Genomic DNA, 57,671 nt, shown 5'->3' with positions numbered 1-57,671 from the left:
TGCGCGATGCATTCCGCGCCATGCCTGCCTCGGACCTCAGCTCAAGCGCCCGCCGCCAGGCGACCGCGCTGGCGCTGCCGCTGCTCATGGGCGCCGTTTTCCTGATGCTGCTGGCCTCTGCCAACCCGGTGCTGGAGGAGTTTCTGGCAGAGCTGGACCCGGGCCGCCTGTTCGAACTGGAGTTCTGGCTGCGGCTTCTGTTCTGGACCATGATGGCGGCGCTGCTGTGGCCCTGCCTCAACCTCAGCGAGGCATGGATGGGCAGCGCCGCGCCTGCCGCCAACGTGCAAAAGGCCGGCCCCAGCAGGGCCGCCTTTCTGATCAATCCGGTGTCCGTGCGCAATTCGTTGGTGCTGTTCAATATGCTGTTTCTGGTTCAAACAGTGATGGACCTCGGAATCCTGACCGGCGGCGTCTCTCTGCCTGAGGGGATGAGCTACGCCTCTTACGCCCACCGCGGTTCCTATCCGCTGGTGGTGACGGCGCTGCTGGCTGGCGTGTTCACACTGGTGACCCGCAGCATGACCGGCGCCGACAAAACCCTGCGTGCTCTGGTCTACCTGTGGCTGGCGCAGAACATGTTCCTGGTGCTGACCGCCGCCATCCGGCTGCACCATTATGTCGGGGCCTACGCGCTGACCTACCTGCGGGTGGCTGCCTTCATCTGGATGGCGCTGGTGCTGGCGGGGCTTGTGCTGACCGTGATGCAGATCCGCCGCGGCCACGGCAATGCCTGGCTGCTGCGCCGCTGCTTTGCCGCACTTGTCGGCACCCTCTACATCTGCGGTTTCGTGAACTTCGCCGGGGTCATCGCCCGCTACAACCTGACCCACGGCAGCACGCTGGTGAAACAGGACACTTACTATATCTGCAGCCTCGGCGCCGGTGCCTATCCCGCTGTCCATGCCTTTGAAACCGAAACCGGACAGCAGGTCTGCAGCAGCGCGATGCACTATGACGTCTACAAAAACGCCATCACCAACTGGCGCGAATGGGGCTTTCGGAGGTGGCGGATCCAAGCCTATTATCAGCAGCAGAATTGAAGGACCCCATTTGATGCCAGCCCGCATTCTTGTTGTCGATGACGATCCCGATATCCTTGAGGTGACCGGCTTCGCGGTGGAAAAGGCCGGCTTTGAGACCGTCTTTGCCAGCGACGGCCTCGCCGCGCTGGATGCCGGCCGGGAGGAAAACCCCGACCTGATTGTGCTTGACATCGGCCTGCCGGAAAAGGACGGGCTGGAGGTCTGCCGCGAGATCCGCAAATCCTCCGACGTTCCGATCCTGTTCCTCACCGCCCGCGATGACGAGATCGACCGCATCGTCGGTCTGGAGCTGGGCGCCGACGACTATTTGACCAAACCCTTCTCTCCGCGCGAACTGGTGGCCCGGATCAAGGCGATCCTGAAACGCAGCGCCCCTGCTGTCCCGGCACAGCCCGAAGCCGTGCTGGCGCAGGGCAGCCTGCAGCTCGATCCGGACCGCCATCTCTGCAGCTTTGCAGCCGCGCCGGTGGCCCTGACCGGGTCGGAATTCCGGCTGCTGGCCACGTTGATGGCCCGCCCGGACCGCGTGCTGTCGCGGGCGCAGCTGGTGGATGCGCTTTACGGCTACAACATCCATGTCTCCGACCGCACCATCGACAGCCATATCCGCAACATCCGCGCCAAGCTCGCGCAGGCAGGCTGCGCCGAGGGGATCGTGACCGTGCACGGCGTCGGCCTCAGGATGGGCGCATGCACGCCAGGCTGAACCGCAACGGGCTGACCCGCAAATGGCGGCCCCGGCTCTGGGCGGTGGTGCTTCTGGTGCTGGGGCTGGTCCTGTGCCTGCCGTTCGCCGGGCTGATCCTGTTCCGCTTTTATGACAGCCAGCTGGTGCAGCAGACCGAGGAAAGCCTGCTGACTCAGGCCGCAGTGATGTCGGCGGCCTACGCAGAACTTTACGCAGGCGCGGCCGGCACAAAGCCCCCCCGCGAGCGCCCGGTCTCCGGCGAACACGCGGTGTTTCCGTCGTTGTCCGTCAACCGCGAAACCGTGCTGCCACCGCGCCCCGACGCCAAGCCGCTCTCCGGTCCTGCAGGCGCCCCCTACCGCAAAATCGCAACCCGGCTGACCCGCATCGCCAATGCCGCGCAGGCGCAGACGCTGGCCGGCTACCGGTTCCTGGATGCCCGCGGCAACGTCTTTGCAGGCACCGCCGAAACCGGCACCTTCCTGGGCCATGTGGAGGAGGTGCAGGGCGCGCTGAAAGGCGAAACCGTCTCAGTTGCGCGCACCCGCGTGCGCGCGGATGCGCCGCCCGCGCTTTATACTCTCAGCCGCGGCGCGCGGGTGCGCGTCTTTGTGGCCATGCCGGTCTTTGCAGACCAGACCCTGATCGGCGCGGTCTACCTCAGCCGCACCCCGAACCACATCTTCCGGTTTCTGTATGGCGAGCGTTTCAATCTGGCCAAGGCCGCGGGATTTGTTGTCCTGTCCACCATGCTCATCGGCTATGTGTTCTGGCGCTTCATTACCCGCCCGATCCAACTGCTGATCCAGCGCAGCCATCTGGCGGGCCACGGCAGCCAGACATGGGAGCCGCCGGACCAGCTTGGCACCCGCGAGATCGAGGAGCTGAGCCGCAGCTTCCAGTCGCTGACCGGCCGCCTGCAAAGCAAGCAGGACGCGCTGAAGACCTACACCGCCCATGTGACGCATGAGCTGAAGTCGCCGCTCACCGCCTTGAAAGGCGCCGCAGAACTGCTGCGCGACGACGATCTGCCCCCGGCACAGAAACACCGGCTGCTGGACACCGTGGACAAGGGCGGCAAGCGGATGGAGGACCTGCTGGCCAACATGCGCGCCTTCAGCCTGGCGGATCAGAGCGCGATGGCAGGAAGCTGCTGCCTGAACGAAATCCATGCGCAAGTCTCACAGGCCTTCCCGGCCCTTGCCGTCACAGCGGAGAACGGCACCCTGCCGCTGCCGGTTGCGGCACCCACCCTTCAGATCATCCTGACCCATCTGCTGGAAAACGCGCAGCAGCACGGCGCCAAGCAGGCCGTGCTGTCCGCCTGCCAGGACGGCGCGGCCACCTGTCTTCAAATCACGGACGACGGCCCCGGCATCAGCGAAGGCAACGCAGACAAGATCCTGCAGCCCTTCTTCACCACCCGGCGGGACAGCGGCGGCACCGGCATGGGGCTCAACATCGTCAAGGCAACGGCAGAGGCCATCGGCGGCACCCTGAGTGTCATCCCCTCCAGCAGCGGCGCCTGTTTCCGGCTGACCTTCCGCTGAAAACAGCCGGGCCGCCCTGCATCAGGCGGCCCGGTTCAGCGCATCAAAGGCGTGTCAGACCTGCCCCGGCAGCCACAGCACAATCGCCGGGAAGGCCACCAGCAGAGCGATGGTCACCGCATCGGCAATGAAGAACGGTGTCACCCCTTTGAACACGTCCTGCACGCTCAGATCATCGCGCACGCCGGCCACCACAAAGCAGTTGAGGCCGATGGGCGGGGTGATCAGGCAGAACTCCGCCATCTTCACCACCAGGATGCCGAACCAGATCGCGCACATCGGGCCGGACATGCCAAAGGTGCTGTCCGCGGCGGAAACCGCCTCGCCGCCATTGAGCGCCATCACCGCGGGGTAGACCACCGGCAGCGTCAGCAAGAGCATGCCGATTGCGTCCATGAACATCCCCAGCACCGCATAGGCCAGCAGAATGCAGATCAGGATCAGCATGGGCGGCATCTCCAGCGAGGTGATCCAATCGGCAAAGGCGCCGGGCAGGTTTGCGAACCCCAGGAAACGCACATAGATCAGCACCCCCCAGATGATGGTGAAGATCATCACACTCAGCTTGGCGGTTTCCAGCAGCGCATCCTTCAGTTCCCCCCAGCGCATGCCGTGGCGCAGGGCCATCAGGAACACCACAAACGCCCCGATGGCCCCGCCCTCAGTCGGAGTGCCCCAGGCATCGCCGCCAAAGGGGTTGTAGACAAAGAAGATGATGGTCACGACCACAAACACAATCGGCAGCGCAGGCGGCAGGGCCGCAAACCGCTGGCGCCGGGTGAAACCGGTGACGCGCGGCCCGAAGTCCTTGATCACCATCGCCATGCCAACAATCAGCAGGCCATAGATCACTGCCGAGAACGCCCCGGGAATGAAGCCTGCCAGCAGCAGCTTGCCCACGTCCTGCTCGACGATGATGGCGTAGATCACCAGGATCGCCGAGGGCGGGATCAGCGACGCCAGCGTGCCGCCAGCAGCAACAACACCCGCGGCAAAGCGCTTGTCATAGCCGATCTTGAGCATCTCCGGGATGGCGATGCGGGCAAAGACGGCTGAGGTCGCCACGCTGGCGCCGGATACTGCAGCAAACCCCGCGGTGGCAAAGACGGTGGACACCGCCAGCCCGCCCGGCACCCAGGCCATCCAGCGCTTGGCGGCCTCGAACAAGGCCTTGGTCAGGCCCGCGTAATACGCAAGGTAGCCGATCAGGATGAAGGTCGGGATCAGGCTCAGCGCCTGGCTGGACACTTTGGAGTGCGGCACCTGGCCTGCGGTCTTCACAGCGACGGTCAGCGCCTTGCCGAAACGCGCCGGGTCATAGCCGAACTTGGCCCAGAAGATCCAGATCAGGCCGATCATGCCCGCAGCGGCGGCGGCAAAGGCCACCCGCATGCCCAGGATCACCATCACCAGCAGCCCGGCTGAGACGATCAGCCCAATTTCAATCGGTTCCATGTCAGAAATTCCTCAGCTGTCGTGGCCGGAGACGTGATCCGCCTCCATCGCTGCCTGGGTGGCGGCATCGGCAATCATCGGGACGGCAACGGGGTGGTCCGTGCCGCTGCGAAAGGCCCGCCCGTAGGCCCAGAGCTGCAGCGAAAGCCGCAGGCACAGCACGCTGAACGCTACCGGCGCCAGCAGTTTCGCAGGCCAGAGCGGCAGCGAGATATCCATCGAGCTGTCGGCGCTCCACCACGGCGCGGCAAAGTCGAAACTGCGCTGGAAATGCGCCCAGCTGCCCCAGACCATCAGCAGCATCAGGATCAGTACGGCGGCGGTGGTCAGGAACTCGGCCAGATACAGCGCCCGGCCCCTCAGGGCGCCCACCAGCATATCCATGCGGATATGGCCGCCGTCGCGCTGGGTGAACGAAATGCCCATGAAGGCAATCAGCGGCATCGCCTGCTCGATCCAGTCGACGTAGCCCGGCAGCGGGCTGTTGAACAAATTGCGCCCGCCGACAGAGCCAACGGCCAGCAGCATCAGGGAAAACACCGCCAGGCCGCTGAGCAGGGCAAGGGGCTTTTCCAAGCGGTAGAGGTTCTGGTCAAGTGCGCTGAGACGGCTGCCGTCTGTCAGCACGAGGGATGAGCCGGCCATGGCGGGACTCCATCAGTTTTTCAGGGATAAAAGCAGACGCCCCGCAGCGTGCGGCTGCAGGGCGCGGCGGGGTCAGCTGCCTTCGTTGATCAGGCCTGTCACCAGATTATAAAGTTCCTGCGCAGGCAGGCCGCGGGCCGTGTTTTCCTCGATCCAGGCCTGGGCCGCCGGTGCCGCGGCGGCCTCCTTGAAGGCAGCGATTTCCGCATCCGGGAAGGTCACCAGCTCAATCCGGGCGGCATCCAGCGCAGGTTCCCAGGTGTCCAGAGAGTTGAACTTGTAGAAATCAACGTAATGGGCCAGCGCCTCATCTACCGAACCCAGCAGCGCTTCGCGGTGTTCATCGGACAGGCTGTCCAGCGCATCTGTGTTCACCACCACCGGGCAGTTCACCGTGCCGGGGTTCAGGTTGGTGGTCCACCAGGTGCCGTTTTCAATGGTGCCAAAGGACATATGCGCGTGCGGTGCAAAGGCGACCGCCTTGACGATGCCGCTGTCCATCGCCTGGCGCACCTCAGTTGCCGACGTTGAGGTGGGCACCGCGCCCACTGCTTCCATTGCCTTGCCGATACCGCCGGTTGCGCGCACACTCAGCCCTTCAAAGTCCTTCAGCGTTCCGGGCACATCCCCGGTGCCGACAAGATTGTACTGCGGCAGCGGCGAGGGCATCAGCAGGGTCGCGTTCCAGCGGGCCAGATCCTTTTGCACTGCAGGGTGCTGATAGACCGCTTGCGAAACGGCGATTTCCTGCTCCAGCGATGCCACCCCCAGGAACGGCAGTTCCAGCACGGTAATGGTCGGGTTCTTGTCGCGGTGGTAGCCGGCGCAGAACTGCGCCATTTCAAAGGCCCCGATGGAGATGCCGTCGAGGTTTTCCTTGTTCTTGCTGAGCCCGCCATAGCTGATGTTCAGGGTGAACTCGCCACCGGTCTTTTCGCTGACAAGATCGGCTAGCTTCTCGACGTGTTCGGTAAAGGCCCGGCGCTTGCCCCACAGCGAGACGTTCCATTCGGTGGCCAGGGCTTCGGTGCCAAAGGCGGCGGTGAGGGCGGCCAGCGCGGCCCCCTTGAGATATGTGCGCATCAGTGCTCCTCCCAGATGCATGCGGATATGATTGGGGGAGTATCCGGGACGGCGGGCTGCCTGCCTATGAAGGAAACCGCGCGGCATCTGCGGGCCGCCCTGCGGATTTCCGCAGGGCGTGCGGGCTACAAAAGGGCGTCCTTGTCGAGGCCCAGCTTGACGATTTTTTCGTTCAGCGTGCGGCGCCCGATCCCCAGCGCCTCGGCGGCAGCATCCATGCGGCCCTCATGGGCTTTCACCGCCTTACCGATCAGTTCGCGCTCAAACGCGGCCACCGCCTCGCGCAGGGTATCCGGCACATCATCCAGGGGCTGATCCATGCGGATAGCGTCCGCCATGGTGCCGCAGCCGCGGCGCGCGGCCAGCACCCGGCGCTCACAGACGCTGCGCAGCTCCCGCACATTCCCCGGCCAATCATGCGCCAGCAGCGCGGTCAGATCATCCTGAGAGATGTCCGGCACAGCGGTTTCGTAAAGCTGCGCAAAATGCGCCAGGAAATGCGCCGCCAGCAGCATCAGGTCATCGCGGCGCTGGCGCAGCGGCGGCAGGGTCAGCACCATCGTGTTGAGGCGGAACAGCAGATCCTTGCGCAGGCGGTTCTCCTGCACCGCCAATCCAACGTCCTCATTGGTGGCTGAGACCACGCGGAAGCTGACCGGCACCGGCAGCTGGCCGCCTGCGGGCAGGATCTGCTTGTCCTCGATCACCCGGAGCAGCATGGCCTGCACGTCCAGCGGGCAGGAACAGATCTCATCCAGGAACAGCGTGCCCCCTGAAGCCGCCAGCAGCCGCCCGCCGGACCCGCCATCGGTGCCAAACATGTCAGCCTCAAAGGTGGCGGGCGACAAGGCAGCGCAGTTCAGCGCCAGAAACGGTGCATCGGCATTGGGCCCCAGATCATGCAGCGCACGCGCAACCAGCTCCTTGCCGGTGCCGGTCTCGCCCTCGATCAGAACCGTGGTGCCGGTCTCCGCAAGGTCCAGAATATCCTGGCGCAGCTGCACCACCGGCGCCGACTGTCCCAGCAGCAACCGGTCCAGCCCCGACAGCGCAAACAGCCGCGCCTTCAGCCGCGCGTTGCTTTGCTGCATCCGGTGCTGTTCGGCGGCGTGGCGCAGGATCGCCAGCAGGCGGCGCGGCTCATAGGGCTTTTCGACAAAGCTGTAGGCCCCGTCCTGCATTGCCTTCACCGCCATCGGAATATCGCCATGGGCGGAAATCAGCACCAGCGGCGGCGCGGCAGGTTGCAGCGCGGCCAGCAGGTCCAGCCCCGACATGCCGGGCATCCGCACATCCGACAGGATGACATCCGGCTGCAGCTCCGCCAGCCGCTCCAGCCCTGCCGCCGCCCGCGACGCCGCGGTGACCTGCCAGCCCGCGGCCTCCAGCAGTTCCGCCACCGACTGGCGCATCGCTTTGTCGTCATCTATGACCAAAATGCTGAATGGCCTGGCACTGCTCATTGCTTTTCTTCCTCTGCTGGCCGGACCGGAAAAACGACCCGGAACACCGCCCCGCCCGCGTCCCTGTTCTGGGCCGTCATCGTGCCGCCGTGATCCTGCACGATACCGGCAGAGATCGCCAAGCCCAAGCCCATGCCGCGGCCGCTTTCGCGGGTGGTGACAAAGGGCTCCTGCAAGTCAGCCAGCGTCGCGGCGCCCAGGCCATGGCCGTTGTCCTTGATATCAAACCAGGCCTCGCCCTCCGCAGCGCCGGTGCGCGCCACGATCAGCGGCGCCGCGCTGTCCTCGCTGGCGTCAATGGCATTGCGCAGCAGGTTGGTCATCACCTGCTCAATCCGCAGGCGGCTGCCCTGCACGCTGACCGGTCCGGGGCACAGATCCAGCTGCAGCTCTGCCCCCGCCTCCTCCAGATTGGGGGCCACCAGGGCGGCAGAGGCGCGCATCGCGGCGTTCAGGTCAACCGCGGCCTGAACCTCTGCGTCCGGGGTTGCAAAGAACTTGAGCTGCCGGGTAATCCCCTCCATCCGGTCCACCAGTGCGCCGATCCTGGCTGGCAGCGCAGCGGAGTTGTCCGGGGCGATTTCCGCGGCAACCAGATGGTTCCGCATGGCCGCAATCGGCTGTCCCAGCTCATGCGTCACCGAGGCGGCCAGCCTGCCCAGAGCTGCCAGGCGGCTGGCGCGCTCCAGTTCATCCTGGGTGCGCTTCAGCCGCCGTTCCGCCGTGCGGCGGTCCTCGATCTCGCCCGCCAGCAATTCATTGGCCCGGCGCAGCTGCGCCTCCTCCCGCTCAGCCCGCGCCAGCGCGGCGCTAATCCGGCGCGCCCGCTGAACCTGGAACAGGATCAGCGCCAGTCCGGCAGCAAATCCAACCAGCGAGGTGACCAGCCAGCTGCGCGCCACTGCCCGGTCGTCACTCGCAAAATAATGCAGGGTCCAGCCGTGCGGCGGGATATCTACCGTCAGATGTATCTGCTCCCGCCCGGCAATCACGGCGCGCGGCCCCTCGCCTGCCCGCCACTCCAGCGGTTCCAGAGCCTGCCCCGGAAACTGCCGGGCCGTTGTGATCCGCTGCCGCTGCCCTTCCGACAGCGGCGCCAGTACCCGGTACCGCCAGGCGGGGTCTGAGGCCAGCAGCACAACCCCGTCTTCATTGGCCATCAATACCTGCTCGCCAGATCCGCTCCAGCTCTGCTCCAGCGGCTGAAAGCCGATCTTGATCGCAATCACGCCCGCCAGCGTTCCCTCCGGGCCCCGCACCGCATCGGCGATGAAATACCCCGGCAGGCCGGTGGTGGTGCCAATGGCGTAAAACCGCCCCTGCCCGCCTTGCAGGGCCTGCTGGAAATAAGGCCGGAACGCGTAGTTCTGCCCGACGAAACTGCCGGGCTGGCGGAAATTGGAGGCCGCGATGGCAACTCCGTTCGTGTCCATCAGGTAAATCGCATCCAGCCCCGCCTTGGCAGCGAAGTCTTCCAGCCGCAGGTTCAGCGTGCCGGTGTCATCACCGCCGGCGGCACCTATGACAGAGGCATCCCGCGCCAGCACATGCGTCAGATGGGAAAACCGCTCCAGCTCAGCGACAACGGAGCTTTGATAAAGCGACAGCGGCCCTTCGGCCTGCGAAACCTCTTCCGACTGGAAGTAAACGCTCGAAACCCTGAACACGCCGACCGCGACGGCAATCGTCACCACGAGGGATATCAGGAACGGGATCAGGCGCATTCCCGTCGATAGGCCGCAAAAACGCGCCATGGCAAGACATTAGTGGATCTCAGGCACCATCCGCTCTCAAGGCTGGACAACTTCCGCACGCCTGCCGCACACTCCGCAAACAAACCCCGTGCCGCGCGGAACATTTCCGGGCGGCGGCACGTTGCATCTTTGGACAGCGCTCTGCACCGCGCCTCTGCGGCTCCCGAGGATGTGACCGCCACATGGCTGCAATTTCAGCAGCAATGGCGCAGTCTTGAACAACAATAATGCCAGGCCCAAGCCCGGCCGCAAAGGAGCGAAGGAAACCATGTCCCAGATATCCAGCACCGTCCTGGCGCTGCTCGAAATCCTGTCCTATGCCTTCATCTTCGCCATCGGTGCCGGCATCCTGTGGGTGATCGTGATCTACATCCGCGACAAGACCCAGACCGCCAGCACCCTGCGCCGCAATTACCCGGTGATCGCCCGCTTCCGCTACCTTTTCGAACATCTGGGAGAGTTCTTCCGGCAGTATTTCTTTGCGCTGGACCGAGAGGAGATGCCGTTCAACCGGGCTGAGCGCTCCTGGGTCTACCGCGCCGCCAAGAACGTGGATTCCACAGTCGCCTTCGGTTCCACCCGCGATCTCAGGCCTGCCGGAACCGTCTATTTCGCCAACGCGCCCTTCCCGGACCTGGAACACGGCACAACCCCGCCTGCCGAAGTCACCATCGGCCCCTATGCCGGCACGCCCTACACCACCTCGTCGATCTTCAACATCTCCGGGATGAGTTTCGGCGCCATTTCTGTTCCGGCCGTCCGCGCCCTGTCGCGCGGTGCCAAAAAGGCCGGCATCTGGCTCAACACCGGCGAAGGCGGGCTGTCGCCCTACCACCTGGAGGGCGGCTGCGACATCGTCTTCCAGATCGGCACCGGCAAATTCGGCGTGCGCAAGCCCGAAGGCGGCTTTGACGAGGACAAGCTGCGCGCCGTCGCCGCCCATGAAACCGTCCGCATGTTCGAACTGAAGCTCAGCCAGGGTGCCAAGCCCGGCAAGGGCGGCATCCTGCCCGGCGCCAAGGTGACTGAGGAAATCGCGGCCATCCGCGGGCTGACGCCGGGCGAGGACGCGATCAGCCCCAACCGCCACCCCGAAGCCTCCAATGTGGGCGAGCTTCTGGACATGATCGCCTATGTGCGTGAGGTCACGGGCAAACCGGTAGGCTTCAAGGCGGTGCTCGGCGCGCATGGCTTCCTCGACGGGCTCTGCCAGGAAATCCTGTCCCGCGGCGAGGCCAGCGCGCCGGATTTCATTACCATCGACAGCGCCGACGGCGGCACCGGCGCCGCCCCGATGAGCCTGATCGACAACATGGGCATGCCCCTGCGCGAAAGCTTGCCCAAAGCGGTGGATGTGCTGACCCGCTACGGTCTGCGCCAGCGCATCAAGGTCTGTGCCAGCGGCAAGCTCGTCAATCCGTCAGAGGTCGCCTGGGCCTTCTGCGCCGGCGCCGATTTCGTCAACTCCGCGCGCGGCTTCATGTTTGCGCTCGGCTGCATCCAGGCGCTGCAGTGCAACAAGAACACCTGCCCCACCGGCATCACCACCCATAACCCCAAGCTGCAGTTCGGCCTCGATCCCGCCGACAAGGCGGAACGGGTCGCCTCTTACGCCAAGAACATGCTCAAGGAGGTGACCGTCCTCGCCCACAGCTGCGGCGTCACCGAACCGCGGCTCTTGCGCCGCTACCACGCGCGGATCGTGCAGGACAGCGGGCGGTCCGTGTCCATGGCTGAGCTGTACCCGGAACAGGCCCAGCAGCACGCCGCGCAATAACCCGCCCCCCGGAAAACCAAAGGAGACTCCATGCCAGATTCTGACCTTCCCGCCAAAGCATCCGACCTTCTTGTGGCCGCGCTGGAAGCCGAAGGCGTCGAATACGTCTTTGGCGTCCCGGGTGAGGAAAACCTTGATCTGCTGGAGTCCCTGCGCACCTCAAACATCAAACTGGTGCTGACCCGGCATGAGCAGGGCGCCGGTTTCATGGCGGCAACCTATGGCCGCCTCACTGGCAAACCCGGCGTCTGCATGGCCACCCTTGGCCCCGGCGCGACCAACCTGGCCACGCCAGCGGCCTATGCCCATCTGGGGGCGATGCCGCTGATCATGATCACCGGGCAAAAACCGATCAAGAAGTCGAAACAGGGCCGGTTCCAGATCATCGACGTGGTGGGCCTCTTTGATCCGGTCTGCAAGATGTCGCGCCAGATCGTGCACGGCAACACCATCCCCGCGCTGATCCGCGAGGCTTTCCGCGTGGCCGAAGAAGAACGCCCCGGTGCGGTACTGCTGGAACTGCCCGAGGATATCGCGGCGGAAGACACAGACGCCTCTGTCATTCCCCCGCACGCCCGCCATTACGCCGTGCCGGACGAGGCCGTTCTGACCGAAGCGGCTGACATGATCCGCGCCGCAAAAATGCCGCTGGTGCTGGTCGGCGCCGGCGCCAACCGCCGCAAGGCGCGCTCGGCGCTCTGCGACTTCGTCGAAAAGGTGCAGATTCCCTTTTTCAACACCCAGATGGGCAAGGGCGTTGTCGACGAAAGCTCGGACCTCTTCCTCGGCACCGCCGCGCTCTCGGACGGCGACTACCTGCACTGCGCCATCGAACGCGCCGATCTGATCATCAATGTGGGCCACGACGTGGTCGAAAAACCGCCCTTCTTCATGACCGAGGGCGGCACCAAGGTGATCCATGTGAACTACAAGGCGGCGCAGGTCGATCAGGTCTATTTCCCGCAACTGGAAGTGGTCGGCGATCTGGAGGGATCCATCAACCGGCTGGGAGACATCCTCGGCGGGCCGCTCGATGTCGACCGCAGCTTCTTCCAGCGCATGAAGGCCGAGACTGACAGCCACATCGCCGAGGGCGCCGATGATCCGCGCTACCCGGTGATCCCGCAGCGGCTGGTCGCGGACACCCGCAAGGTGATGGGCGAAAAGGATATCATCGCACTCGACAATGGCATCTACAAGATCTGGTACGCCCGCAACTACAAGGCCTATCACCCCAACACCGTCCTGTTGGACAACGCGCTGGCAACCATGGGCGCGGGCCTGCCCTCGGCGATGATGGCGGCGCTTTTGAACCCGGACCGCCGGGTGATGGCGATCTGCGGCGACGGCGGCTTCATGATGAACAGCCAGGAACTGGAAACCGCGGTGCGGCTCGGCCTCAATCTGGTGGTCACAGTGCTGAACGACAGTTCCTATGGCATGATCCGCTGGAAACAGGCGCATGTCGGCTTTGCCGACTGGGGGCTGGAATTCAACAACCCCGATTTCGTGCAATACGCCGCCAGCTACGGCGCCACCGGCCACCGGATCGAACGGGCCGAAGATCTGATCCCAACGTTCGAGGCCGCCTTTGCAGCGGGCGGCGTGCATCTGATCGACGTCCCCGTGGACTACAGCGAAAACCAGCGGGTGCTGATTGATGAGCTGGCCGCCAAGACCTGCCTGATATGATTGGCCGGATCTAACGGCCTGCCCTTTCCCCCGGCTGCCGCGGCCGCTATGACCGCGGCAGCTTACGCAAGGAAAGGCAAACCCCATGACCATCACCCGCATCGGCACCACCGCCCGCTCCAGCAAAATCGTCAAGCACAACGGCGTCGTTTACCTCAGCGGCCAGGTGTCCGAGGCCGAAACCGCCGCCGAGCAGACCCGCGAGATCCTCGCCAAGGTCGACGCCCTGCTGGCCGAGGCCGGCAGCGACAAAACCCGGCTCCTGCAGACCGTGATCTGGCTCTCCGACATGTCCTATTTCGCAGAGCTGAACGAGGTCTGGAACGCCTGGGTTCCCGAAGGCCATGCCCCGGCGCGTGCCTGCGGCGAGGCCAAGCTGGCCCGCGAAATCCTGAAGGTGGAGATCATCGTCACCGCCGCCTGCGACTGACGCGAACAAGTAAAAAGCGCCGGGCCTCAACAGCCCGGCGCTTTCCTTTTACGGAAACCTTGCGTGCCTCAGGCGCGCAGGTCCTGCTTCATCCGCGTGCCGTCCGGTGCCATCGTCTCAACTGAGATCGGCGACGCCGAAGGATCGTCGTGCAGCGATTTCAGCAAGCCCCAGATCATTGCGATCAGCACAAAGGAAATCGGGAAGGCCGCCGCAATCGACGCCGTTTGCAGGGCGCCAAGCCCCCCGGCCAGCAGCAGCGCCGCCGCCACCACGCCTTCGCCCAGGCCCCAGATGATGCGGAACTTCTTCGGCGGGTTGTCATCGCCCATCGACAGCATGGTGGTGATCACCAGGGTGCCGGAGTCCGACGAGGTGATGAACCACGAGAACAGCAGGAACGTCGCCAGCAGCGACATCGGCCAGCTGACCCAGCTCATGTCGCCCATCCAGCTGGTGGCGCCGATGTTGTCGATGGTCCCGAACAGCGCGCTCGGCAGGTTCCAGTCGCGCACGGTCTGGATGATGCCTGCCCCATCGGCCGAGGCCACACCGGACCCCATGTGCATTTCCTGCCAGATCGCGTTGCCGCCGAACATGCACAGCCAGAAGAACGCGATCGTGGTGGGAACAAACATCACCCCGACCATGAATTCGCGGATGGTCCGGCCGCGCGAAATGCGGGCAATGAACACGCCGACAAACGGTGACCAGGAAATCCACCAGCCCCAGTAAAAGATCGTCCAGCCGCCCTGCCAGGCCACATCCGGGCCTTCGGTCGCGGTCCAGAACCCCATCGGAACGAAGCTGGCAACATAGTCGCCGACCGTGGTCACAAACAGGCCCATCAGCCACTGGAACGGCCCGAAGATCACAAAGGCCGCCAGCAGCACGATCGACAGCCAGATGTTCCATTCCGACAGGATGCGGATGCCTTTGCCAACGCCGGACACCGCGGAAATGGTTGCGATCACAGAAACAACCGCGATCAGAACCAGCTTGGTCCCGATACCGGGATCAATGCCGAACAGATGGTTGAGGCCCGCAGCCATCTGGCTGACTCCCAGGCCCAGCGAAGTGGCGACGCCAAACACCGTGCCGAATACCGCCAGAAGGTCTACCGCGTGCCCCCAAGGGCCATAGATCCGTTCGCCGATCAGCGGATAGAGCGCCGACCGCAGGGTCAGCGGCAGCTTCTTACGGAACCCGAAATACGCCAGGCTCAGACCAACCAGCACGTAGAACGCCCAGCCGTGGAACCCCCAGTGGAAGAAGGTCACGCGCATCGCGTCCACTGCCCGCTGCATGTCCATCGCCGAATGGCCTGCCAGTTCGGCATGCGGGTTGTTGGGATAGCCCCAGACTTCGGAGTTGTCGAAGTAGAAAATCGGTTCGGCCACGCCAAAGAACAGGATGCCGATGCCGATGCCTGCGGAAAACAGCATCGAGAACCAGCTGAAGTTGCTGAACTCGGGGCGCGAGTCATCGTCCCCCAGGCGGATCTTGCCGAAACGCGAGAACATCAGCCAGAAGCAGACAAAAAGCCCGATGGAAAACAGGGTGATGTAATAGAAGCTGAGCCCGTTTTCGATCCAGCTCCGGATCGATTTGTAAAGGCCTCCGGCAAACTCGACGTTCATGACCGTAAAGATCACAAAGGCGGCGATCATGCCCTTGGCTGCAATGCTCATCCCCGGATGAAGACCGGTAAAGAAACCGGATTTCGCCACCAGGTGGCTGTTGGAATTATCTTCAGACATTTGGTCCTCCCAATTGTTTCTGATGCCTCAGCGCCGGGGCCCTCCAGCCGCGGAAAGCTGAGCGGAGCGCGCGGCGGGATGAAAGCTCTCCCGATGGCCCGGCGCTCCGGCATGGTCCTCCCCGCTGCCGCGGTTACAGGCAGCACACCTTCAAAAAACGGGCCGGATCGGGGAGGAGACCCGGCCCGCAAAAGAAACCCGGCAGCGCGCGAGCCGCCGGGTTTCCAAGTCATCCGCGCTGGCCGACGTGGCGCCCGGCGCCCTCGGGCAGCGGCAGGCTTGCGTGCGCCGCGGCAAAGGACGCCAGCTTGTCCGCCACCTCCGGCGACGGCAGCGAAGTGCCGCGCGCGTTCAGGTCCATGTGCAACAGCAGCGTTTCCACCGTCGCCGCCAGCTTGCCCTCGGGGCCGTGCAAGCGGTGGAACAGATGCATCTTCTTGCCTTCGCCCTGCAGAACCTGGGTGGTCACGGTCAGCGCATCACCCTCGTGCAGCTCATCCAGGAAGCGCACGTGGTTCTCGACAGTGAAATAGCTGCCGCCCGCGGCGATGTACTCTGCATCCGCTCCGACCATCTCCATGAACCGGTCGGTCGCCTGGGCCGAGGCCTCGGTGTAATGCGCCTCGTTCATGTGGCCGTTGTAGTCGGTCCAGCTCTGCGGCACCGGGCGGCTGACGGTGACCGGCAGCTCCACAATCTCCGGCACGGGCAGCGTGGCTTCATGGGTTTTGATAACGCCCCCTGCCCCGCTGCCGGACTTCTTCAGCGCCCGCATCATGCCGACCAGGTTGTCATCCCGCAGCCGCTCCAGTTCGCGGATCGGCATGTGGCCAGATTGCGCGTCCGACTGGCCCGCGATCAGGTCGACCAGTTCCTCGGTGAACTCCGGCACATCCATCAGCTTGGTCCAGGGCCATTCCAGCGCCGGGCCGAACTGCGCCATGAAGTGCTTCATGCCCGCCTCGCCGCCGGCAATCCGATAGGTCTCGAACAGACCCATCTGCGCCCAGCGGAGGCCAAAGCCCATGCGGATCGACTCGTCCAGTTCCTCGGTGGTGCAGATGCCGTCCTTGATCAGCCACAGGCCCTCGCGCCAGACCGCTTCCAGCAGGCGGTCGGCAATATGCGCGTCGATCTCCTTCCGCACGGTCAGCGGATACATCCCCACCTCGCGCAAAAGGTCTGCAGCTTGCGCGCAGGTCTGCGCATCCCCCACCAGCTCAACCAGCGGCAACAGGTAGACCGGGTTGAACGGATGCGCCACCACGGCGCGGGCGCCTTCGGCATTCAGCTCTGAGGGCTTGAAGCCGGAGGTCGAGGAACCGATCACCGCATTTGCAGGCGCGTGTTCCTGAATCTGAGCGTGGATCTTGTGCTTCAGCTCCAGACGCTCCGGCACGCTTTCCTGGATCCAGTTCGCCTCACCCACGGCTTCCGCCATGTCCGCGTGAAAGGTCAGTTCGCCTTCGGCCGGCAGCGCCTTGTCATAGAGCGACGGCAAGGAGCGGCGGGCGTTGGCCAGCACTTCGCCGATCTTGCGTCCCGCTTCCGGGTCCGGGTCGAACACCCGCACATTCCAGCCGTTCAAAAGGAACCGCGCGGCCCAGCCGCCGCCGATAACTCCGCCGCCGATGATTGCTGCTGTTTTCATGATCTATCCTCTGATCGCCCTCCCCGTGCGCCCGCCGGTGCACAGGGGGTGTACAGGGGGTGCACGCATGGCACCCCCGCATTTCGGCTTACTTCGCCACCGGCGCGCGCTTGGTCAGGCCCAGCTTTTCACGGACCGCCTCCGGGCCGATGATCCGGGCGCCCATGCCCTCGATCACGCCGACCGCGCGCTCCACAAGCTGTGCGTTGGTGGCCAGCACGCCCTTGTCCAGGAACAGGTTGTCCTCAAGGCCCACCCGCACGTTGCCGCCCGCCAGCACCGACTGCGCCGCATAGGGCATCTGGTCGCGGCCAAGGGAGAACGCCGACCAGGTCCAGTCCGACGGCACATTGTTGACCATCGCCATGAAGGTGTTGAGGTCGTTCGGCGCCCCCCACGGCACCCCCATGCACAACTGCACCAGCGCGTTCGGCTCCAGAATGCCCTCCTTTACCAGTTGCTTGGCAAACCACAGGTGGCCGGTGTCAAAGGCCTCGATCTCCGGCTTCACGCCCAGATCGGTCATCATCTGGCCCATTGCCCGCAGCATGCCGGGCGTGTTGGTCATCACGTAATCGGCCTCGGCAAAATTCATGGTGCCGCAGTCGAGGGTGCAGATTTCCGGCAGGCATTCCGCGATATGGGCCATCCGCTCGGTGGCGCCGATCATGTCGGTCGCGGCTTCGTTGACCGGCAGCGGCGCTTCGGTCGAGCCGAACACGATGTCGCCGCCCATGCCCGCGGTCAGGTTCAGCACCACGTCAACTTCGGAATCGCGGATGCGGTCGGTAAGCTCCCGGTAATACTCAAGTTTCCGGGACGGCGCGCCGGTTTCAGGGTCGCGCACATGGCAGTGAACCACCGCCGCACCGGCCTTGGCGGCCGCGATTGCGGACTCGGCGATCTGCTTGGGTGAGCGCGGCACATGGGGGGATTTGTCCTGGGTGCCGCCAGAGCCGGTCACGGCGGCAGTGATGAAGACGTCTCGGTTCATGGTCAGGGGCATGGTCTCGCTCCTTTGGGGTTAAGCTTGCAATTCAGGGTGATCCGCAAACAGCGCCAGCGCCTGCGGATTGGCGATGCCGGAGAGGTTGCGGACAGGGTGTTTGTTCACCACGTCCCGCACCGCCAGCTCGGCGGTCTTGCCGGATTTGGTGCGCGGGATGTCTGCGACGGCTATGATTTTCGCGGGCACATGGCGCGGCGAGGCGTTCTTGCGGATTTCCGTTTTGATCCGGGCAGTTAGCGCATCATCCAGCGCAGCACCTTCGGCGGGAACCACAAACAGAACCACCCGCACGTCGTTGTCGAAGCTTTGGCCGACAACCACCGCATCCGCGACCTCGTCGATCTTGTCGAGCTGCCGGTAGATCTCCGCCGTGCCGATCCGCACGCCGCCGGGGTTCAGCGTCGCGTCCGAGCGCCCCAGCACCACATATCCGCCGTGTTCCGTGCGGATGGTGAAATCGCCCTGCCGCCAGATATTGGGATAGGTCTCGAAATAGCTGGCGCGGTAGCGGGCATCGCCCGCGTCGTTCAGGAAGCACGTCGGCATCGACGGATGCGCATTGCGGCAGACCAGCTCGCCCGCCACACCTTCAACCGGTTCGCCCTGATCGTTCAGGGTCGCCACATCCAGCCCCAGCATCGGCGCCTGGATCTCGCCCTGGTGCACCGGCAGCAGCGGGCAGCCGCCGATGAAACAGCCCAGAATATCGGTGCCGCCGCAGATCGAAGCCAGCTGCACATCCGCCTTCCAGTCGGCATAGACATGGGCAAAGCCCTCGGGCGACAGCGGCGAGCCGGTGGACAGAACCACCCGCAGCGCAGCCAGGTCATGGCTGTCCGCAGGCCGGTTGCGGCGCTTTTGTGAAGCATCGATGTATTTGGCGGAAATACCAAAATGCGTGACCTTCTCCGCCTCCGCCAGGTCGAACAGGCGGCGCATGCCCGGATACATCGGATTGCCGTCAAACAGCACGATCACGGCCTCGGAGGCCAGCGCCGCCACCTGCCAGTTCCACATCATCCAGTTGCAGGTGGTGTAATAGAACATCCGGTCGCCCGGGCGCAGGTCGCAGTGCAGCTGCTGCTCCACCAGCATCCGCAGCAGGGTGCCACCGCCGGAATGCTCGATGCACTTGGGCTTGCCGGTGGTGCCGGAGGAGAACATCACATAGAGCGGATCGCGAAAGCCCATCGGCCTGCAGTCCAGTGCCGGGGCGTCCGCCTGTTTGAACGCGTCATAGGCGGTCATGCTCTCCGGCAAATCCGCGGCATCGCCTGCGTAAGGCCAGACCACGATCTGCTGAATCGAAGGCACTCGTGCGGCAACCTCTGCAATGGCGGCGCGGGTCTCAAACACCTTGCCGTTGTAGAAATAGCCGTCGGCGGCAAACATCAGCTTGGGTTCGATCTGGCCGAAGCGGTCGACCACCACATCAGGCCCGCTTTCCGGCGCGCAGGATGACCAGACCGCCCCCAGCGAGGCGGTCGCCAGCATCGCCGCCACGGTCTGCGGCATGTTCGGCACATAGCCGGCAACGTGGTCGCCTGCGCCGATCCCCGCGTCCCGCAGCGCGGCGGCCAGCATTTCCACCTCACGCTTCAGATCGGCGCGGGTCCAGGCCATGCGGCGGCCATCCTCGCCGATGAACACAATTGCCTCGCGCCCGTCAGCGTTCTTCAGGAATGTCTCCGCGATGTTCAGCCGCGCTTCGGGGAAGAAGCGGACCTGCATCGGGTCCCGATTGGCCAGCAGCGGAACCGTGCCCTGATCGCCCTCCAGCCCGCAGAAGTCCCAGGCCAGCGGCCAGAAGTCCTGCGGCTGCGCAACCGACCAGGCGTGCAGACCGGCAAAGCTGTCCAGCGGTGTTCCGACGATCGCAGAAGCCTGCGACATGAAACCGGACAGCAAAGGTTTGCGGCGCGCCGAAAGGCCCGGCTGCCAGAGGAGAGGAGCGGTGGTCATGGAGGTATCAGTGGTTAGAGAGCGGTCGTCGGCGGATCGTCAAGGTGCTTGACTTCCTGCGTGATTAGCGCAGGAGTTGACGCTGCGTTTATACAGTTTCGGTCAAAAAACAGACAAATGCCGCCAAATCAGCCTCCCCTATTCGAATTCCTGCTGTTCGACGGGTTTTCCAACATGGTGCTGGCCAGCGCCATGGAGCCGCTGCGCGACGTGCGGATGAGCGCGGGCCAGGATGTTGCCGGATGGCGTGTCACCACGCTGGACGGGGCGCCGGTGCGCAGCTCCAGCGGGCTGCAGATCACTCCCGATGGCGTCTTTGACGAACGTCAGGGAAACCGCACCTTGGTACTGGTCGCAGGCTACCATGTGCGCGAACAAGTGACGCCAGCGCTGCTGGCCAAACTCCGGACCGCCACACGGGCTGCCAAGCCGGTACTGGCGCTGGATACCGCCGCATGGCTGCTGGCTGCGGCCGGGGTGCTGGACGGCCATACAGCCACGATCCACTGGCAGGAGCTGGATGCCTTTGCCGAGACCTTTCCCCAAGTGGAGGTCTCCACCGCGCGGTTTGTACGCTCCTGCGCGTTCCTCACTTGCGGCGGCGCCAGCACTGCCCTCGACATGATGCTAAGCCTCATTCAGGATCTCTACGGCTCTGCCGCCGCCTTCGGCGCCTCGACCATGTTCGTTTATGACCCCTCGCGCCAGTCTGAGCTGAACCGCGGCGCGGCGCGGCTGGAGCAGCGCGGCTCGCCCAAGATCCTGAAGGCGGCAAACCTGATGGCAGAGACCATCGAAACCCCGATGAGCACGGCGGCGCTGGCCAAGCGCGTGTCGCTGTCCGAACGCACGCTGGCGCGCGCATTCCAGCGTGAACTGGGCATGACGCCAGGGAAATACTACAAGATGCTGCGGCTCCAGCACGCCCGCTACCTGTCGGAGGAAACCCATCTGAGCCTGGAGCAGATTGCCCTGCGCTGCGGGTTTTCCTCTGCCTCCTCACTCGGGCGATCGTTCAGCGGGCATTTCGGCCGGACCATCCGCGAGGCGCGGGGACAGGAAAAACCCTGGGTGCAGAGAACCCGCGGTAGCGGGCGCGACTGAAAGCGGCTTCCGGCAGGCGGCAGCGGCTCTAGACGAGGCCCATTGCCACCGGTGAATGCGGCTCAATCCCGAGATCGCGAAACCCCGCAACCCCTTCGCCCACTGTATTATCGCGCCGCATCAGCGCGATCTGTGCCGGGGTAACCGGAGGCCTGGGCAGCAGCGACAGCAGCGCTGCCGCAACCCGCCACAGAACAAACGGCACCGGCAGCAGCAGGCGGCGGCGGCCGGTGCGTGCTGCCAGCCGCTGCAGGATGTCACGGTAGGCCAGCACATCCGGCCCGCCCAGCTCAAACACTTTGCGCTGCGCCCTCGGGCCATCCAGAACACGGGCCACCGCTTCCGCCACATCCTCCACCCAGACCGGCTGCAGCCGGGTCTGGCCGCGGCCGAACAGCGGGATCACCGGCAGTTGCGCAACAAGCTGCTGCAGATCCCCGAAAAATACACCGCCCTGGCAGAACATTACGCTGGGCCGCAAGATCACCGCATCCGGGCAGGCACTGCGCACCGCGGCCTCCCCCTCAGCCCTGGCCCGCACATAGGCCGAGGGCGAATGCAGACTGGCGCCGATGCCGGAGATATGGATCAGCCGCTGGCCCGGGGTCTGGCGCACCAGCCGGGCGATCCTGCGGGCGCCCTCCACATGCACGCTGTGAAAATCCTGCTGCCGGGTTTCCGTGTAAAAGCCGATGCAATTGACCACCCACGCGGCACCGCTGAGAGCACGGGCCATGACGCTCTGCTGTGCCAGATCGGTCTGCACCTGCGCCACCCCCGGTTCCCACTCCTGCGGCGGCGCCGCCCCGGGCGCACGGGTGCCCGCGCTGACGCTGCAGCCCTGCTGCTGCAGACGCCGCACCACCCGGCGGCCAAGAAACCCCGTGCCGCCCAGCACGATCACTCTGCGCGGGCTGATCTGCATCCGGAAACGCTCCCTTTGGGGATCTGCGCCTCCAAATAGTGCGTCCGCACCGCCGCGCCACCCGCCTGCGGCTCTGCCGGATCAATCCAGCCGGAACCCGATCTTCAAGCCGACCTGAAAATGGGCGACCTTGCCGTCCTCGACATGGCCGCGGATCTCTCCAACCTCGAACCAGCCGATGTGGTCAATGGTCTTGGATGCGCGGGCAATGGCCCCGCTGATGGCATCCTCGATGCTGGACTGCGAACTGCCGACCACATCCACTGTCTTGTAAACCGCGTCACTCATCACACACCTCCTCACTCTGCAGCCCTTGCGGCCGCAGTACGGGGTCCAGTGTGACCGGATCCGCGCCCGCGTCCAGAGTTTCCGCAGCCGCGCGGCGCGGATCCCCTGTTCATCTGGCTGGAAATATCCCCGGGGGAGCGCGAGGGGGCAGGCAGCCCCCTTGTTCATGTCCTCAGCAGATCAGCGCATCACAAAGGGGTCGGGGATCGGATCGTCGCTGGTGCGCAGCCAGACTGCCTTCACCTTGGTGTAATCCAGCGCCGCCTGCAGCCCGCCCTCGCGCCCGTGGCCCGACAGGCCGTGGCCGCCAAAGGGGGCAATCGGGCTGACCGCGCGGTAGGTGTTGACCCAGACAATACCGGCCCGGATGCCCCGGATCATCCGGTGCGCGCGGGTGAGGTTCCGGGTGAACACACCCGAGGCTAGGCCGAAGGCTGTGTTGTTGGCAATCTCCAGGGCCTCTGCCTCGGTCTCGAAGTCCACCACCGACAAGACCGGGCCGAAGAATTCATTCGACAAGCAGGGAGCCTCCGGCGCATCGGAGCAATCCAGAACCGTAGGCGGGAAGAAGAACCCCTGCCCTTCCAGAGCTGCGCCGCCGGTGACAACTTTGGCGCCGGCCTGAGCCGAAGCCTCGATCAGCCGCAGCGCATGGTCGCGCTGTTTCAGGGTACAAAGCGGCCCCACTTCGGTTGCCATGTCATCCGGCGCGCCGATCACCACCGCTTCGGCTTTCTCCTTCAGCCGCGCAAGAAACGCATCCTTGATCCCCTTCTGGATCACCAGCCGCGATCCTGCGACGCAGCTTTGCCCGGTGGCCGCGAATATGCCGGAGACCTGCGCATTCACCGCACTTTCCAGATCGGCGTCGTCAAACACAATGAAAGGCGACTTGCCGCCCAGCTCCAGCGAGGTGGAGGCGAGGTTTTCCGCCGAATTGCGCACGATATGACGCGCGGTCTCCGGCCCGCCGGTAAAGGCCACATGGGCAACACCCGCGTGGCTGGTCAGCGCGGCACCCGCCTCCGGCCCGCCGGTGATCACGTTCAGGACGCCAGCCGGAAAACCCGCCTGATCAAAGATCCGGGCAAATTCCAGCATTGGTGCCGGGCCTTCCTCCGACGCTTTCAGCACAACCGTACAGCCCGCCGCCAGCGCCGGGCCGATCTTGACAGCGGACAGGAACAGCTGCGAGTTCCACGGCACGATGGCCGCCACCACGCCCACCGGCTCGCGCCGCAGCCAGACCTCCATGTCGGGCTTGTCGATCGGCAGATGCGCGCCCTCGATCTTGTCGGCGAGGCCTGCGTAATAGCGGTAATACTCCGCCACATAAGCAATCTGGGCCGAAGTCTCCCGGATGATCTTGCCGGTGTCGCGGGTTTCCAGCTCTGCCAGCTTAGGCGCGTGTTCCGCCACCAGATCGGCCAGCCGCATGAGCAGCTTGCCGCGCTGGGTGGCGGTCATCCCGGCCCATTCAGGCGAGAAGAACGCAGCCTCCGCCGCCCGCACCGCCCGGTCCACATCCGCCGGTGACGCGGCAGGCATCTGCGCCCAGGGTTTGCCGGTGGCCGGATCGAGGGTCTCGAAGGTTTCCCCTGCGTCCTCAAACGCACCGCCGATGTACTGCTGGAAGGTCTGCATTCTCAGGCTCCCTTACTGAAACGCGGGCATGACTTCGGTGATGAACCGCTCAAGCGAGGCTTTCTTGCGCTCGAAACTCATGCTGCTGTCGATCCAGAACGAGTATTCATCATAGCCGAGGGCTTCATACTTTTTCAGCCGCTCGATCACTGCCGCGGGTTCGCCGATCACCAGATCGCGTTCCATCGCCTCGGGGCTGTAGAACGGATGCGCCGCGATCTCTTCGTCGCTCAGGGGATCAATCAGGCCCTGGCTGACGTCCCGCTTGTTCATGAACCAGGCACCGAAATAGCAGTAGAACCGGTTCAGTTCCTCCGCCCCGCGTTTCACGTCCGCCGCGCTGTCCGCGACATAGGTGTGCTGCAGCAGCATGATCTTAGGCCGCGGCACATCGGCGTGCTTGGCGCAGGCATCGTTGAACTTGCCCATCAGGTCGGTGATTTCCTCATCACCCTTCCACAGCGGCGTCACCTGCACGTTGCAGCCGTTGGCCACGGCAAATTCATGGCTGTTGGGATCGCGCGCCGCCACCCAGATCGGCGGGCCGTCCTGCTGCACCGGCTTGGGCGAGGATGTGGTTTTCGGGAAGGAATGAAATTCCCCTTCCTGCGCGTAATCGCCTTGCCAAAGTCCCTGAACCGCCGGGATCAGCTCGCGCATCCGCTGGCCCGCCTCCCAGGCGTCCATGCCCGGCATCATGCGTTCGTATTCATAGGAGTACGCCCCGCGCGCGATGCCCAGATCCAGGCGGCCGTCGGTGATAATATCGGTCATCGCCGCCTCGCCCGCCAGCCGGATCGGATGCCAGAACGGCGCAATCACCGTCCCCGTCCCCAGCCGCACGTTCTTGGTGTGCCGCGCCACGTCAATGAGGTTCAGAAACGGGTTCGGCGAGATGGTGAAATTCATCCCGTGGTGTTCGCCGGTCCAGACCGCGTGCATGCCGCCGTCATCGGCGATTTTGCACAGCTGGATGAACTCGTCATAAAGCCGCTTCTGGTCGTCTGCCGCGGAAATCCGCTCCATATGCGCAAAGAGGGAAAATTTCATGCGCCCTTGCTCCCTGTCGCCACGGGGCGGACCTGCCCGGTGGTCTGATTGCCATAATACACCCCGAAATTGCCCATCCGGGCCTCACTGGCAAACCGCTCCAGCATGGTGCACATCGCCGCGTCGGCAATGTCCATCAGCGTGGATTGGGTCAGTGCCGTGAAAACACCCTTGGCCGGTGTGCCGCCGGCCGATTGGCATAGAAACGAGATGTGCTGATGTTCGCGCGCTTTGTCTTCGTAGACGGAATAAATGAACCCCGGCTCCGCCTCGACACCGGTGTCCGCGATCAGCTTGGCCAGGGCGGCAGAGGCGCCCTCCTTGCCGACCCGGATTTCCGGCAGCGTCAGCTTGCCCTGGTCGTTGCCCATGAGCAGCACCTTGCCCTCATGCTCGATCAATGCCGAGACGATCAGCTTGGCGCCTTGGGTCAGGGCCTCGGCCTCCGCCGCGGCCGTCACATAGGCGCCGCGGGCATATCCCAGTCCCGGCGCTGGCGAGGTCTCAAACGCCTCAACCCGTCCGATCAGGATCAGGTGGTCGCCCGCCTCAACCCGGTTGTGCATGGAACAGTCGAACCAGGCGGAAACGCCCTCGAACACCGGGCTGCCCTCAGGCCCCTTCTGCCAGCTGACGGCGGCAAAACGGTCCTCGACCGGGCGGGCAAAGGTGTTGGAGACGTCCTTCTGGTCCTCCGCCAGCACATTGACGGCAAAGCCCTCGGCCTGCTCGAACGCGGCGTAGTTGCTGGAGGAATTGGCAATGCAGACCAGCACCAGCGGCGGGTCCAGCGACACGGAGGTAAAGGAGTTGGCGGTAAAGCCGATGGGGTTTCCCTCGGGGTCATGCGTTGTCACCACGGTGACGCCGGTCATGAAAGTACCGAATGCATTGCGCAGGGCGCGCGGGTCGATCTCGCTCATGACGTTGCTCCTTCCGTATCCAGCCAGTCCTGCAGGGCGGCGTTGACCTCTGCGGGGGCGGTCAGGTTGACCATATGCCGGTGGCCTTCGATGACAACCGCCCTGCCCTGCGGCGCGGCATCCGCCATGGCCTGTGCCATCGCGGGTGTCGAGTTCGGATCGCCATCGCCGGTCAGCGCAAGCAGCGGGCAGCGGATGCCCGCAAAGCCGTCCGCATAGGTGCTGTCGCCGCAGGCAAAGGCGGTATAGGCGGCGGCGTAACCCGCCAGGTCCACGCCCGACAGCCATTCACCCACCTGCGCCCGCGCCGCTTGGTCGGCCTCTCTCTCCCCGAACCACCGCGCCAGCGGTGTTTCCAGATCAAAACTGCCTGCGCGGATTTCCGCAGCCCGCGCCTCAACCGCAGCCCGTGCGTCAGCCGAACGGCGGAACACCCCGTTCAGCAGCGCCACGCGGGCCGCGTTTTCCGGATGGCTGACAGCATAGCCGCCGGCAATCAGCGCGCCCATGGAATGGCCCGCCAGACTGACCGGCTCCAGATCCAGCGCCTGCAGCACGGCATGCAGCCAGGCCACATAGTCCGGCAGTTCTGTACCCTCCGGCAGCGGCGCGCTGCCGCCATGGCCGGGCATATCCAGCGCGATGACCTCATGGGTCTGCGCAAAAGCCTCGATCTGCGGCCCCCAGGCCGCCGACTGCATGCCGACCCCGTGGATCAGCACCAGCGGAGACCCCTCCCCTGCCCTGAGGCAGGCAGCAGGGCCGTAAGGCTCAGACAGCGGCAGGGTTGTCGACGTCATGGCCCAGTTCCTTCAGGTCCTGATAGCGGTCGCCGATCCGGTGATGCGGCCGCCCGCCGATGGAGGCGCCAAGCGCAATCACGATCTCATCCGGTCCAGGCGCATCGGCCACCGACAGCTGGATGGTCAGGTAGTGGCTGCGCCGCCCGCCGTCGTTCTTGTCCATCAGCGGGATTTGCAGCGAGGCGTTCGCGGGCCCGCGGGTATTGGTGAAGGCCAGATAGGATTTCGCCCCCACCGCCTCGCGGAAGTGGTTGCCAAAGCGCAGCGTGTGGATGAGGGCAGAGGCATGTTCCACCTCGCCATTCACCCCGACGATGGCGGATTTGCCGTAGCCCTCAACCTTATCGCCGCCGCCTGCGGCCTCCAGCACCATCGCCGTCAGCTTCTCGCCCAGACCCGGCGCGCAGTCTTGGATCGCCGGGCGCAGGTCCTCGACAAAGCCCTGCCCGGCCCAGGGGTTTTTGATCACCGCCACCGCGGCAATCATTTTCAGCGGCGTTTCAGCTGCCTTGCCGCCCTCGATCAGGGTTTCTTCGACATGCAGCAGCGTCTTGCGGATTTCGGCGGGCATCGGCGGATCTTTCCTGTCTGATTCCAGTTGCCGTAATATGGTATACCATCATACAGTATGTCAATGCAGCCTTGTTCCGCCCTGCCCCGGTTGCTATCGGAGGACTTATGACCAGCCCCATCATGAGCAAAATCGACCACCAGCCGCAGACCCTGCGCGATATCGTGCAGGAACGGATGCGCGAGGCGATCATCTCCGGCCAGTTTGCCCCCGGCGAACGGCTGGTGGAGCGGCCCCTGTGCGACCAGCTTGGCGTCAGCCGCACCGTGGTGCGCGAAACGATCCGCTACCTGGAGGCGGAGGGGCTGGTGGAGATCCTGCCCGGCAAGGGCCCGATTGTGGCGCAGCTCACTTGGGCCGACGCGCGGCAGATCTACGACATCCGCCAGATGCTGGAGACCGCAGCCGCCACCGCCTGCACCCAAAACATCACGCCGGAGCTGACAGTACAGCTGAAGGCCGCGCTGCTTGAGCTGCAAGAGGCCGTGGCGGCAGGCGTGCCCACCCCGATGCTGCGCGCCACGACAGAGTTCTACCGGATCATTTTCGACGGCGCCGGCCACAACGTCGCCTGGGAAATCGCCCAGCGTCTGAACGGACGCATCAGCCGGCTGCGGGCGGTGACGCTCTCAACAGCGGATCGCCAGAAGCCCGGTCCTGCCCATATGCAGGACATCTGCGAGGCCATCGTGTCAGGCAATACAGAAGCCGCACGCACCGCCATCGAACAGCATCTGAGCGACGCCAAACATACCGCAGAGCGCCTGTTGCAAGAAAAATAGCCGGTCTCCTCACTGGAAACCGGCTACCCAAGTTTGTTTGACGGACTGAGTAATCAGCCCAGAATGCCAGGCAGGTTCAGGCCGCAGGCCTTGGCATGGTCTTTGGCGATATCGTACCCCGCATCTGCGTGGCGCATGACGCCGGTGGCCGGGTCGTTCCACAGCACGCGGCCGATACGGCGGTCGGCGTCCTCGGTGCCGTCACAGCAGATCACCACGCCGGAATGCTGCGAGAAGCCCATGCCAACGCCGCCGCCGTGGTGCAGCGACACCCAGGTGGCACCGGAGGCGGTGTTCAAAAGCGCGTTCAGCAGCGGCCAGTCGGAGACAGCGTCGGAGCCATCCATCATCGCCTCTGTCTCGCGGTTCGGGGACGCCACAGAGCCCGAATCCAGGTGGTCGCGGCCGATCACCACCGGCGCCGACAGCTCGCCGTTGCGGACCATCTCGTTGAACGCGAGGCCGGCCTTGTGGCGGTCGCCGAGACCGATCCAGCAGATCCGCGCGGGCAGGCCCTGAAACGCAATGCGCTCCTGCGCCATGTCCAGCCAGCGATGCAGGCCTTCATTCTCGGGGAACAGCTCCTTCATCTTGGCGTCGGTCTTGCGGATGTCCTCCGGGTCGCCCGACAGCGCGCACCAGCGGAACGGGCCGATGCCCTTGCAGAACAGCGGGCGGATATAGGCGGGCACGAAACCGGGGAAGTCAAAGGCGTTCTCCAGCCCCTCTTCCAGCGCCATCTGGCGGATGTTGTTGCCGTAATCCACGGTGGGAACACCCATCGCGTGGAAATCGCACATCGCCTTGACCTGAACTTTCATCGAGGCGCGGGCGGCCTTTTCCACCGCTTTCTTGTCACTCTCGCGGCGCTCCTTCCACTCACCCATGGTCCAGCCCAGCGGCAGGTAGCCGTTGACAGGGTCGTGGGCGGAGGTCTGGTCGGTCACGATGTCGGGGCGGATTCCGCCTGCTTCGGCGCGCTTCACCAGCTCCGGGAAGATCTCTGCCGCGTTGCCCAAGAGACCCACGGATTTCGCCTCGCCCGCGGCGGTCCAGCGTTCGATCATCTCCAGCGCCTCGTCCAGGGTCTCGGCCTTCTCGTCCAGGTATTTGGTGCGCAGGCGGAAGTCGATGCTGTCCGGGTTGCACTCTACCGCCAGGCAGCAGGCACCGGCAAACACGGCTGCCAGCGGCTGCGCGCCACCCATGCCGCCGAGGCCGCCGGTCAGGATCCACTTGCCCTTGAGGTCGCCGCCGTAATGCTGGCGGCCGGCCTCGGCAAAGGTCTCATAGGTGCCCTGCACGATGCCCTGCGTGCCGATATAGATCCAGGAGCCGGCCGTCATCTGGCCGTACATCATCAACCCCTTCTTATCGAGCTCGTTGAAGTGGTCCCAGTTGGCCCAATGCGGCACCAGGTTGGAGTTGGCGATCAGCACCCGCGGCGCGTCCTTGTGGGTCTGGAACACGCCAACCGGCTTGCCGGACTGCACCATCAGGGTCTGGTCCTCGTCGAGGTTCTTCAGGGTCTCGACGATCAGGTCGAAATCCTTCCAGGTCCGCGCGGCGCGGCCGATGCCGCCGTACACCACCAGCTCATGCGGGTTTTCCGCGACGTCGGGGTGCAGGTTGTTCATCATCATCCGCATCGGCGCCTCGGTGACCCAATGCTTGGCGGTGATTTCCGGGCCGGTGGGCGGGAAGATGTCGCGGGTGTTCTTGCGGGGATCGCTCATGCCGAGGGCCTCCAGTTTTTGAGATCAGTCAGGATTTTGGTGAGATGGGCGCGCAGTTGTTCCGCGCGCTCCGGCATATAGGTCCAGGGCGGGCTTTCCTGGCAGTAGGTCGCCTGCGCCAGTTCCATCTGGATCGCGTGCAGCCCGTCCGCTGGGCGCCCGTAATGGCGGGTGGTCCAGCCCCCCTTGAAACGCCCGTTGAGGGTGGAGGTATAGCCATCCGCCGCCTCGCAATGGGCCACGGTCAGCGCCTCGATCGACGCGTCGCAGGTTTCGCCCATGTTGGTGCCGACGTTGAAATCCGGCAGGCGGCCTTCGAACAGGAAGGGAATATCGCCGCGGATCGAATGGCAGTCATAGAGGATGGCAAAGCCGTGGATCGCCTTCACCCGCTGCAGCTCCGCCATCAGCGCCGCGTGATAGGGCGCGTGATAAGCGTCGCGGCGGCGGGTGATCTCCGCCTCATCGGGTTCCTTGCCCTCCTGCCAGATCGGCAGCCCGTCAAAATCCGTGAGCGGCACCAGAGTGGTGGTGTTTTGCCCTGGATAGAGACTGATACCACCCGGATCGCGGTTCACGTCGATCACATAGCGGTGGATCGGCGTGCGGACGGTTGTTATGTCCCCTGCCAGCCCGGAATACAGGTCGTGGATATGCCAGTCGGTATCCGCCAGCGCCCTGCCCGTCTCATTGAGGCGGTCCCAGATTTCCGGCGGCACATCGGTGCCGGTGTGGGGCAGCCCCAGCACCAACGGCGAGGCGCCTTGGGTCACTTCGATCATGCCGCCACCTTTACGCCTGCGGCCTCCGCTACCCGGCCCGAGCGGACCATGGCACTGGCAGCCTCGATGTCGGGCGCCAGATAGCGGTCCTCTGCCAGCGAGGGGATATCGGCGCGCAGCATTGCCAGAACGTCCTGCAGGCGGGCCGAGGTTTGCAGCGGTGCGCGCGCCTCCACCCCTTGTGCTGCACAGAGCATTTCAACGCCCAGGATCACCGACAGGTTGGCGTTCATCTTCGCCAGACGCAGCGCGCCGTGGGCGGCCATCGACACGTGGTCCTCCTGGTTGGCCGACGTGGGGGTCGAGTCGGTCACGCAAGGGTTGGCCAGATGCTTGTTCTCGCTCATCAGCGCGGCGGTGGTCACCTCGGCAATCATGAAACCGGAGTTGAGGCCCGGATCGGGCGTCAGGAACGGCGGCAGGTCGTGGCTCAAGGTCGGGTCCACCATCAGCGCCACCCGGCGCTGCGCGATGGCGCCGATTTCGGCCACCGCCAGCGCGATCTGGTCAGCGGCAAAGCCCACATATTCAGCGTGGAAGTTGCCGCCCGAAACGATCCGCCCCTCATTCACCAGCACCAGCGGGTTGTCGGTAACGGCGTTGGCCTCGATCTCCAGCGTCCTGGCGGCCATCCGCAGCACGTCCAGCGCCGCGCCCACTACCTGCGGCTGGCAGCGGATGCAGTACGGGTCCTGCACGCGCGTGTCGCCCTCGCGGTGGCTTTCGCGGATTTCCGATCCGTCCATGATGCCGCGCATTTCCCGCGCAACGTCAATCTGCCCGGCATGGCCGCGCAGGGAGTGGATGTCGGCCACCAGGGGCGCGGTGGAGCCCATGATGGCGTCGGTGGTGAGCGAGGCAATCGCCATCGACGCCTCAGCCAGGCGCCAGGCGTCGAACAGCCCACCCAGCGCGCAGGCGGTGGAGAACTGGGTGCCGTTGATCAGCCCCAGGCCTTCCTTGGGACCCAGTACAATAGGCTCTAACCCGGCCTTTTTCAGCGCTTCCGCACTGGCCATGCGGGTGCCTTCGAACGTGGCCTCCCCTGCCCCGATCATCGCTGCCGCCATATGCGCCAGCGGCGCCAGGTCGCCAGAGGCGCCTACGGAGCCCTGCGACGGGATCACCGGCACCACGCCGCGCTCCAGCATCTGTTCGATCTGTTCGATCACCAGCCAGCGCACGCCCGACGCGCCGCGGCCCATCGACAAGAGTTTCAGCGTCATCATCAGCCGGGTCTTGTCCTCCGGCAGCGCCTCCCCTACCCCGCAGCAATGGCTGAGGATCAGGTTGCGCTGCAGGGTGGCGGTGTCAGCCGGCGCGATCTTGGTCGAGGCCAATTTTCCGAAGCCGGTGTTGATACCATAGACGGCGTCCTCTCCCGCTGCCGCCTCGGCCACCATCCGGGCCGCAGCTTCCACCGGCTCACGCGCCGAAGCATCCAGCCTGGCCGGAGTCAGGTTGCGGTAGATATCTTCCAGCGTGGACAGCGTTACCGTGCCGGGGATCATCTCGATCATCGTTTTCCCTCATAGATACGGGTGTAAAGCGGGTTGAAGCCGATGCGGTAGGCGAGCTCGCCGGGCGTTTCCACGTCCCAAACCGCCAGATCGGCGCGCATGCCGACGGCGATCTGGCCGCGGTCTGCCAGTCCCAGCGCGCGGGCTGCGTTGCAGGTGACGCCTGCCAGCGCTTCCTCGGGTGTCATGCGGAACAGGGTGCAGCCCATGTTCATCGTCAAGAGCAGCGAGGTCAGCGGCGAGGAACCCGGATTGCAGTCGGTCGCCAGCGCCATCGGCACGCCGTGGGTGCGGAAGTGCTCAATTGGCGGCATCTGGGTTTCGCGGATAGTGTAGAAGGCGCCGGGCAGGATCACCGCAGCAGAACCCGATGCGGCCATCGCCCTGGCGTCGTCTTCGGTGGCGTATTCCACGTGATCGACGGACAACGCGCCGTAACGTGCGGCCAGAGCGGTGCCGCCCTGATGGCTCAGCTGCTCGGCGTGCAGTTTCACCGGCAGGCCCAGCTCCCGTGCTACCTTGAAAACCCGTTCGATCTGCGCGGAGGCAAAGGCGATGTTTTCGCAGAAGCCGTCAACTGCATCCACCAGCCCCTCCGCATGGGCGGCGCGCAGGGCGGGGATGCAGACCTGATCGATGTAGTCGTCGTCCCGGCCTTTGTATTCGCCGGGCGTCGCATGGGCGCCAAGGAAGGTGGTTTTCACCGTGACCGGGCGCAATTCACCGAGGCGGCGGGCAGCGCGCAGCATGTTCAGCTCGGTTTTCAGGTCCAGCCCGTAGCCGGATTTCACCTCCACCACCGTGGCGCCTTCGGCAATCAGTGCATCCAGACGCGGCAGCGCGCCCTGCACCAGATCCTCCAGCGCGGCCTCGCGGGTGGCGGAGACGGTGGAGACGATGCCGCCCCCTGCCCTTGCGACTTCCTCATAGGAAGCGCCATTCAGGCGCATCTCGAACTCCATCGCGCGGTTGCCGCCGAAGACGATATGGGTATGGCAGTCGATCAGACCCGGTGTCACCAGCCGCCCGTCCAGATCAACATGCTTCCAGGGAAAATTGTCAGCTGACAATTCCTGCCGCGGCCCGGCCCAGACGATTTTCCCGTCCGAAACCGCAACGGCCCCGTCCTCAATCAGCCCGTAAGGCGCATCTGAGCCGGCCATCGTGGCCAGCTTGGCGCATGTCAGAACATAGTTGCCAGTCACGCAAATCTCCCCGAGTCGCTTGGTTGCCGGTTTGGCAATAAGCTACTCATTTAGGAGATTATGTCTAGTCATAAAATGAATAAGCTGCGCCTTTGCCTCGCGATGCTAGTGTCCCTCTTTCTGCGGTATCCGCGGGTGCAGATCGTCAATGATGACCGGATGCGCATGCGGGTGGCCGCCTTGCAGATGCGGATGGTCGGGCGGCAGGTCCGGATGGCTGTGCGCAACCGGTGCGGCGCTGTCCGCGGGCCACAGGTGCTGCGCCGCGATCAGCCCGGCGGCGGCCAGCAGCGCCAGCACCAGCATTGCGGCCCCTGCCCCCCAGGCCGCCATCAGCCAGGCCGACAGCGGATAGAAGACCAGCCAGCAGGCATGCGACAGGGTAAACTGCGCGGCAAAGATGGCCGGACGGTCCGCCGCATGAGCCGAGCGCGCCAGCAGCCGCCCTGAAGGCGTCATCACGGCGGAATAGCCAAGACCGATCACGAACCAGGCAATTGCCAGCCGTGCAAAATCCAGCGGCTGTGCCAGCACGGTCAATGCCAGCACCATCAGCGCGGCACTCCCTAGCGCGCCGCCCGCCAGCATCACGCTGCGGTCCGGTACACGCTCCAGCAGCCGCGGCAGCAGCATCGCCGACAGCATTGAGCCGCCGCCGAAACAGGCAAGCGCCAGCGCAACCGCGCTTTCGCCCTGCCCCAATCCTGCACGCACCAGCACCACGGTATTGACCAGCACCATCGCGGCCATTGCCGAGACCACCCAGTTCATAGCCAGCAACCCGCGCAGCCGCGGGGTGCGCAGATAGTTGCGGATGCCGCGGGTGGTGCGCTGCCAGATGGGCCGGGGCGCCTTGGGCGCCGGCGACGGCAGGACGATGGAGACGAGCAGCAAGGCTGAGGCCGCAAACCCTGCTGCGGTGCCCCAGAACAGCGTCGAGGAGCTGACCAGCACCAGGAGCGCCGCGGCCAGCATCGGACTGATGAGGCTTTCCAGTTCATACGCCATCCGCGACAGCGACAGCGCCTGGGTGTAGTCTTTCTCCTCCGTCAGCACATCGGGGATCGAGGCCTGGAAGGCGGGCGTGAACCCGGCTGAGGCCGATTGAAGCACGAAGATCAGCAGATAGACCTGCCAGACCTCGGTGACGAACGGCAGACACATGGCGACCGCCATCCGCACCATGTCCAGCGCGATCAGCATCCGGCGGCGGTCCACCTGTTCTGCCCAGGCGGCGGCGATGGGGGCGATTGTGACATAGGCCACCATTTTGATCGTCAGTGCCGTGCCCAGCACCACCCCCGCGCGCTCCCCGGCCAGGTCAAAGGCCAGAAGGCCTAGCGCCACGGTTGCCAGCCCGGTACCGCTCAGCGCCACGATCTGGGCCAGAAACAGATGCCGGTAGGTCCGGTTCTTGAGGATGGAGAGCATGAAAGCCTTGCCTTCTGGCTGGGAATGATCCTGCCACTGTGGCCGTTGGCTGGCGCGGAAGGCAAGGCTCCAACTTGACCCGGGGCCGAGGAGAAAGTGAAAATTGTCAGCTGACAATTTTTAACAGGTCAGACCAAAAACTGCCGGTGCCACGCTGGGTATTTGTCCCAAGCGCGCACCGCACAGGACACGGGGTCTTGCGGTGAGTTGTCAGCTGACAATTCAGATCCCGGCGCCGCGGTGCGCAAGCTCGGGGACACTGAAAACGGTGCCTGCGTCAAAAACAGAAGGCTCCCGGCGGCTTTGCCATTCGTCCCGCACAGCACTGTTCCGCGAAATTGTCAGCTGACAATCTCCGCACGATTTCCCGCCTGCAGCAGCGCGTTCAGCATCGGGGCGGTGGAAAACTGGCCCGCCCGAGCCTTCTGTGCCAGCCGCCTGAGGTAGGCGCCAGGGCTGCGGATGGTGCTGAGTTTCTCCAGCATGCACATCACCGCTGTTGCTGCGTCCTTGCGGCCCATGGCGGCACGGGCGTCGCTTAGTACCGGCATGTCGATGCCCATCATTGGTGAAAGGGTTTCGGCAATACGGTCGGCGTCCTGCCAGCTGCGCAGCGCGCCGGGGTAATAACTTTGAACCTCGGGGCAAGCGCGCAGGACGGTGGCGAGATCACTGGTATTCTCTGCTTTGACGGGTTTTGCATCAGAATGCTGTGGCTGAAGGCAGGGCGTCTTGGCCTGCAGCTCTTCAGAGTCAGAATCTTTTTTTACTGAATTCTGTATGTGCCGCTCATTCTGGCTGTCTGGACCGCTCATTTTGCGTGCAACTAGGCTGGTTTCCTGTGGTGCGTCTTGTGTCGTACGGCTGGCAATTTCACCGCGCAGTGTCTCGGCCATCCGGCTCAGCTCTGTTTCGCAGGGTTTGCGGCGCAGCAGCTTGCGGGCGGCGTCCAGCAGCGCCTCTGCCATCTCATCACCCACATCCAGCAATTCCTGCCGCAGAACGGCAACGCGGTCGCGCAGCACTGCCAGGTGCTCGGTACGGGCCTTGGCCTCCAGCGCGGCACCGAAGATCTGACCGGCATGGCGGGCGAGGGGGGAGAGATCGAAGCCAAAGGCGAGGGTCGTGTCATCACCGCTGCGGCGCGCGTAACGCTTGCGGTTGGGGCTGTTCTTCCGGCTGACAATTCCGATCCGGGTGAGGGCGGCCAGGTGCCGGCGCAGGGTGCTTTCGGGCATCCCGTTCAGCCGCTCCATCAGCTTACGGTTCGACGGAAACACGATGGCGCTGTCCGGGTCTGCTGGCAATGCGCGTTCCGGGAAGAACGTCAGCAATGCCTTCAGGACGCCAAGGGTGCGGTGGCTCAGTTCAAATTCCGCGGCGGCGTGCGTCAGCGCAGCCAGAAGGTCCCACTTGTCGTGAGTACCCGCCAGCCGGCCGCACAGATCCTGCCGCCCAAATGCGATTTGGGACGCCTGTTCCATGATTATTTTCACGAAAGACAAAGAATTCCCGCCCCCATGCAGCGCATGGAGTTGACACTAAGGAGTCTGAAGGGCTATTCCAAAGGTGCTAAATCTGAGAACGGCCTTCTGGGATGTAATGTCCTGGGGGGCTTTTCTTTTGCCTGCTACGTGCCTCCTGTCCTGTTTTCTCTGCTCTTCTTCAGTCTTCCGGCTGCTCGGGCTGGTCTTGCTGCCAGCGGCCGTGAAGCTCTGCCATGATCTCTTCCGCGTTTTCGTCGAACCAAGCGTCAAAGCCGGGTGCATGTTTGCCGGAGATCGTCAGGGTGATGCCCTTGGCGGTTGTCTTGATGCCTGCGACCTCAGTCCCGTTGCTGCCGGGCAGGGCGCGGGATTTTGGCGGGGCAGGGGGTGCTTTCACCTCTTGGCTCACGCCCTGGGCATGGGTCAGAACCGCCTCGAACCGCCCGTCGGAGTCAAAAGTGGTGAAATCGGGCCGGTTTGTCCGGGTGATGGCCCGGGCCCGCGCCGCGGGATCGTCAAACAGCTTGACCAGCAGCATCCAGCGGTCGCGGCCAATGCCGGGGGCGGAACCGATTGCACGCAGGAAGGGCAGCTCAAACGCGGTGCCGACCTTCAGCATCCGCGACACCATCGGCAGGTCGATCGACAGCGCCGCGGCTATTGTCGGCCGGTCATAGCCGCCGTCCTGCAGCTGCGCCGCAAAAGACGCCTTTTCGATAAAGCTGAGGTCCAGGCGCGAGGTGTTTTCCTGTCCCTGCGCCATCACCAGCGCGTGGTCGTCCAGCTGCCGCACCATCGCCTTCACTGGCAGGCCAAGCTCCCGCAGCGCCATCAGGCGGCGGCGGCCATAGACGATCTCGAACCGTCCCGGCGCCTTGGGATGCGGGCGCAGCAGCACCGGCACCTGCTGGCCATAGGTCCGCAGGCTCTCCTTCAATTGATTATGCGCGGCGCCGTCCAGGCCCAGACGGTCCTCGTAACCGGCGTCGTCGATCAGCGCGGCGTCGATTTCCTGCACCGCGCTTTCCTGCAGTTTGCTGAGCGAGGATTGCAATGCGCCGACCGCGCCGCGGGGCATCATCTTGGGTTTCGGCCCGCCAGCGGATGCTGCCGTGCTGCTGAGTGCCGTGCTGAGAATGCCTTTGCGTGCCATCAACGCCTCCATGCCTGTTGAAGGAGCGATTCTATTTCATCGTTAACTTGATTTAGTGAATCGACCGCACGGTCGTAGGTTGACCTGTGAAACATGGACCTTTCGACCTCATAGACGGTTTGCTGGGTCAGGCCCGCATCGGAAATCGCGGTGGATTTCAACATCGGGGCGACCATCACTTCCTCGCCGAACAATTGCCGCAGAAATGCAACCACCTGTTGCTGCGGGCCGTCGTTCGGCTCGTAACGGTTGATGAGGAAGCGCAGGAAATCGAACTCCAGCGCGGCGCCCGCGTTGGAGACCACGTCCAATAGCTCGGCTGACATCTGCAGGAACTGCGACATCGACGCGATGTCCAGCATGTTCGGCACCACGGTGATGATCACGCCCGTCGAGGCGCAGAGCGCCGACATGGTCAGATACCCAAGCTGCGGCGGGCAGTCGAAGATGATCACGTCGTAATCCTTCTCGACCTCCTGCAGCGCGGCTGCCATGCGCGAGAAAAACGCGGGCTGCACGTTGTTGATCAGCGCCTGCGGGGTCTCGTGTTCGAACTCCTGCAGGATCAGCCCGCCGGGGGCGAGATCCAGATTGGCGAAATAGGTCTGCTGGATGATGTCGCGCAAGGGCAGGGGGTCATCATAGCGGATTGCGTCATAAATCGTCCCTGTTTCGAGGAAATCGACCTCTGGCCGGTAGCCGAAAAGCGTCGTCAGCGACGCCTGCGGGTCGATATCCACCGCCAGCACGCGGTAGCCCTTGAGCGCCAGCCGCTGGGCGGTGTGAATGGACGAGGTGGTCTTACCCGATCCGCCTTTGAAGTTCAGGAAGGACAGCACCTGCACCTTGTCGCCCTCGCGGCGGCCGCGCAGGTAGGTGCCCGGCGTCTTGGCCGCGGCATCCAGGATCTTGCGCATCTCCATCAGGTCGGCGGCAGAATAATGGCGGCGCCCGCCCGGGGTGGTGTGCACCTCGGGGAATTTGCCGTCAAAATGCAGCTTGCGCAGGAAGCTGGGGGAGATCCCCAGCATCTCTGCCGCCTCGCCGGCGCTGAATAGGCGCAATTCCTTCCTTGCATCCGGCGCAAAACTGGCCAGCATGTGGCTGTTGAGGGCCGCACTGAGGTTCTCCGCGTTCTCGCGGATACGCTGATTGATGTGGAGTGCTACTGCCACCTGCTGCCCTCTCGATAGTAACGCTGTTTTGCGTCAGCGCTTTATTTATCGTTTCTATACGCAATGCGAACGCAGTTGTGCAATAGATTCCTTCAGTTAGAGGTTGCAGCGGGGCTTGCCGGTTCCCTGCCTTACACGGTGTATTTCGATCAAATTTCCTGTAAGCCATTGAAATTGAAAGATGCGTTTTGTGTCAGAGGCACATCCGCGGCCTGTGGATAAATTTTCGCTGCGGTATGCATGATGCGCAAAGGCGATGCGGTCCGCGAGTCGCAAAGGCAGGGAGATTCCCGGAAAAACTGCAGATTTAGGGTCTATTTGCATGTTCTGCGCCTTGTGCGGGATTAACGGGTCCTGATCCAAGGCCGGTTCCGCCGGACAGAGTGTCGGTTTCTGCAACCGGATTTCGCAATCCTGCAGGTGAAACCCGATTCATTGGGTGAAACTCACTGTCAAAGGAGACCTCTGCCCATGACTGAGCAAGCCACTGCCACCCGCGCACGCTCCGGCGGCCGCAACGCCCGCCGCGCCCTGCGCACCGCCCCTAAGTTCGACATGCTGCCGGGACTCACCCGCAACATCCCGCTGTGCGAGGTGATGGACGCCGCCCAGGTCGAAAAGATCGACAATGCGTCGATGGACATTCTGGAAAACGTCGGCGTCCAGTTCCGCGACCCCATCGCGCTGGAAGACTGGAAGCGCGCCGGCGCCAAGGTCGTGGGCGAGCTGGTCTATCTCGACCGCGGCCTGGTGCGGGAACGGATCAAGACCATTCCCAGCGATTTCACTTATCACGCGCGTGATCCGAAAAAGAACGTGCGCCTGGGCGGCAAGCATTCGATCTTTGTGCCGATGACCGGCGCGCCGTTCCTGCGCGACCTGGACGATGTGCGCCGCAACCCGATGCTGGAAGACCTGGCGATGTTCCACAAGCTGGCGCATATGATGCCGGCGATGCATTCCTCGGCGCACCACATCGTGGAACCCTATGACCACCCGATCAGCCAGCGGCATCTGCGCATCACCTATTCGTCGATGAAATACTCCGACAAAACGTTCATGGGCATGACCACCAGCCCCAAGAACGCCGAGGACGTGATGGATATGTGCGCCATCCTGTTCGGGGAAGAATTCATCATGAACAATCCCGTAACCACCGGCAACTGCAATGGCAACTCGCCGCTGGTCTGGGATGAAACCATGCTGGGTGCCATGCGCGCCTTCGGTGCGCGCCGCCAGCCGGTGCTGTGCTCGCCGTTTGTGCTGGGCGGTGCCAATACCCCGGCTTCTGTCGCGGCCTCGGTGGCGCAGCTGAACGCAGAGGCGCTGTCGGCGCTGGCATATACCCAGGTCTGCAACCCGGGCACCCCGGCGATCTATGGCCATTACCTGTCGACTGTCAGCATGAAATCCGGCGCCCCGATGGCGGGCACCCCAGAGATTTCGCTGATGAACTTCATGATCGGCCAGATGGCGCGCTATTACGATGTGCCGTGGCGGACCTCCAACACCCTGGGCGGGGCCAAGACGTTCGATGCGCAGGCGGGATATGAATCGGCGACGACGCTCTCGGCGGTCATGCATGCTGGCGCCAACTATATCTGGCACTCGGCGGGCTGGAACGAAGCCGGGATGCATTGCTCGGTTGCAAAATTCATCGTCGATGCCGAGCAATGCTCGATGGCTTACCGGATGGCAGAAGGCCCCAAGTGGCACGATTTCGACCAGGCCATTGCCGCGGTGCCGGATGTCGGCCCCGGCGGCCACTACCTGGGCCACCCGCATACGCAGGAGAACTTCCAGGAGGCGTTCTTCATGCCGGAGCTGTTCGACAACAACTCGATCGAGCAATGGCAGGCCGAGGGCAGCGTCGAAATCACCGAACGCGCCCTGACCCGAGCCAAGAAGCTTCTGGCGGAATACCAGGAGCCGAAGCTGGATGAAGCCAAGAATGAAGAGCTGCTGGACTATATCGCCCGGCGCGAGCGGGAAATCCCCGCGGCGGATGAGCTGAATCAGAGCTACTAAGTTTCCTCCCCGACTGGCCCGCCCCAACGAAGATGGGCGGGCCTTTTTTCCACAGGGCACAGAACATGAAAATCGCGGAAATCCACATCTATCAGCACGATCTGCCGGTGAAGAACGGCCCCTACACGATGGCCAATGCAGAGGTCTGGGCGCTGGACACGACCCTGGTGAAACTGGTGGCGGACAACGGGCAGACCGGCTGGGGCGAGACCTGTCCGGTTGGTCCGACATATGCAGAAGCCCATGCCGGCGGCGCCCGGGCGGCGCTGATTGCGATGGCCGAGGGGCTGATCGGAGCGGACGTGGCGCCCGCGACCCTGCACCGCCGGATGGACGGGCTGTTGAATGGCCACAACTACGCCAAGGCCGCCATCGACATCGCTGCCCATGACCTGCTCGGCAAGCACTTGGGTGTCAGCGTCTCAACCCTCTTGGGCGGCGCAGCTACGGACCGCGTGCCGTCCTACTACGCCACCGGCGTCGGCGCCCCGGACGATATTGCGCGCCTCGCGGCAGACAAACTGGGGGAGGGCTATCGGCGCCTGCAGATCAAGGTTGGCGGCCGCCCGGTGGAACTGGACATCGAGACCATCCGCAAGGTCTGGGAAGTGGTTCGCGGCTCCGGCATGCGGCTGGCGGTGGATGGCAACCGGGGCTGGACCACGCGGGATGCACTGCGCGTCAGCCGGGAATGCCCGGATGTTCCCTTTATCATGGAGCAGCCCTGCAACACGCTGGAAGATCTTCAGAAAATCCGCCCGCAGGTCAGCCATGGCATTTATATGGATGAAAACAGCACCAGCCTGAACACGGTGATCACCGCGGCCGGCACCGGTCTGGTCGATGGTTTCGGCATGAAAGTCACCCGCATCGGCGGGCTGCATCCGATGCGCGCCTTCCGCGACATCTGCGAGGCCCGCAACCTGCCGCATACCTGCGACGACAGTTGGGGCGGCGACATTATCGCCGCCGCCTGCGCTCACATCGGCGCAACTGTGAAGCCGGGTCTGCTGGAAGGGGTCTGGCTGGCGGCGCCGTATATCGAGGGAAATTACGACACCGGGAACGGCATCCGCATCGAGAGCGGCCATATCAGCGTGCCGCAAGGGCCGGGCCTGGGCATCAGGCCGGATGACAGCCTGTTCGGTGCTCCGGTTGCGTCCTTCTAAGAGAGAGAAGAAGATCATGGAATTCCAAGGAAAATGCGCGCTGGTCACCGGCGCGGCGGGCGGCATCGGCGCTTCGATCGTTCAGCGCCTGCGGGCCGCGGGCACCAAGGTGGCGGTGGCCGACCGCGACACCAGCGCAATTGAGGCCGAGGCGCATCTGCCGGGCGATCTTCTGGATGCGGATTATGCCAATGCCTTGCCGCGGGCAGCAGCAGAGGCCCTTGGCGGCCTCGATATCGTGATCAACAACGCAGGCGTCATCACCCGCGGCCCGGTGACCGAAACCTCGGACGCGGACTGGGCGCTGTCGATGGGCGTGAATGTCGAGGCGCCGTTCCGCATCTGCCGCGCTGCAATCCCGCTGATGGCAGAAACCGGCGGTGGCGCCATCGTCAACACAGCCTCCTGCTGGGGCGGCAAGGCGCCGGGGCCGGACCACGCGCTTTACTGCATGACCAAGGCGGCAATTGCTTCGCTGACGCAATGCATGGGAATGGATCACGCCCATCAGGGCATCCGCATCAATGCGGTCTGCCCGAATGAGGTGAACACGCCGATGCTGCGGACCGGGTTCGCCAAGCGCGGCTTTGACCCGGACAGTGCGGTGGCAGAACTGGGCAGGAGCGTGCCGCTGGGGCGGATTGCCGAGCCGGAGGATATCGCCGATGTGGTGATGTTCCTGGCCTCGGACGCGGCGCGCTACATGTGCGGTGCGCTGGTTGAGGTCAATGGCGGGAAACCGGTGTCATGACGCGGTTTCAGGGCAAGGTTGCGCTGGTCACTGGCGGGCGAAGCGGTATCGGTCTGGCAATTGCCCGGCGGCTGCGGGACGAGGGCGCGCGTGTATTCACAGCGCAGCGTGGCTCGGATGCGGAGTTCGAGGCGATCCCGGCGGATTTCACCGATCCGGACAGCCCTGCGCAGGTGGTGGCAGAGATTGCCAGCAGGGCAGGGGGCCTTGATGTGCTGGTGAATAACGCGGGCATGATGCAGGAGGCGCGGGTTGAGGAGATGACCCTGGCCGATTGGCAGCGCAACCTGACCGTGAACCTCACCGCCCCCTTCCTGATGATCCAGGCCGCGCTGCCTTTCCTGCGGAAAACAAAGGGCAGCATCGTCAACACAGGCTCTATCGAAGGGCTGGGCAGCAATCCGGGCCACGCGGCTTATTGCGCCTCAAAGGCGGGGCTGCACGGCCTGACCCGCGCGGTGGCGGTGGATCACGGCCACGAGGGCATCCGCTGCAACGCGGTGGCGCCGGGCTGGATCGACACCGAACTGAACATTGATTTCATTGAGGGGATGCCGGACCCGGAGGCCTTCCGCCGCGATATTGCCGGCATTCACCCGGTGGCGCGCACCGGCAAGCCGGACGAAGTGGCGGCGCTGGTGGCCTTCCTGGCGTCAGAGGATGCCGGCTTCATCACCGGCCAAGTCTATACCGTGGACGGCGGTCGCATGGCCAAGCTGAGCCTGCCCTGAGCACAAAAAACGGGCCTCCAAGGCCCGGATCCCTCTTCATCTGGCTGAAAATATCCCGGGGGAGGCCGCAGGCCGCGGGCCGCGCACCCTCAACCTGCTATTCCTTGCCGGACCGCCATTCCTTCCACATCAGGTAGGTATTGGCGCCAAGCGATGCAAAGGGTTCCGGCGGCAGTTTGGGCGGCAGCGGCTGGGCCAGGAAATGGCTGGCGATCTGTGATCCCCCCTGTAGAACCAATTCGGCAATGCCCATGCCCTGCAAGGTGCCGCGGGCGATGCCGAGGCCGTTCTGGCAGCAGGCGGAATAGACGCCCTGGTCCAGCTCTCCGAAAGCGGCGGAACCATTGCGGCTGAGGCAGAGCATCCCGGCCCAGCGATGTTCCATCTGGACTCCATCCAGCTGCGGGAAGCGTTCTCTGAACTTGCGGTCCTGCACCCATCCTGCGTTGCGCAGGCGCATTTCGCTGGTCTCAATGGTGGGGTGAAAGCTGGAGCAGCTGCGGACCAGGATGCGGTCGCCATAGGAGCCTGAGATCCGCCGCACGGAGGTGCCCATCGGGTCCGCAGGCGTGACCGACCAGCGCGGTGTGCCGCCCAGCCGTTTGATCTGCTCTGGCGTCAGCCGCTCAGTCATCGAAGCATAAAGGCAGATGTGCATCAGGCGGCGCTGGTAGAAGCCGAAGCTTTCCAGGTGGCCGTTGTTGGCGAGGATAATTTTGCCAGTGCTGATGCGCCCCATTGGGGTGCTGACGCGCCAGCCATCCGCCTGTTTTTCAAACGCGGTGGCCGGCGTGTTTTCAAAGACGCTGATCCGGCCTGCCAGATGCGCCGACAGGGCGCGGATATAGGCTGCGGGCTGGATCATCACCGTTCCGGGCGCATAGAGGCCGGAGGTGTAGTGCGGGCTGCCGGTGCGCTCCTGCATGTCCTGCTGGCTCAGCAGCTGATGCGGCTCGTCCAGCCGCTGCAGATGGGCGGCGAAATCGCGGTTGTGCTGGTCGCCGGCCTTGGTCGCGGCGGCGTTGATCTTGCCTGCGGGGTCGAACATCTCCTGCGGCAGGGCGCAGTCCTCCGCCACGCCCTTGGCGAACCGGATGGCCTTGCGGTTAAACGCAATCGCGGCCTTGTCTGCCTCCAGCCCCGATCCGGCGTAGTTGTCGGAGGCCAGATCATGCGGCAGGTCGATCATGAAACCGGAATTGCGCCCGGCGGAGCTTTCGGCGAAGCGCCCGGCCTCCAGCAGCGCCACCTTCAGAGAAGGGTCCAGCTGGTGCAGGCGGCGGGCGGCGGAGAGGCCCGCAAATCCGCCGCCGATGATGGTCACATCGGCGGTCAGATCACTTTCCAGCACCGGCAGCGCGTCCTGCGGCGGCAGGATGGCATTCCATCCCGCCGCGCCGGTCTGCCGGGGCAGGCGTTTGGCAGTGTAGGCGCTCAATCCACGGCCTCGTCTGCGTCGTCGGCCAAGTCGATCCAGATGGTTTTCAGCTGGGTGTACTGGTCGTGGGCGTGAACCGAGTTGTCGCGGCCCCCAAAGCCCGACTGTTTGTAGCCGCCGAAGGGGGTGGTGATGTCGCCCTCGCCAAAGCTGTTCACGGTCACCGTGCCCGCCCGGATGGCGCGGGCGCCGCGGATGGCGCGCTTGGCGTTGGCAGTGAAGATCGACGCGCAAAGTCCGTACTGGGTGTCATTGGCGATCTGGATTGCTTCGTCGAAACCGGAGACCTCAATCACCGACAGGACGGGGCCGAAGATCTCCTCGCGCGCCAGCGTGGCGTCATTGCCCGGCACCTCGACGACCGTGGCCTCGACAAAGGCGCCGCCCTGCGCCTTGCCGCCCAGAACCACGTTGTCAGCCTGTTTCAGGTAGCCGCAAACCTTGTCGAAATGCGCCTGGGACACCAGCGCGCCCATACGGACCTCTGGATCCAGCGGATCGCCGATGTTCCACGCCTTGGCGTGATGGGTGATGCGCTCCAGCAGCTCAGCCTTGACGTCCTTGTGCACGATCAGGCGGGAGGAGGCGGAGCAGTTCTCGCCCATGTTCCAGAACGCTCCGTTGACGATGTGCTGGGCCACGCGGTCCAGGTTCTCGGCGTCGTCCATCACAATGGCCGGGTTCTTGCCGCCCATCTCCAGCACGACTTCCTTGGCGTTGCTCTCGGCTGAGTAGGAGAGGAAGCGCTTGCCGGTCACGGTGGAGCCGGTGAAGGACACCATGTCGATATCCATGTGGCGGCCGATGGGCTCGCCCACCTCGGCACCGCCGCCTGGCACAATATTCAGCACGCCGCGGGGCAGGCCGGCTTCCATCGCCAGCTCGGCAACGCGCAGCGCGGTCAGGGTGGTTTCCGCAGCCGGTTTCACCACCACCGAGCAGCCTGCGGCCAGCGCCGGGCCGATCTTCCAGGCCAGCATCAAGAGCGGGAAGTTCCAGGGCAGCACCAGGCCGACCACACCGATGGGCTCACGTACCACCATGGCGATGTGATCATCCGAAGCCGGGGAGACCTGATCATAGATTTTGTCGATCGCCTCCGCGTGCCATTTCAGGCAGTGGATGGTCTCCGGCACGTCCACGGTTTCGCAGTCATAGATGGTCTTGCCGGAATCCAGGCTCTCCATCACCGCCAGCTCATGGGCGTTGCGGGTCATCAGCTTGCACAGCCGGATCAGCACGTCCTTGCGCTCCGACGGGTGCAGTTTCGACCAGCGGCCGTCGTCGAACGCCTCGCGGGCTTTTTCGACCGCGACATCAACGTCCGCGGCACCGCAGGCCGCGATATCGGCCAGTTTCTCGCCGGTGGCCGGGTTGACGGTTTCGAAGGTCTTGCCGGACGCGGCCGGGCAGAACTTGCCGTCGATGAACGCGCCCGCGGGCAGGTCCAGATTGGCGGCGATGGATTTATATTCGTCCTGAGTAAGCAAAGTCATTCCTTAACCCTCCGCCTCGATATCTGCGATTTTCTGTTTCAGCACCCGCACGACTTGTTCCAGCGCGCGTTTGTCGTCCTTGTTCAGCCCCTTCAGCGGCGCGCGCATGGCGCCGGCCTCGATGCCGTTCATGGTGACGCCGTGCTTGATGGTCTGGATGAACTTGCCGCCCTGCTCCAAGACCCGCATCAGCGGCATCATTGCCGACATGATGCGGCGGCCCTTGGCAAAATTGCCCTCGATCACGCAGGCATTATAGAGCGCAACGTGTTCGCGGGGCAGGAAGTTCGAGCCGCCGCAGACCCAGAAGGGCGCGCCCCAGGCAAAGAATTCCAGCGCCTGATCGTCCATGCCGCAGCCCAGCTGGATATGCGGATAGTCGCGGGCCAACAGGTGCACCCGGTTGATATCGCCGGAGCTTTCCTTGATGCCGCAGAAGTTGCGGGAACGGCCGACGCGGTCGAGGAACTCCTCGCCCATCATGGTGCCGGTGCGGTGCGGGTAGTTGTAGAGCATCACCGGCAGATCTGCGGCCTTGTCGATGGCCAGCGCGTTCAACGCGTTTTCGCGGTCGGTCGGCACCGAGTAGGGGGGCGAGGCCAGCAGGATCGCATCGGCACCGATTTCCTTGGCGCCCTCGGCCAGCGCAATGGAGTCGCTGGTCAGCATGGCGCCGGTACCCACCACCAGCGGCAGGCGGCCCCCAAGCCGTTCATGGGTGAAGCGGGCCAGCGCGATGCGCTCTTCCACGGTCTGGGCATAGTTCTCGCCAGTGGAGCCGCCGGAGATCAGTCCGTGCACGCCGTTCTCAACCAGGTATTCGATCACCTCAGCCAGCGCGTCCCAATTGACGCAGCCGTCTTCGAAATGTGGGGTCACCACAGGGGTGTATATCCCCTCAAACCGGAAAATCGGGGTCATGTCATCCTCATGCAGGGGTTATGCGCGCCACCGTTCCCAGCGGCACGTCAAGCCCGGCGGGCATGACGAACAGCTCAATCTGGTCGCGCGACAGGTTCCAATGGTCAATTGCCAGCTGGCCCGCCGCCGCCTCGTCGCCTGCTTCGATAGCGGCGATGATGGCGTCGTGCTGGGCGCTGGCCTCGCCCAGGTTTTCCGCCATCTGGCGGTCCTGGGGGCGGTAGAAGGTCATGCCGATGCGGGCATGATCGATCAGCAGCCGCTGGAAGGACGGGGTGAGATAGATGTTGTCGGCCATCTCGCCGGTGATCTCGTGAAAGCGGTTGTTGGCCATTGCCCGGTCAGCGCCGGAGCCCGTACGCAGCGCCGCCTTGAAATCCTCCTGCGCCGCCTTCAGCTCCGCGATCTGCACTTCAGTGGCGTTCTTGGCCGCCAGCTGCAGCACCGCGCCGTAGATCATCGGCGCCGCTAGGAAGAAATCCCGCAAGGTCATGTGCGACATCTCGCTGACCCGCGCGCCGCGGTTTTCCCGCAGATCGACATAGCCCTCGCCTGCCAGCTGGCGCAACACCTCGCGCAGCGGGGTGCGGGACAGCTGGAATTCCTCCGACAGCTTCGATTCGTCGAGATCGGCGCCCGGCCGCAGGGCAAGCGTCATGATGGCCGTTTTCAGTTGGCCATAAAGCTCTGCTTTCCTGTTTTTGGACGCGTCCTTCATCTCAGTCTCCATCGTTGCATCTGAACCTGTGCCGGCAGGATGGCCCGGCGGCACAGGTCTGTGCAACCTGATTGCTCATTTTGTGTTATGAGAAAATACAATTTGTGTACAGAGAAAAAATATGCTGTATGCCAGGAAAGTTTTCTGGAGGAGGGGAACAGGTGACGACGCAAGCAGACGAAGCCGTGATCGACTGCCGCAATCTGTGGAAGATCTTTGGCCGCCGCGCGGATGAAGCGATGAAAGCCGTTCAGGAACGGGGGCTTGGCAAGCTTGAGGTGCGCGACCGCTTTGACTGTGTGGTGGGGGTGCAGGATGCCACATTCAGCGTCGGCCGCGGCGAGATCTTCTGCATCATGGGGCTGTCCGGCTCTGGCAAATCGACCTTGATTCGCCATGTGAACCGGCTGATCGAACCCACATCAGGCCAGCTGTTTATCGAAGGTCAGGACGTCAACCAGCTGTCCGCCAAGGATCTGCGCGAGGTGCGGGCGGAGAAAATCGGCATGGTGTTCCAGAACATGGCGCTGATGCCGCACCGCACCGTGCTGGAGAATGTCTCCTTCAGCCAGGAAGTGCGCGGCCACGATCCCAAGGAACGCCGCGACAACGCCATGCGCGCGATTGATGCCGTGGATCTGAACGGCTGGGATCAGAAATACCCCGATGAACTCTCGGGCGGCATGCAGCAGCGCGTCGGGCTGGCCCGCGCGATTGCAGCCGATCCCTCGATTCTTTTGATGGACGAACCCTTCTCGGCGCTCGACCCGCTCATCCGCCGCCAGCTGCAGGACAAATTCATGTCGCTGTCGGCAGAGATGAAGAAGACCACGCTGTTCATCACCCACGACCTGGACGAGGCGATCCGCATCGGCGACCGCATCGCCATCATGAAGGACGGCGCGCTGGTGCAGGTCGGCACGCCGGAGGACATCGTGACCAACCCCGCCGACGATTACGTCGCCGACTTCGTCGCGGGCATATCCAAGCTGGAGCTGATTTCAGCTGCCAAGATCATGACCCCGGTCGAGCAGTACGAGCAGATGAACGGCCCCGCCAACAAGGACGGTTGGCCCGAGGCGCATCCCGGCCAGTCGCTCGACGATCTGGTGAACCTGTCGGTCCAGACCCAGCACCCGGTGCTGGTCAAGGCGGATGGCCGCACCATCGGGGTGGTGACCAAGAACGCCCTGCTGCGCGGCATCCAGGGCGATGTCGCAGACGCCGCCGGCCTGAAGCACTGAGGAGGCACGACCATGGCAGACACAGAATTCAGCATCCTCGACCCGTTTTCGGCGGTTGACCTTGGGCTGGCGGAATCGGCGGACGGGGTCAAGCAGTGGGCAATTGCCAACCGCGCGCTGATCCAGCCGGTGAAGAAATTCTTCAACGAGATGATCGTCGGCATCGACACCGCGCTCAACGCGGTGCCACCGCTAATCATGCTGGCGCTGCTGGTGCTGATCGCCTGGCAGGCCGCGGGCCGCCGGGTGGCGATCCTGGTCGGCGTCAGCATGGTTGCGCTTGGCTTTCTGTCGCCAAACGCCTGGGGGCTGGCGATGACCACCCTCGCCATCGTGGTCTCGGCTGTGGTCATGAGTTTCATCATCGGCCTGCCCTTGGGGGTGCTGGCCGGCAAGAACGACCGCTTCGAGGCCGCTATCCGCCCGGTGCTGGACACCATGCAGACCATTCCGGCTTTTGTGTACCTGGTGCCGGTGGTCATGCTGATCGGCATCGGCAACGTCTCCGGCGTGATTGTCACCGTGATCTTTGCGCTGCCGCCGCTGATCCGCCTGACTTCGCTGGGCATCCGCGGCGTCAATGCCTCGGTGGTGGAGGCTGCGCGCGCCTTTGGCGCCAGCCCGCGCCAGATCCTGTTCAAGGTTGAGCTGCCGCTGGCCACGCCGACCATTCTGGCCGGCGTCAACCAGACCATCATGCTGTCACTGTCGATGGTGGTGATCGCCTCGATGATCTCGGTCAAGGGGCTGGGCAACGAGGTGCTGCGCGCCATGGGCCGCTTGGATGCCGGCAAGGCGCTGGTTGGCGGCCTCGGCATCGTGATTCTGGCCATTGTGCTGGACCGCATCACCCAAGGCATGGGCCAGTCCGGCCGCGAGCGCGGCCACCGCCACTGGTGGCAGGGCGGCCCGGTCGGCGCGGTGCTGCGCCTGACGGGTAAGGCCTGAGGGCAAGACCTGGCTTTCTCTTTCATCTGAATACCCAAGGGAGGACTTACATATGTTCAGGAAAACCGCTCTGGCTGCGTTGGCAGCCTCGACTATGCTGGCAGGCGCCGCCCTGGCAGCGGACAAACCCGGCGAAGGCGTCACGGTGCGCCCGGTGATCCAGCCGATTGCCGAAGAGATCTTCCAGCACCGGATCCTGTTCCGGGCGCTGCAGGATCTGGGCTATGACGTGGCCGAGCCGGAGGAGGTTCAGGCCCAGACCCTGCACCTGGCCCTGGGCACCGGTGACGCGGACTTCACCGCGGTGCATTGGAACGGCCTGCACAACACCTTCTTCGAGGAATCCGGTGGTGACGCGGTACTGGAGAAGGTCGGCACCCTGATCGACGGCGCCCTGCAGGGCTATCTGGTCAACAAGGTCGCCTATGACGCGGGCGTGCAGAACCTGGGTGACCTGAAAGACCCGGCCAAGGCCGCGATGTTTGACGCCGATGGCGACGGCAAGGCGGATCTGGCGGGCTGCGTCCCCGGCTGGGGCTGCGAGCGCGTGATCGAGCATCAGCTGGACGAATTCGGTCTTCGCGAGACCGTCAACCACAACCAGGGTGAGTACAACGCCATCATCGCTGACACCATCGCCCGCAACGAGGGCGGCGAGAACGTGCTCTACTACACTTGGACCCCGTACTGGGTATCCGGCGTGCTGGTTCCAGGTGAAAATGTCGAATTCCTCGCCGTGCCTTACTCCTCGCTGCCCGATGGCGCCGCTGCGGAAACCACCTTCAACGGAAAGGACCTGGGTTTTGCCGTGGACAGCATCCGCATCGTTGCAACGGACGAGTTTCTGGCCGCCAACCCAGCCGCGGCTAAGCTGTTCGAGCTGGCCAAGATCGACATCAACGACATCTCGGCCCAGAACAAGCTGATCGCCGATGGCGAGGACGGCTCGGACGACATCGACCGCCACGTGGACGCATGGATCGATGCCAATCGCGAAACTTACGACAGCTGGCTGGACGCGGCCCGTGCTGCAGCGGAATAATAACAGCTAAACCCATGCCACCGGGCTGCGCGGGGCAACCCCCTCGCGCAGCCCGTCTTATCTGAGGCAAGCCATGACCAAGACACAGCATTTTGCCTTTCTCCTGGTGGAGGAGTTCTCGCATCTGGCGTTTTCCTGCGCGGTCGAGCCGCTGCGGATCGCCAACCTTGTCAGCGGCGAGGCCTTGTACGAATGGTCGTTCGGATCGGAAAACGGCGAGACTGCGACTTGCTCTAATGGTTCGGTGACGCTGGTGCATTACGGGTTTGATGCGACTCCGAAAAGCGACCGGCTGTTTGCCCTGTCAGGCATCCATATGCGCAACCATGTGACCAAACCGCTGCTGGCCGCATTGAGGCGGGAAAAGGCGCGCGGTGTTGCGGTGGGAGCGCTGTGCTCCGGTGCTTGGGTGCTGGCAGAGGCCGGGTTCCTGAACGGGATGCAGGCGGCGATCCACTGGGAGTACCACGACAGTTTCATGGAGGCGTTCCCGGAGGTGAACCTGGTGCGCAGTGTGTTTGTGGCCGACGAAAAGCACGTCACCGCCTCCGGCGGCACCGCCACGGCGGATCTGATGCTGCACCTGATCGAGCGTGCGCACGGCTATGACCTGGCGGTCGCGGTGGCGGATCAGATGGTCTATAACGCAGTGCGCAATGCCACGGCTGAACAGAAGGTCTCTCTGCAATCGCGCAACGGCATGCGCAACGCGCACCTGGCCCGCGCCATCCAGATGATGCACGACCACATCAGCGATCCCATCTCCCCTGCCCGCATTGCAGATGAGATCGGTATCTCGACACGCCAGTTGGAGCGGCTGTTCGGAAAGTACCTCAACACCTCACCCAAGAAGTATTCGATGGAAATGCGGCTGGAGCGGGCCCGCAACCTGCTGATTCAGACTGAGGCGTCAGTCACGGATGTGGCGCTCAGCTGCGGGTTCGACAGCCCGGGGCATTTCTCAAGAGTATACAAGGCGGCCTTTAACGTGACGCCGATGCTGCAGCGCGGGCGGATTGGGTGAGGCTGCCGGAAACCGGCGCAGTTTCCGGCCATGAAAAATCGATTTTTCATGGCCGTTTTTCCCGTGGAAAAACGGCGGGCGCCTGAAATTTCCGGTCTGGCCTTCAAAGATGTTTTCCTCATATTGAAATGAAGACCGCTCATCCGAGCCGCTTGCCAGGAGCCGCAGTATGTCCCGCCGCCACTATAACCTGCCGCCGCTCACCACCCTTGTGGCTTTTGAGGCCGCGGCCCGGCATCTGAGCTTCAAGAATGCCGCGCAGGAACTGTCGGTGACCCCCGGCGCGGTCAGCCACCAGGTCAAGGCGCTGGAGGCAGAGCTGCAGGCGCCGCTGTTCCAGCGCAAGCACCGGGGCGTTGAGCTGACCGAAGAAGGTGAGGCGCTTTTTGAATCCCTGGCCTCGTCGTTTTCAAAAATCTCGCTCAGCCTCAAGACCATCCGCGACCGGCAGACCGGGGATACTGTTACCATCGGCTCCACTTCCGCCGTTGCGTCGCTGTGGCTGTCGCCCTCGGTGGTGCGGTTCTGGGGCAGGCACCCGGATGTGAACGTCAACCAGATCGTCAACGACCGGCCCCTGCGCAGCATGCCGGACGTGGATTTTTATATTCGCTACGGGCGTGAACGGGATACCCAGCTGGAACAGACAGAACTGTACCGCGACCACCTGGTGCCGGTCGGCAATGCAGAGCTGGCGGACAAGCTCACCGGCCGTCCGCTGGAGGTTCTGGCGCAGGAGCGGCTGTTGCATCTGGACTCGGATGACAAAAGCTGGACCACCTGGGCCGACTGGTTTCAGCAGCTAGGCTATGACGGCCCCATCGCGCCGGGCGTGCGGGTCAACAACTACGCGGTGGCTTTGCAGGCTGCACAGGACGGAGTGGGGCTGGTGCTGGGCTGGCAGCGGCTGCTGCACCCCCTGCTGACCAGCCGCCAACTGGTGCCGATCGGCCCGCATGTTCTGGCGGCGCCGCACGGGTTCCATCTGGTAGGCCGGCCGGATGCGGAACTGTCGGAATCCGCCCGTTTGCTTCGTAATTGGGTCATTGACGAGGTCAATCGAAGCTCGGATGAGTTCAGCTAACCTCAGGGCGAAAATTCCTGATATTGAGTTAATCTGCTCTCTCCCTTCAATGGCGCAAAACGCGCACATCTTTTTCCTGCCATGGAGAGACCCCAGATGAACAAGCATGACTCGCTTGCCCCGGTGATGGCTCCGGTCAACGTTGCCAACGGCCTGCCGAACGCCCATTACATCGACCCTGCTGTTTTTGCCGAAGAAAAACGCTCGGTGCTGTTTGCGAACTGGTCGGGCATCGGCTTTGGCAAGGACGTGCCGGAGCCGGGTTATGCGAAGCCGGTGAATTTCCTGGGCATGCCGCTGCTGATCGTTCGCGACAAGGACGGTGAAGTCGGTGTGTTCCAGAACACCTGCCGCCACCGCGGCATGATCCTGGTTGAGAAGGCGGGCAAGATCCGCGGCGCCATCCGCTGTGCCTATCACAGCTGGTGCTATGGTCTCGATGGCCGTCTGGTCTCCACCCCGCATGTGGGCGGCCCCGGCAACAACAAGCATGAAGACATCAAGCTGGACGAGCTGGGCCTGGTGCGCATCCGCTCCTACGTCTGGCGCGACGTGGTGTTCGTCAACGTTGACGGCACCGCGCCGGAGTTTGAAGAGGCCCACGCCGACCTGCTGGAGCGCTGGAAGGAATTCGAAACGCCGGTTCATCACGGCGGCGAGGACTCCGGTTTCAAACTGGAAGTCAAAACCAACTGGAAACTGGCGGTTGAGAACTACTGCGAGAGCTACCACCTGCCTTGGGTGCATCCGGGTCTCAACAGCTATTCCCGGCTGGAGGACCATTACAACATCGAGGTGCCGGGCAAGTACTCCGGCCAGGGCACCCTGGTTTACCGCCAGTTGAAGGGCGAGAACGGCGAGGTGTTCCCGGATTTCGAGGGCCTCAGCAGCAAGTGGGATGAGGGCGGCGAATACACTGCCGTTTATCCAAACGTTCTCTTGGGCGTGCAGCGTGACCATGCGTTTGCGATCATCCTGGAGCCGGTCGACACTGAGAACACCGTCGAGCATATCGAGCTCTACTACGCCAAGACCCCGGACGAGACCCCGGAGCTGGAAGCCCTGCGCACCGAGAACGCGAAACTGTGGAAGACTGTGTTCGAGGAAGACGTCTTTGTTGTCGAGGGCATGCAGAAGGGCCGCCATGGCGAGCTGTTCGACGGCGGGCGCTTCTCCCCGGCGATGGACGGACCGACCCATAATTTCCACGCCTGGGTGGCCGATCAGGTGACCAAGGGCCGCGAGGCATGAGTTCTTTCCTGAAAGACGGGCTGGCCAGGAATTTCCTGGCCGGCGAATGGGTCGAAGGCGACGGCGGTGCGCGCATGGCCGTCGAGGATCCGGGCAACGGCAGCCACGCGGGCGACTGCGCGCTGGCGGGTGAGGAAACCCTGGCGAAAGCGCTGGAAGCGGCGCGGGCCAGTTTCGAACGCGGCGATCTGGCCGCGATGAAGCCCGCCAAGCGCGGCCAGCTGATGCAGCGCATCGCGGCGGAGATCCGCGGTATTGCCGATGAGGGCGCGGATCTGCTGTGCCGGGAAAGCGGCAAGAGCCTCAGCGCGGCGCATGACGAGTTTGAAGAGGCCGCGCAGTATTTCGAATATTACGGCGGCATGGCCGACAAGATCGAAGGCAAGTCGATCCCGCTTGGCCCGGATTATGCCGACTATACGGTCTATGAGCCCTATGGCGTTTCTGCCCAGATCGTGCCGTGGAACTTCCCGGTGTCGATTGCGGCGCGCTCGCTGGCGCCCGCGATGGCCGCGGGAAATTCGGTGATCATCAAATCGCCGGAACTGGACCCGATGGCGCTGGCAATGCTGGGCGTGGCGCTGGAACGCGCGGAGGTCCCCGCGGGGACGGTGTCGATCCTGAACGGCATCGGCTCGGAACTCGGCGCGCGGCTGGTGGAAAGCTCCGCCGTCGACCAGATCGTCTTCACCGGCTCGGTCCCGACCGGCCAGGCCATCCTGCGTGCTGCCGCCAATCCGGTGACGCCTGCGCTGATGGAACTGGGCGGCAAATCCGCCGCGGTCGCGTTTGAGGACGCCAATCTGGACACGCTTATGTCCTCCCTGCAAAGCGGCATTTTCTACAACGCGGGTCAGGTCTGCTCCGCCATGTCGCGGGTGCTGGTGCACCGCTCGATCTACGACGAAGCGGTGGAGCGCGCCGCAGCGCTGGCAAACGGCCTCAGCGTCGGACACGGGCTGGAAAACCCTGGCCTCACGCCGGTGATCTCTGCCCGCCAGCTGGACGGGATCGAAACCCTGACCGCCACCGCCCGCCAAAGCGGCGCGCGGGCGGCCTCGGGCGGTGCCCGGCTGGAGCGCGAGGGCTATTTCATGGCGCCGACCATTCTGGCGGATGTGGACCCCGCGTCCCGCGTCGCGCAGGAGGAGATCTTTGGACCCGTCACCTGCTTTACCCCCTTCGACACCGAAGCTGAGGCAATCGCCATGGCGAACGGCACCGAGTTCGGGCTGGTGGCCGGTGTCTTCACCCGCGATCTGGCGCGGGCGCACCGGGTGGCGAACCGTCTGCGGGCGGGGCAGGTGTTTGTAAATGAATGGTTCGCGGGCGGCATTTCCACCCCCTTCGGCGGTGTCGGCAAGTCCGGTTTCGGGCGCGAGAAAGGCTTGGAGGCGCTCTATAACTACGTGCGCACCAAGAACATCGCGATTTCGCTGAAGGGCTGAGGCATGGAGCGCGCAGAGCTCGACCACGCGCTGCTGAAAGCGCATGAGGACAAGGACAGCGCGGAGCTGGTCCGGCTCTACACGCTGGCCGGTGATCAGGCGGAGGAGGCGGGCAATATTGATGCGGCCTGTTTCTACCTGACCCACGCCTTTGTCTTTGCGCTGGAGGCCGGGCTGCCGGAGGCGAAAGAGCTGAACCGCCGCCTGGCGGAGCGCGGCCGCGCGCATCCGCTGGAGCTGTGATGCAAGATTCAGGCCGGTGGCCCCGATGGGGCATCAGCCTGTTTTGGCCGGCAGGGGAGGGCCGGCCAATCTAATTCCAGAAGGGGAGGTGCGGGCATGATTCCAACTAAAATGGCAGCGGTTCTGCTGACCGGCCACGGCGGCATCGACAAACTGGACTACCGCACCGACGTGCCGGTACCGCAGCCCGGACCGGGTGAAGTGCTGATCCGCGTGGCGGCAGCGGGCATCAACAACACCGATATCAACACCCGAATCGGCTGGTATTCCAAGGCGGTGAACGCGGACACCAATGCGGGCGGTGCCTCGGGGTTCGACAGTGTCAACGACGATGACGCCAGCTGGTCCGGCAAGCCGCTGGAGTTTCCGCGCATCCAAGGTGCGGATGCCTGCGGCCGCATCGCAGCGGTGGGGGAGGGCGTCGACTCATCCCGCATCGGCGAGCGGGTTCTGGTGCGCAATATGCTGCGGACCTATGTGGACTACCGCCCCTATGAATGCTGGACCTTCGGCAGCGAATGCGACGGCGGCTTTGCCCAGTTTGCGGTGGCGCCTGCGCGCGAAACCCATGCGGTGACCTGCGATTGGTCCGATGCAGAGCTGGCCTCGATCCCCTGCGCCTATTCCACGGCTGAAAACATGCTGCATCGGGTGGGGCTGGGCGCGGAAACCGTGCTGATCTCCGGCGCATCCGGCGGCGTGGGCTCCGCCGCCGTGCAGCTGGCGAAACGCCGCGGCGCAACCGTGATTGCGCTTTCTTCCGCCGCCAAGACAGATGAAGTGCTGGCGCTTGGTGCCGACCGCGTGGTCGACCGCAACGCCAATCTGGTCAAGGAACTGGGCGAAGGTTCCATCGACGTGGTGGTCGATCTGGTCGCGGGTCCGCAGTGGCCATCGTTCCTGGACGTGCTGCGCCGGGGCGGGCGTTACACCACCGCCGGCGCCATCGCCGGGCCGATTTCAGAGATCGACGTGCGCACGCTCTACCTCAAGGATCTGACCCTGATGGGCTGCACCTTTCAGGAGGATGAGGTGTTCGCCAATCTGATTTCCTACATCGAGGCAGGCGAAATCCGCCCGCTGGTCGCCAAGACCTATCCGCTGGCTGAGATCGCCGCCGCGCAGGAGGACTTCCTGAGCAAGAAGCACACCGGCAAGCTGGTTCTGATGATCCCCGAGGTCCAGCCATGAAGATCAGGAAGATCGAGCTTTATCAGCTGGACCTGCCTTATTCCGGCGGCGTCTACACCCTGTCGGGCGGGCGGGAATACCGCAGCTTTGATGCGTCCTTTGTGCGCATCACCACAGATACCGGGCTGGAGGGCTGGGGCGAAAGCACGCCCTTCGGTTCCACCTATATCGCAGCGCATGCCCTGGGTGTGCGGGCCGGGATTGCCGAGATTGCGCCGTATCTGTTGGGCCGCGACCCGCGGCAGATGGATCGGATTAACGAGGCGATGGATGAGGCGCTGCTGGGCCACAACCACGCCAAGTCGGCAATTGATCTGGCCTGCTGGGACCTGTTCGGCAAATCGGTGAACCTGCCGGTCTGCGAGCTGCTGGGCGGCTCCACCGGCAAACGCCTGCCGGT

The 57,671-nt window shown here is 64.2% G+C and carries 50 protein-coding genes (2 of these 50 running past the window's edge); 22 read left to right on the top strand and 28 right to left on the bottom strand.

Translation table 11 applies throughout. The features are described from left to right. The 3 genes in view from RA26_RS04125 to RA26_RS04115 are tightly spaced (at most 13 nt apart) and all read left to right on the top strand, a layout consistent with a single transcriptional unit that may run on beyond the window. A protein-coding gene (locus RA26_RS04125; RefSeq protein WP_039180338.1) for a DUF4153 domain-containing protein crosses the window boundary here: on the top strand, positions 1-1,043 show its 3' portion. 484 nt of this gene lie to the left of the window's left edge; the window shows 1,043 of its 1,527 coding nt (coding positions 485-1,527); its start codon lies beyond the left edge, outside the window; it ends in the stop codon at positions 1,041-1,043. 13 nt (positions 1,044-1,056) lie between these two features. After that, the gene (locus RA26_RS04120) at positions 1,057-1,752 is read left to right on the top strand and encodes a response regulator transcription factor (protein ID WP_039180335.1); all 696 of its coding nucleotides are present in this window, start codon (positions 1,057-1,059) and stop codon (positions 1,750-1,752) included. Then, a complete protein-coding gene (locus RA26_RS04115) occupies positions 1,737-3,284 on the top strand; it encodes a sensor histidine kinase (protein ID WP_039180332.1) in 1,548 nt (515 codons plus the stop codon). The genes RA26_RS04120 and RA26_RS04115 overlap by 16 nt, the downstream gene beginning before the upstream one ends. A 54-nt stretch (positions 3,285-3,338) precedes the next feature. Here RA26_RS04115 and RA26_RS04110 read toward each other — a convergent pair whose 3' ends face one another. The 5 genes from RA26_RS04110 to RA26_RS04090 form a co-directional block, all read right to left on the bottom strand. Beyond that, the gene (locus RA26_RS04110) at positions 3,339-4,739 is read right to left on the bottom strand and encodes a TRAP transporter large permease (protein ID WP_039180331.1); all 1,401 of its coding nucleotides are present in this window, start codon (positions 4,737-4,739) and stop codon (positions 3,339-3,341) included. A gap of 12 nt (positions 4,740-4,751) precedes the next feature. Further along, positions 4,752-5,384: a TRAP transporter small permease gene (locus RA26_RS04105; protein WP_039180329.1), complete on the bottom strand. Its 633-nt coding sequence runs from the start codon at positions 5,382-5,384 to the stop codon at positions 4,752-4,754. 72 nt (positions 5,385-5,456) lie between these two features. Further along, the gene (locus tag RA26_RS04100; RefSeq protein ID WP_039180326.1) at positions 5,457-6,467 is read right to left on the bottom strand and encodes a C4-dicarboxylate TRAP transporter substrate-binding protein; all 1,011 of its coding nucleotides are present in this window, start codon (positions 6,465-6,467) and stop codon (positions 5,457-5,459) included. Positions 6,468-6,592: 125 nt separating this feature from the next. Then, positions 6,593-7,930, bottom strand: coding sequence for a sigma-54-dependent transcriptional regulator (locus tag RA26_RS04095; RefSeq protein ID WP_039180324.1), 1,338 nt, complete (start codon positions 7,928-7,930; stop codon positions 6,593-6,595). Then, the gene (locus RA26_RS04090; protein ID WP_039180322.1) at positions 7,927-9,654 is read right to left on the bottom strand and encodes a sensor histidine kinase; all 1,728 of its coding nucleotides are present in this window, start codon (positions 9,652-9,654) and stop codon (positions 7,927-7,929) included. The genes RA26_RS04095 and RA26_RS04090 overlap by 4 nt, the downstream gene beginning before the upstream one ends. Before the next feature lie 298 nt (positions 9,655-9,952). Here RA26_RS04090 and RA26_RS04085 point away from each other — a divergent pair, with 298 nt between their 5' ends. From RA26_RS04085 to RA26_RS04075, 3 genes are all read left to right on the top strand, one after another. Beyond that, positions 9,953-11,461: an FMN-binding glutamate synthase family protein gene (locus RA26_RS04085; protein WP_039180433.1), complete on the top strand. Its 1,509-nt coding sequence runs from the start codon at positions 9,953-9,955 to the stop codon at positions 11,459-11,461. A 30-nt stretch (positions 11,462-11,491) separates the two neighbouring features. Then, positions 11,492-13,153, top strand: coding sequence for an acetolactate synthase large subunit (locus tag RA26_RS04080; protein ID WP_039180319.1), 1,662 nt, complete (start codon positions 11,492-11,494; stop codon positions 13,151-13,153). A gap of 85 nt (positions 13,154-13,238) precedes the next feature. Continuing rightward, positions 13,239-13,583, top strand: coding sequence for a RidA family protein (locus RA26_RS04075; protein ID WP_019297425.1), 345 nt, complete (start codon positions 13,239-13,241; stop codon positions 13,581-13,583). A 68-nt stretch (positions 13,584-13,651) separates the two neighbouring features. Here the strand turns inward: RA26_RS04075 and RA26_RS04070 are convergent, their stop codons facing one another. The 4 genes from RA26_RS04070 to RA26_RS04055 all read right to left on the bottom strand — a co-directional run bounded on the left by RA26_RS04070 (position 13,652) and on the right by RA26_RS04055 (position 19,965). Beyond that, complete coding sequence (locus RA26_RS04070) at positions 13,652-15,343, bottom strand: BCCT family transporter (protein WP_039180315.1); 1,692 nt, start codon at positions 15,341-15,343, stop codon at positions 13,652-13,654. Positions 15,344-15,572: 229 nt separating this feature from the next. Next, entirely contained in the window at positions 15,573-16,997 is a 1,425-nt protein-coding gene (locus tag RA26_RS04065) for a carnitine 3-dehydrogenase (protein ID WP_241482579.1), read from the bottom strand. Between the two features lie 85 nt (positions 16,998-17,082). Beyond that, positions 17,083-18,000 carry a 3-keto-5-aminohexanoate cleavage protein gene (locus RA26_RS04060; RefSeq protein WP_019294380.1) on the bottom strand — a complete coding sequence of 306 codons (918 nt, stop codon included), beginning with the start codon at positions 17,998-18,000 and terminating at the stop codon, positions 17,083-17,085. 18 nt (positions 18,001-18,018) lie between these two features. Further along, positions 18,019-19,965, bottom strand: a complete 1,947-nt coding sequence (locus RA26_RS04055) for an acetoacetate--CoA ligase (protein ID WP_082015752.1) — start codon at positions 19,963-19,965, stop codon at positions 18,019-18,021. Positions 19,966-20,082: 117 nt separating this feature from the next. On the opposite strand from RA26_RS04055, the gene RA26_RS04050 reads away from it, so the two are divergent. Then, positions 20,083-21,069: a GlxA family transcriptional regulator gene (locus RA26_RS04050; protein WP_039180304.1), complete on the top strand. Its 987-nt coding sequence runs from the start codon at positions 20,083-20,085 to the stop codon at positions 21,067-21,069. Between the two features lie 28 nt (positions 21,070-21,097). Here the strand turns inward: RA26_RS04050 and RA26_RS04045 are convergent, their stop codons facing one another. The 7 genes from RA26_RS04045 to RA26_RS04015 form a co-directional block, all read right to left on the bottom strand. Beyond that, a complete protein-coding gene (locus tag RA26_RS04045) occupies positions 21,098-21,994 on the bottom strand; it encodes a complex I NDUFA9 subunit family protein (protein WP_039180302.1) in 897 nt (298 codons plus the stop codon). An 81-nt stretch (positions 21,995-22,075) separates the two neighbouring features. Beyond that, on the bottom strand, positions 22,076-22,282 hold the full coding sequence (locus tag RA26_RS04040; protein WP_039180299.1) for a dodecin: 207 nt from the start codon (positions 22,280-22,282) through the stop codon (positions 22,076-22,078). Between the two features lie 180 nt (positions 22,283-22,462). Beyond that, on the bottom strand, positions 22,463-23,926 hold the full coding sequence (locus RA26_RS04035; RefSeq protein WP_039180296.1) for an aldehyde dehydrogenase: 1,464 nt from the start codon (positions 23,924-23,926) through the stop codon (positions 22,463-22,465). A gap of 12 nt (positions 23,927-23,938) precedes the next feature. Continuing rightward, the gene (locus RA26_RS04030) at positions 23,939-24,976 is read right to left on the bottom strand and encodes an LLM class flavin-dependent oxidoreductase (RefSeq protein ID WP_039180293.1); all 1,038 of its coding nucleotides are present in this window, start codon (positions 24,974-24,976) and stop codon (positions 23,939-23,941) included. Beyond that, positions 24,973-25,899 (bottom strand): flavin reductase, encoded by a 927-nt coding sequence (locus RA26_RS04025; RefSeq protein ID WP_039180289.1) that lies wholly within the window; start codon positions 25,897-25,899, stop codon positions 24,973-24,975. Before RA26_RS04025 ends, RA26_RS04030 begins: the two co-directional genes overlap by 4 nt. Further along, positions 25,896-26,699: an alpha/beta fold hydrolase gene (locus RA26_RS04020; protein WP_039180286.1), complete on the bottom strand. Its 804-nt coding sequence runs from the start codon at positions 26,697-26,699 to the stop codon at positions 25,896-25,898. The genes RA26_RS04025 and RA26_RS04020 overlap by 4 nt, the downstream gene beginning before the upstream one ends. Continuing rightward, the gene (locus RA26_RS04015; protein ID WP_039180284.1) at positions 26,671-27,273 is read right to left on the bottom strand and encodes an amino acid synthesis family protein; all 603 of its coding nucleotides are present in this window, start codon (positions 27,271-27,273) and stop codon (positions 26,671-26,673) included. The genes RA26_RS04020 and RA26_RS04015 overlap by 29 nt, the downstream gene beginning before the upstream one ends. Before the next feature lie 107 nt (positions 27,274-27,380). On the opposite strand from RA26_RS04015, the gene RA26_RS04010 reads away from it, so the two are divergent. Continuing rightward, a complete protein-coding gene (locus RA26_RS04010; RefSeq protein ID WP_039180279.1) occupies positions 27,381-28,055 on the top strand; it encodes a GntR family transcriptional regulator in 675 nt (224 codons plus the stop codon). 53 nt (positions 28,056-28,108) lie between these two features. Here RA26_RS04010 and hutU read toward each other — a convergent pair whose 3' ends face one another. The 8 genes from hutU to repA all read right to left on the bottom strand — a co-directional run bounded on the left by hutU (position 28,109) and on the right by repA (position 38,544). After that, positions 28,109-29,791 carry a urocanate hydratase gene (gene hutU, locus RA26_RS04005; RefSeq protein ID WP_039180278.1) on the bottom strand — a complete coding sequence of 561 codons (1,683 nt, stop codon included), beginning with the start codon at positions 29,789-29,791 and terminating at the stop codon, positions 28,109-28,111. Continuing rightward, entirely contained in the window at positions 29,788-30,573 is a 786-nt protein-coding gene (gene hutG / locus RA26_RS04000) for an N-formylglutamate deformylase (RefSeq protein ID WP_039180275.1), read from the bottom strand. Before hutG ends, hutU begins: the two co-directional genes overlap by 4 nt. After that, the gene (gene hutH / locus RA26_RS03995) at positions 30,570-32,093 is read right to left on the bottom strand and encodes a histidine ammonia-lyase (RefSeq protein ID WP_039180273.1); all 1,524 of its coding nucleotides are present in this window, start codon (positions 32,091-32,093) and stop codon (positions 30,570-30,572) included. The genes hutG and hutH overlap by 4 nt, the downstream gene beginning before the upstream one ends. Beyond that, complete coding sequence (gene hutI, locus RA26_RS03990; RefSeq protein WP_039180270.1) at positions 32,090-33,298, bottom strand: imidazolonepropionase; 1,209 nt, start codon at positions 33,296-33,298, stop codon at positions 32,090-32,092. Before hutI ends, hutH begins: the two co-directional genes overlap by 4 nt. Before the next feature lie 105 nt (positions 33,299-33,403). After that, positions 33,404-34,729: an MFS transporter gene (locus tag RA26_RS03985; protein WP_039180268.1), complete on the bottom strand. Its 1,326-nt coding sequence runs from the start codon at positions 34,727-34,729 to the stop codon at positions 33,404-33,406. Between the two features lie 341 nt (positions 34,730-35,070). Continuing rightward, positions 35,071-36,213, bottom strand: a complete 1,143-nt coding sequence (gene repC / locus RA26_RS03980) for a plasmid replication protein RepC (RefSeq protein WP_039180265.1) — start codon at positions 36,211-36,213, stop codon at positions 35,071-35,073. Between the two features lie 181 nt (positions 36,214-36,394). After that, positions 36,395-37,369 (bottom strand): plasmid partitioning protein RepB, encoded by a 975-nt coding sequence (gene repB, locus RA26_RS03975; protein ID WP_039180430.1) that lies wholly within the window; start codon positions 37,367-37,369, stop codon positions 36,395-36,397. Then, complete coding sequence (repA, locus tag RA26_RS03970) at positions 37,369-38,544, bottom strand: plasmid partitioning protein RepA (RefSeq protein ID WP_039180262.1); 1,176 nt, start codon at positions 38,542-38,544, stop codon at positions 37,369-37,371. The genes repB and repA overlap by 1 nt, the downstream gene beginning before the upstream one ends. A gap of 471 nt (positions 38,545-39,015) precedes the next feature. On the opposite strand from repA, the gene RA26_RS03965 reads away from it, so the two are divergent. The 4 genes from RA26_RS03965 (at position 39,016) to RA26_RS03950 (ending at position 43,223) form a co-directional block, all read left to right on the top strand. Next, on the top strand, positions 39,016-40,572 hold the full coding sequence (locus RA26_RS03965; protein WP_039180259.1) for a trimethylamine methyltransferase family protein: 1,557 nt from the start codon (positions 39,016-39,018) through the stop codon (positions 40,570-40,572). Positions 40,573-40,637: 65 nt separating this feature from the next. Beyond that, entirely contained in the window at positions 40,638-41,741 is a 1,104-nt protein-coding gene (locus RA26_RS03960) for a mandelate racemase/muconate lactonizing enzyme family protein (RefSeq protein WP_039180256.1), read from the top strand. Positions 41,742-41,757: 16 nt separating this feature from the next. Beyond that, on the top strand, positions 41,758-42,492 hold the full coding sequence (locus tag RA26_RS03955; RefSeq protein WP_039180253.1) for an SDR family NAD(P)-dependent oxidoreductase: 735 nt from the start codon (positions 41,758-41,760) through the stop codon (positions 42,490-42,492). Next, entirely contained in the window at positions 42,489-43,223 is a 735-nt protein-coding gene (locus RA26_RS03950; protein WP_039180250.1) for an SDR family NAD(P)-dependent oxidoreductase, read from the top strand. The genes RA26_RS03955 and RA26_RS03950 overlap by 4 nt, the downstream gene beginning before the upstream one ends. Before the next feature lie 97 nt (positions 43,224-43,320). Here RA26_RS03950 and RA26_RS03945 read toward each other — a convergent pair whose 3' ends face one another. The 4 genes from RA26_RS03945 to RA26_RS03930 are packed head-to-tail and all read right to left on the bottom strand — an operon-like array spanning position 43,321 to position 47,796. After that, positions 43,321-44,661 carry an NAD(P)/FAD-dependent oxidoreductase gene (locus RA26_RS03945; RefSeq protein WP_039180247.1) on the bottom strand — a complete coding sequence of 447 codons (1,341 nt, stop codon included), beginning with the start codon at positions 44,659-44,661 and terminating at the stop codon, positions 43,321-43,323. Further along, positions 44,658-46,157: an aldehyde dehydrogenase gene (locus tag RA26_RS03940; RefSeq protein ID WP_039180244.1), complete on the bottom strand. Its 1,500-nt coding sequence runs from the start codon at positions 46,155-46,157 to the stop codon at positions 44,658-44,660. Before RA26_RS03940 ends, RA26_RS03945 begins: the two co-directional genes overlap by 4 nt. Before the next feature lie 3 nt (positions 46,158-46,160). Next, positions 46,161-47,078, bottom strand: coding sequence for a dihydrodipicolinate synthase family protein (locus tag RA26_RS03935; RefSeq protein ID WP_039180241.1), 918 nt, complete (start codon positions 47,076-47,078; stop codon positions 46,161-46,163). 7 nt (positions 47,079-47,085) lie between these two features. Beyond that, positions 47,086-47,796 (bottom strand): GntR family transcriptional regulator, encoded by a 711-nt coding sequence (locus RA26_RS03930; protein ID WP_039180238.1) that lies wholly within the window; start codon positions 47,794-47,796, stop codon positions 47,086-47,088. A gap of 161 nt (positions 47,797-47,957) precedes the next feature. Between RA26_RS03930 and RA26_RS03925 the strand changes: the two genes are divergently transcribed. The 10 genes from RA26_RS03925 to RA26_RS03880 all read left to right on the top strand — a co-directional run. Beyond that, entirely contained in the window at positions 47,958-49,040 is a 1,083-nt protein-coding gene (locus RA26_RS03925) for a quaternary amine ABC transporter ATP-binding protein (RefSeq protein ID WP_052272301.1), read from the top strand. A gap of 12 nt (positions 49,041-49,052) precedes the next feature. Then, positions 49,053-49,988 (top strand): ABC transporter permease, encoded by a 936-nt coding sequence (locus RA26_RS03920; RefSeq protein ID WP_039180235.1) that lies wholly within the window; start codon positions 49,053-49,055, stop codon positions 49,986-49,988. A gap of 52 nt (positions 49,989-50,040) precedes the next feature. Then, entirely contained in the window at positions 50,041-51,030 is a 990-nt protein-coding gene (gene proX, locus RA26_RS03915) for a glycine betaine/L-proline ABC transporter substrate-binding protein ProX (protein ID WP_039180232.1), read from the top strand. A gap of 73 nt (positions 51,031-51,103) precedes the next feature. Beyond that, complete coding sequence (locus RA26_RS03910) at positions 51,104-52,054, top strand: GlxA family transcriptional regulator (protein ID WP_039180229.1); 951 nt, start codon at positions 51,104-51,106, stop codon at positions 52,052-52,054. Positions 52,055-52,223: 169 nt separating this feature from the next. Beyond that, entirely contained in the window at positions 52,224-53,138 is a 915-nt protein-coding gene (locus tag RA26_RS03905; RefSeq protein WP_039180226.1) for a LysR substrate-binding domain-containing protein, read from the top strand. Between the two features lie 96 nt (positions 53,139-53,234). Then, positions 53,235-54,389, top strand: coding sequence for an aromatic ring-hydroxylating oxygenase subunit alpha (locus RA26_RS03900; RefSeq protein ID WP_039180223.1), 1,155 nt, complete (start codon positions 53,235-53,237; stop codon positions 54,387-54,389). Then, positions 54,386-55,837, top strand: coding sequence for an aldehyde dehydrogenase family protein (locus RA26_RS03895; RefSeq protein ID WP_039180220.1), 1,452 nt, complete (start codon positions 54,386-54,388; stop codon positions 55,835-55,837). The genes RA26_RS03900 and RA26_RS03895 overlap by 4 nt, the downstream gene beginning before the upstream one ends. A gap of 3 nt (positions 55,838-55,840) precedes the next feature. Then, positions 55,841-56,080 carry a hypothetical protein gene (locus tag RA26_RS03890; protein WP_039180219.1) on the top strand — a complete coding sequence of 80 codons (240 nt, stop codon included), beginning with the start codon at positions 55,841-55,843 and terminating at the stop codon, positions 56,078-56,080. A 96-nt stretch (positions 56,081-56,176) separates the two neighbouring features. Continuing rightward, positions 56,177-57,271 (top strand): alcohol dehydrogenase family protein, encoded by a 1,095-nt coding sequence (locus RA26_RS03885; RefSeq protein WP_039180216.1) that lies wholly within the window; start codon positions 56,177-56,179, stop codon positions 57,269-57,271. Then, positions 57,268-57,671: the 5' end (the start) of a mandelate racemase/muconate lactonizing enzyme family protein gene (locus RA26_RS03880; protein ID WP_039180212.1), read on the top strand. Its footprint extends 721 nt past the window's final position; 404 of the gene's 1,125 nt are visible here — the first part of the coding sequence; the start codon lies at positions 57,268-57,270; its stop codon lies beyond the right edge, outside the window. Before RA26_RS03885 ends, RA26_RS03880 begins: the two co-directional genes overlap by 4 nt.

It is taken from the genome of Leisingera sp. ANG-M7 (genome assembly GCF_000813965.1).
GTDB lineage: Bacteria > Pseudomonadota > Alphaproteobacteria > Rhodobacterales > Rhodobacteraceae > Leisingera.
This window is presented reverse-complemented; position numbering and strand designations above follow the sequence as displayed.

Coding starts and splice junctions, on each gene's coding strand:
- repC (WP_039180265.1), bottom strand. CDS start 36,213: ATGGAACAGGCGTCCCAAATCGCATTTGGGCGGCAGGATCTGTGCGGC.
- RA26_RS04025 (WP_039180289.1), bottom strand. CDS start 25,899: ATGAGCGAGATCGACCCGCGCGCCCTGCGCAATGCATTCGGTACTTTC.
- RA26_RS04020 (WP_039180286.1), bottom strand. CDS start 26,699: ATGACGTCGACAACCCTGCCGCTGTCTGAGCCTTACGGCCCTGCTGCC.
- RA26_RS04115 (WP_039180332.1), top strand. CDS start 1,737: ATGCACGCCAGGCTGAACCGCAACGGGCTGACCCGCAAATGGCGGCCC.
- RA26_RS03910 (WP_039180229.1), top strand. CDS start 51,104: ATGACCAAGACACAGCATTTTGCCTTTCTCCTGGTGGAGGAGTTCTCG.
- RA26_RS04050 (WP_039180304.1), top strand. CDS start 20,083: ATGCCGCCAAATCAGCCTCCCCTATTCGAATTCCTGCTGTTCGACGGG.
- RA26_RS03940 (WP_039180244.1), bottom strand. CDS start 46,157: ATGACTTTGCTTACTCAGGACGAATATAAATCCATCGCCGCCAATCTG.
- RA26_RS03960 (WP_039180256.1), top strand. CDS start 40,638: ATGAAAATCGCGGAAATCCACATCTATCAGCACGATCTGCCGGTGAAG.
- RA26_RS04075 (WP_019297425.1), top strand. CDS start 13,239: ATGACCATCACCCGCATCGGCACCACCGCCCGCTCCAGCAAAATCGTC.
- RA26_RS04100 (WP_039180326.1), bottom strand. CDS start 6,467: ATGCGCACATATCTCAAGGGGGCCGCGCTGGCCGCCCTCACCGCCGCC.
- RA26_RS04060 (WP_019294380.1), bottom strand. CDS start 18,000: ATGCCCCTGACCATGAACCGAGACGTCTTCATCACTGCCGCCGTGACC.
- RA26_RS04040 (WP_039180299.1), bottom strand. CDS start 22,282: ATGAGTGACGCGGTTTACAAGACAGTGGATGTGGTCGGCAGTTCGCAG.
- RA26_RS03920 (WP_039180235.1), top strand. CDS start 49,053: ATGGCAGACACAGAATTCAGCATCCTCGACCCGTTTTCGGCGGTTGAC.
- RA26_RS04030 (WP_039180293.1), bottom strand. CDS start 24,976: ATGAAATTTTCCCTCTTTGCGCATATGGAGCGGATTTCCGCGGCAGAC.
- RA26_RS04010 (WP_039180279.1), top strand. CDS start 27,381: ATGACCAGCCCCATCATGAGCAAAATCGACCACCAGCCGCAGACCCTG.
- RA26_RS03930 (WP_039180238.1), bottom strand. CDS start 47,796: ATGAAGGACGCGTCCAAAAACAGGAAAGCAGAGCTTTATGGCCAACTG.
- RA26_RS04095 (WP_039180324.1), bottom strand. CDS start 7,930: ATGAGCAGTGCCAGGCCATTCAGCATTTTGGTCATAGATGACGACAAA.
- RA26_RS03905 (WP_039180226.1), top strand. CDS start 52,224: ATGTCCCGCCGCCACTATAACCTGCCGCCGCTCACCACCCTTGTGGCT.
- RA26_RS04035 (WP_039180296.1), bottom strand. CDS start 23,926: ATGCAGACCTTCCAGCAGTACATCGGCGGTGCGTTTGAGGACGCAGGG.
- hutG (WP_039180275.1), bottom strand. CDS start 30,573: ATGATCGAAGTGACCCAAGGCGCCTCGCCGTTGGTGCTGGGGCTGCCC.
- RA26_RS03890 (WP_039180219.1), top strand. CDS start 55,841: ATGGAGCGCGCAGAGCTCGACCACGCGCTGCTGAAAGCGCATGAGGAC.
- RA26_RS04085 (WP_039180433.1), top strand. CDS start 9,953: ATGTCCCAGATATCCAGCACCGTCCTGGCGCTGCTCGAAATCCTGTCC.
- RA26_RS03900 (WP_039180223.1), top strand. CDS start 53,235: ATGAACAAGCATGACTCGCTTGCCCCGGTGATGGCTCCGGTCAACGTT.
- RA26_RS03965 (WP_039180259.1), top strand. CDS start 39,016: ATGACTGAGCAAGCCACTGCCACCCGCGCACGCTCCGGCGGCCGCAAC.
- RA26_RS04120 (WP_039180335.1), top strand. CDS start 1,057: ATGCCAGCCCGCATTCTTGTTGTCGATGACGATCCCGATATCCTTGAG.
- RA26_RS03935 (WP_039180241.1), bottom strand. CDS start 47,078: ATGACCCCGATTTTCCGGTTTGAGGGGATATACACCCCTGTGGTGACC.
- RA26_RS04070 (WP_039180315.1), bottom strand. CDS start 15,343: ATGTCTGAAGATAATTCCAACAGCCACCTGGTGGCGAAATCCGGTTTC.
- RA26_RS03885 (WP_039180216.1), top strand. CDS start 56,177: ATGATTCCAACTAAAATGGCAGCGGTTCTGCTGACCGGCCACGGCGGC.
- RA26_RS04090 (WP_039180322.1), bottom strand. CDS start 9,654: ATGCGCCTGATCCCGTTCCTGATATCCCTCGTGGTGACGATTGCCGTC.
- hutH (WP_039180273.1), bottom strand. CDS start 32,093: ATGATCGAGATGATCCCCGGCACGGTAACGCTGTCCACGCTGGAAGAT.
- hutU (WP_039180278.1), bottom strand. CDS start 29,791: ATGAGCGATCCCCGCAAGAACACCCGCGACATCTTCCCGCCCACCGGC.
- RA26_RS04080 (WP_039180319.1), top strand. CDS start 11,492: ATGCCAGATTCTGACCTTCCCGCCAAAGCATCCGACCTTCTTGTGGCC.
- RA26_RS04055 (WP_082015752.1), bottom strand. CDS start 19,965: ATGACCACCGCTCCTCTCCTCTGGCAGCCGGGCCTTTCGGCGCGCCGC.
- RA26_RS04015 (WP_039180284.1), bottom strand. CDS start 27,273: ATGCCCGCCGAAATCCGCAAGACGCTGCTGCATGTCGAAGAAACCCTG.
- repB (WP_039180430.1), bottom strand. CDS start 37,369: ATGGCACGCAAAGGCATTCTCAGCACGGCACTCAGCAGCACGGCAGCA.
- RA26_RS04045 (WP_039180302.1), bottom strand. CDS start 21,994: ATGCAGATCAGCCCGCGCAGAGTGATCGTGCTGGGCGGCACGGGGTTT.
- RA26_RS04105 (WP_039180329.1), bottom strand. CDS start 5,384: ATGGCCGGCTCATCCCTCGTGCTGACAGACGGCAGCCGTCTCAGCGCA.
- RA26_RS04110 (WP_039180331.1), bottom strand. CDS start 4,739: ATGGAACCGATTGAAATTGGGCTGATCGTCTCAGCCGGGCTGCTGGTG.
- proX (WP_039180232.1), top strand. CDS start 50,041: ATGTTCAGGAAAACCGCTCTGGCTGCGTTGGCAGCCTCGACTATGCTG.
- RA26_RS03985 (WP_039180268.1), bottom strand. CDS start 34,729: ATGCTCTCCATCCTCAAGAACCGGACCTACCGGCATCTGTTTCTGGCC.
- RA26_RS03950 (WP_039180250.1), top strand. CDS start 42,489: ATGACGCGGTTTCAGGGCAAGGTTGCGCTGGTCACTGGCGGGCGAAGC.
- RA26_RS03895 (WP_039180220.1), top strand. CDS start 54,386: ATGAGTTCTTTCCTGAAAGACGGGCTGGCCAGGAATTTCCTGGCCGGC.
- RA26_RS03955 (WP_039180253.1), top strand. CDS start 41,758: ATGGAATTCCAAGGAAAATGCGCGCTGGTCACCGGCGCGGCGGGCGGC.